At 66.1% G+C, this 41,835-nt stretch carries 35 protein-coding genes, 1 tRNA gene and 1 pseudogene (1 of these 37 running past the window's edge); 27 read left to right on the top strand and 10 right to left on the bottom strand.

What is annotated here, in order from left to right:
- Window positions 1–120: 120 nt before the first annotated feature.
- Together SPHI_RS05815 and SPHI_RS05810 are read left to right on the top strand one after the other, a co-directional pair.
- Window positions 121–656 (top strand): annotated as a pseudogene (locus SPHI_RS05815) (IS5 family transposase); the annotation flags it as partial.
- 37 nt (window positions 657–693) lie between these two features.
- The gene (locus tag SPHI_RS05810) at window positions 694–1,107 is read left to right on the top strand and encodes a hypothetical protein (protein ID WP_158049625.1); all 414 of its coding nucleotides are present in this window, start codon (window positions 694–696) and stop codon (window positions 1,105–1,107) included.
- Between the two features lie 213 nt (window positions 1,108–1,320).
- Here SPHI_RS05810 and SPHI_RS05805 read toward each other — a convergent pair whose 3' ends face one another.
- Window positions 1,321–3,843: a TonB-dependent receptor domain-containing protein gene (locus SPHI_RS05805; protein WP_076743925.1), complete on the bottom strand. Its 2,523-nt coding sequence runs from the start codon at window positions 3,841–3,843 to the stop codon at window positions 1,321–1,323.
- 188 nt (window positions 3,844–4,031) lie between these two features.
- Between SPHI_RS05805 and SPHI_RS05800 the strand changes: the two genes are divergently transcribed.
- Together SPHI_RS05800 and SPHI_RS05795 are read left to right on the top strand one after the other, a co-directional pair.
- Entirely contained in the window at window positions 4,032–4,547 is a 516-nt protein-coding gene (locus SPHI_RS05800) for an RNA polymerase sigma factor (RefSeq protein WP_233130710.1), read from the top strand.
- Complete coding sequence (locus SPHI_RS05795; RefSeq protein WP_076743924.1) at window positions 4,547–5,509, top strand: FecR family protein; 963 nt, start codon at window positions 4,547–4,549, stop codon at window positions 5,507–5,509. Before SPHI_RS05800 ends, SPHI_RS05795 begins: the two co-directional genes overlap by 1 nt.
- 347 nt (window positions 5,510–5,856) lie before the next feature.
- Here the strand turns inward: SPHI_RS05795 and SPHI_RS05790 are convergent, their stop codons facing one another.
- The 5 genes from SPHI_RS05790 to SPHI_RS05770 form a co-directional block, all read right to left on the bottom strand.
- Window positions 5,857–7,314: an amidohydrolase gene (locus SPHI_RS05790; RefSeq protein ID WP_076743923.1), complete on the bottom strand. Its 1,458-nt coding sequence runs from the start codon at window positions 7,312–7,314 to the stop codon at window positions 5,857–5,859.
- Between the two features lie 23 nt (window positions 7,315–7,337).
- Window positions 7,338–10,388, bottom strand: a complete 3,051-nt coding sequence (locus SPHI_RS05785; RefSeq protein ID WP_076743922.1) for a TonB-dependent receptor domain-containing protein — start codon at window positions 10,386–10,388, stop codon at window positions 7,338–7,340.
- A 508-nt stretch (window positions 10,389–10,896) separates the two neighbouring features.
- On the bottom strand, window positions 10,897–13,674 hold the full coding sequence (locus SPHI_RS05780; RefSeq protein ID WP_076743921.1) for a M14 family metallopeptidase: 2,778 nt from the start codon (window positions 13,672–13,674) through the stop codon (window positions 10,897–10,899).
- Between the two features lie 76 nt (window positions 13,675–13,750).
- Complete coding sequence (locus tag SPHI_RS05775) at window positions 13,751–15,127, bottom strand: putative 2OG-Fe(II) oxygenase (RefSeq protein ID WP_158049623.1); 1,377 nt, start codon at window positions 15,125–15,127, stop codon at window positions 13,751–13,753.
- A gap of 961 nt (window positions 15,128–16,088) precedes the next feature.
- Window positions 16,089–16,178, bottom strand: a tRNA-Ser gene (locus SPHI_RS05770).
- A 124-nt stretch (window positions 16,179–16,302) separates the two neighbouring features.
- Here SPHI_RS05770 and hspQ point away from each other — a divergent pair.
- The 9 genes from hspQ (at window position 16,303) to ychF (ending at window position 22,098) form a co-directional block, all read left to right on the top strand.
- Entirely contained in the window at window positions 16,303–16,683 is a 381-nt protein-coding gene (hspQ, locus tag SPHI_RS05765) for a heat shock protein HspQ (protein WP_076743919.1), read from the top strand.
- Between the two features lie 114 nt (window positions 16,684–16,797).
- Window positions 16,798–17,103: a 50S ribosomal protein L21 gene (gene rplU / locus SPHI_RS05760; protein WP_046406359.1), complete on the top strand. Its 306-nt coding sequence runs from the start codon at window positions 16,798–16,800 to the stop codon at window positions 17,101–17,103.
- 25 nt (window positions 17,104–17,128) lie between these two features.
- Entirely contained in the window at window positions 17,129–17,398 is a 270-nt protein-coding gene (rpmA, locus tag SPHI_RS05755; protein WP_076743918.1) for a 50S ribosomal protein L27, read from the top strand.
- Between the two features lie 182 nt (window positions 17,399–17,580).
- Window positions 17,581–18,132 carry a GNAT family N-acetyltransferase gene (locus SPHI_RS05750; protein WP_233130708.1) on the top strand — a complete coding sequence of 184 codons (552 nt, stop codon included), beginning with the start codon at window positions 17,581–17,583 and terminating at the stop codon, window positions 18,130–18,132.
- A gap of 121 nt (window positions 18,133–18,253) precedes the next feature.
- Window positions 18,254–18,835 (top strand): TetR/AcrR family transcriptional regulator, encoded by a 582-nt coding sequence (locus tag SPHI_RS05745; RefSeq protein ID WP_076743917.1) that lies wholly within the window; start codon window positions 18,254–18,256, stop codon window positions 18,833–18,835.
- Between the two features lie 168 nt (window positions 18,836–19,003).
- Window positions 19,004–20,053: a GTPase ObgE gene (obgE, locus tag SPHI_RS05740; RefSeq protein WP_076743916.1), complete on the top strand. Its 1,050-nt coding sequence runs from the start codon at window positions 19,004–19,006 to the stop codon at window positions 20,051–20,053.
- Window positions 20,038–20,289 (top strand): hypothetical protein, encoded by a 252-nt coding sequence (locus SPHI_RS05735; RefSeq protein WP_076743915.1) that lies wholly within the window; start codon window positions 20,038–20,040, stop codon window positions 20,287–20,289. The genes obgE and SPHI_RS05735 overlap by 16 nt, the downstream gene beginning before the upstream one ends.
- Window positions 20,290–20,350: 61 nt before the next feature.
- On the top strand, window positions 20,351–20,935 hold the full coding sequence (locus SPHI_RS05730; protein WP_076743914.1) for a TIGR02466 family protein: 585 nt from the start codon (window positions 20,351–20,353) through the stop codon (window positions 20,933–20,935).
- Between the two features lie 62 nt (window positions 20,936–20,997).
- Window positions 20,998–22,098 carry a redox-regulated ATPase YchF gene (gene ychF / locus SPHI_RS05725; protein WP_076743913.1) on the top strand — a complete coding sequence of 367 codons (1,101 nt, stop codon included), beginning with the start codon at window positions 20,998–21,000 and terminating at the stop codon, window positions 22,096–22,098.
- Window positions 22,099–22,241: 143 nt separating this feature from the next.
- Here the strand turns inward: ychF and dnaA are convergent, their stop codons facing one another.
- Both dnaA and SPHI_RS05715 read right to left on the bottom strand, forming a co-directional pair.
- Window positions 22,242–23,627, bottom strand: coding sequence for a chromosomal replication initiator protein DnaA (dnaA, locus tag SPHI_RS05720; RefSeq protein ID WP_076743912.1), 1,386 nt, complete (start codon window positions 23,625–23,627; stop codon window positions 22,242–22,244).
- Between the two features lie 458 nt (window positions 23,628–24,085).
- Complete coding sequence (locus SPHI_RS05715) at window positions 24,086–25,051, bottom strand: MDR/zinc-dependent alcohol dehydrogenase-like family protein (RefSeq protein WP_233130707.1); 966 nt, start codon at window positions 25,049–25,051, stop codon at window positions 24,086–24,088.
- Between the two features lie 74 nt (window positions 25,052–25,125).
- On the opposite strand from SPHI_RS05715, the gene SPHI_RS05710 reads away from it, so the two are divergent.
- A complete protein-coding gene (locus SPHI_RS05710) occupies window positions 25,126–25,644 on the top strand; it encodes a DUF1003 domain-containing protein (protein WP_076743910.1) in 519 nt (172 codons plus the stop codon).
- Window positions 25,645–25,651: 7 nt separating this feature from the next.
- Here SPHI_RS05710 and SPHI_RS05705 read toward each other — a convergent pair whose 3' ends face one another.
- A complete protein-coding gene (locus SPHI_RS05705; protein ID WP_076743909.1) occupies window positions 25,652–26,242 on the bottom strand; it encodes a histidine phosphatase family protein in 591 nt (196 codons plus the stop codon).
- A gap of 206 nt (window positions 26,243–26,448) precedes the next feature.
- Here SPHI_RS05705 and SPHI_RS05700 point away from each other — a divergent pair, with 206 nt between their 5' ends.
- From SPHI_RS05700 to SPHI_RS05665, 8 genes are all read left to right on the top strand, one after another.
- Window positions 26,449–27,567, top strand: coding sequence for an NAD-dependent epimerase/dehydratase family protein (locus SPHI_RS05700; RefSeq protein WP_076743908.1), 1,119 nt, complete (start codon window positions 26,449–26,451; stop codon window positions 27,565–27,567).
- Window positions 27,564–28,637: an SDR family NAD(P)-dependent oxidoreductase gene (locus SPHI_RS05695; protein WP_076743907.1), complete on the top strand. Its 1,074-nt coding sequence runs from the start codon at window positions 27,564–27,566 to the stop codon at window positions 28,635–28,637. The genes SPHI_RS05700 and SPHI_RS05695 overlap by 4 nt, the downstream gene beginning before the upstream one ends.
- Complete coding sequence (locus tag SPHI_RS05690; RefSeq protein ID WP_076743906.1) at window positions 28,637–29,740, top strand: glycosyltransferase family 4 protein; 1,104 nt, start codon at window positions 28,637–28,639, stop codon at window positions 29,738–29,740. Before SPHI_RS05695 ends, SPHI_RS05690 begins: the two co-directional genes overlap by 1 nt.
- Window positions 29,737–30,849 carry a CgeB family protein gene (locus SPHI_RS05685; RefSeq protein ID WP_076743905.1) on the top strand — a complete coding sequence of 371 codons (1,113 nt, stop codon included), beginning with the start codon at window positions 29,737–29,739 and terminating at the stop codon, window positions 30,847–30,849. The genes SPHI_RS05690 and SPHI_RS05685 overlap by 4 nt, the downstream gene beginning before the upstream one ends.
- Window positions 30,846–31,934 carry a CgeB family protein gene (locus tag SPHI_RS05680; RefSeq protein WP_076743904.1) on the top strand — a complete coding sequence of 363 codons (1,089 nt, stop codon included), beginning with the start codon at window positions 30,846–30,848 and terminating at the stop codon, window positions 31,932–31,934. The genes SPHI_RS05685 and SPHI_RS05680 overlap by 4 nt, the downstream gene beginning before the upstream one ends.
- Window positions 31,931–34,015: a bifunctional glycosyltransferase/UDP-glucuronate decarboxylase gene (locus tag SPHI_RS15445; protein WP_083719825.1), complete on the top strand. Its 2,085-nt coding sequence runs from the start codon at window positions 31,931–31,933 to the stop codon at window positions 34,013–34,015. Before SPHI_RS05680 ends, SPHI_RS15445 begins: the two co-directional genes overlap by 4 nt.
- A gap of 10 nt (window positions 34,016–34,025) precedes the next feature.
- Window positions 34,026–34,181, top strand: coding sequence for a hypothetical protein (locus SPHI_RS15090; protein ID WP_198927819.1), 156 nt, complete (start codon window positions 34,026–34,028; stop codon window positions 34,179–34,181).
- A gap of 87 nt (window positions 34,182–34,268) precedes the next feature.
- Entirely contained in the window at window positions 34,269–36,227 is a 1,959-nt protein-coding gene (locus tag SPHI_RS05665; RefSeq protein WP_198927818.1) for a hybrid sensor histidine kinase/response regulator, read from the top strand.
- Window positions 36,228–36,333: 106 nt separating this feature from the next.
- Here SPHI_RS05665 and SPHI_RS05660 read toward each other — a convergent pair whose 3' ends face one another.
- The gene (locus SPHI_RS05660) at window positions 36,334–37,410 is read right to left on the bottom strand and encodes an alkene reductase (RefSeq protein WP_076743903.1); all 1,077 of its coding nucleotides are present in this window, start codon (window positions 37,408–37,410) and stop codon (window positions 36,334–36,336) included.
- Window positions 37,411–37,474: 64 nt separating this feature from the next.
- On the opposite strand from SPHI_RS05660, the gene SPHI_RS05655 reads away from it, so the two are divergent.
- The 5 genes from SPHI_RS05655 to ssb form a co-directional block, all read left to right on the top strand.
- Window positions 37,475–38,386, top strand: coding sequence for a DMT family transporter (locus SPHI_RS05655; protein WP_076743902.1), 912 nt, complete (start codon window positions 37,475–37,477; stop codon window positions 38,384–38,386).
- 139 nt (window positions 38,387–38,525) lie between these two features.
- Window positions 38,526–39,185 carry a COQ9 family protein gene (locus SPHI_RS05650; RefSeq protein WP_076743901.1) on the top strand — a complete coding sequence of 220 codons (660 nt, stop codon included), beginning with the start codon at window positions 38,526–38,528 and terminating at the stop codon, window positions 39,183–39,185.
- 194 nt (window positions 39,186–39,379) lie between these two features.
- Window positions 39,380–39,634, top strand: a complete 255-nt coding sequence (locus tag SPHI_RS05645) for a FeoA family protein (protein ID WP_076743900.1) — start codon at window positions 39,380–39,382, stop codon at window positions 39,632–39,634.
- A gap of 1 nt (window position 39,635) precedes the next feature.
- Complete coding sequence (gene feoB / locus SPHI_RS05640) at window positions 39,636–41,492, top strand: ferrous iron transporter B (RefSeq protein WP_076743899.1); 1,857 nt, start codon at window positions 39,636–39,638, stop codon at window positions 41,490–41,492.
- 9 nt (window positions 41,493–41,501) lie between these two features.
- On the top strand, window positions 41,502–41,835 hold the 5' portion of the coding sequence (gene ssb / locus SPHI_RS05635; protein ID WP_076743898.1) for a single-stranded DNA-binding protein. The gene runs 209 nt beyond the window's last position; the window shows 334 of its 543 coding nt (coding positions 1–334); it begins with the start codon at window positions 41,502–41,504; its stop codon lies beyond the right edge, outside the window.

The following is a 41,835-nucleotide window of genomic DNA, read 5'->3' as shown; positions in this document are numbered from 1 at the left end:
ACAACACCGTGCGTCCGCACAGCAGCCTTGGCGGCATGGCACCCGCCGAGTTCACCAACCGCCCCCGCCAAAGGCATGAGGACACCAAAGCTAACTTATCAGCGGCCTGAAAATGGGGAGCAGGTCATGGAGGGCCTAGCTGCAGGCGATGCCGAGCCGAAGACTGTCATGATCGACGCGACCTACCTGAAGGCGCACCGCACGGCTTCGAGCCTGCGGGTTAAAAAGGGGCTCTCGGCCGCCTGATCGGACGCACCAAAGGCGGCATGAACACAAAGCTCCGTGCCGTCGCCGACGCGAACGGCCGCCCCCTAAGCTTCTTTATGACCGCCGGGTAGGTCAGCGACTACACCGGCGCGGCAGCGCTGCTGGACGACCTGCCAAAAGCGCAGTGGCTGCTCGGCGACTGCGGCTACGACGCCGATTGATACAGGGACGCTCTCCAGGCCAAGGGCATCCAGCCCTGCATCCCGGGTCGGCGATCACGCAACGAGCCGGTCAGATACGACAAGCGCCGCTACCGGCGCCGCAGCCGCATCGAGATCATGTTCGGCCGCCTCAAGGACTGGCGGCGTGTTGCCACTCGCTACGATCGCTGCCCAACGGCCTTCTTCTCCGCCGTTGCCCTCGCTGCCACCGTCATCTTCTGGCTGTGATCAACGAGTCCTGACCCTAGCGCGGTTCCAGCAGCAATTGCCGGTTCGTACGTTGCAGTTGCCCGGCTTCACCCGGTTCGCGCTCATCTGCGGCGAGCTCAACATCGTTCATGGGCGAGAACGCCCCCACTTCCTCGACGACGCGGCACGGGAGGCAATCGCAGCGGCCGACATCGTCATCAATCCCACGCACGATCGCATGAGCAATGCGGGTACGCTGCAAGCCAAGCGCAGCCTGTTGTCTCGCCCGCATGCCAACGGGGCGGCACGCACGTACGTTTCAGTGTCGAACTGGGAAGCGTGTGGGCTCAAGGGGCGCGTGCAGCGTCCCTCCCCTACCCTGCACACCGTGTACGTGGCCGGCGCCCCACTCGATTACGAGGAGCGCGCCGACGGTGCCTTCGGCTTCGTTTACCGGCGCTGGCGAGTGCAACTGGGACGGAGCGCATAGCAACCAGGCTCACACACTCATGACAAGATTATCATTCCCATGAGTGCTGCTGACATGCGCGAACCAGCGCCCGGCCGTGAACAACAGCTGCAGCAAGCGCGGCAAAGGCAGATGTTTAGGCGTAATCTCGCGAGATAAGCCGCGCCGAGAATCCACCGACACCTCAAGCAAGTAGGGCAACCGGGTTCAGCGCCTGCGTTGTGGAACACCGATCTACGGAATATGGGTGGTGATGCTCAACGTCGCGGTGCGTGGCCGTACGGTATACGTCTGGCGCAAGCCGAACATGCTTGAAGTCACCCGGCTTGGCGCCAAGGCATCGAACAGATTGTCGACGCCTAGCCGGAAGCTCCAATCGCCGCGCCGATGCAGGAGATAGGCGTCGGCCAGCACGCGCGCCGGGGTTCGCTCGAAAAAGACACTGCTAGCATTGAACGTTGATTGCGACGGCCCGTTGCCGCTCACTGCACCGCCGATCGTCCAGGCGTCCGTGTCTCCCCCGCCTGCGAACAGCCAATCCCAGAGCAGCGCATAGGAAACACGCGGCACGTTCGGCATCCGGTTGCCGCGATGGCCAACCCCGTCGCTCGTGCCGAGCAGCGTATCGGCGGTCAGCCGCGCATCGACAAACGCCGCCGTGGCGGAGGCGCGCAACCGCGGCCCGTTCCACGCGAACCGAAGCTCCCCGCCGTTGATCGCGACACCCGATAAGTTGGTGTTGTAGATGAACGCTCCATTGGCGCTGCTCGCGGCGAAGATCGTGTTCTGCCAGTTGATGCGATAGGCTGCGGCCTCTGCGGTGAGCAGGCCGGCGAATGGCGGCGTTCGCACCCCGATTTCATAGCTCCAGAGGTGATCGGCGCGGTAGCTGCGCTCGCCGTCGCTCAGTTCGGGCGTGATGTTGACGCCGCCGGGCCGAAATCCCTCCGCAGCAACGGCGTAGATCATCAACCCGTCCTCGCCAGTCCAGGTCAGTTCCGCCTTGCCGTTCCCGCCGGTCGCCGTGGTGCGATACGCGCCGGTGGTAATCGCGCCAGTCCCGGTGACGATATTGGGAACGGGCGTGGAGCCGTCCGCCGTGCGCCGATAGCGGTAGAAACGCCCGCCGAGCGTCGCAGCGAGGCGCTTGGAGATCGCGTGGCGATATTCCGCGAAAAGCGCCTGCTGGTCGAGCGCGGTGTCGATCAACCGCAGCCCGGTCACATCGAGCGGCCGGACGATTTCCCCGCTGACCGCGTCAGCGCGCACCGCGTAACTCGCCACCGCATCGGTGCGATGTTCCAGGAACATGCCGGCGGTCCAACCCGTGGCAGCCACACCGCCGCTGCTGACCCGCAGTTCGCCGCTCGTGCCTTCGACATGCATCGGCTGGTAAAGCGCGCCGGGTAACCTGGTGTCGAGCCATGCCCGATAACCCGCCAGTTCCGCCTCGCCGCAACCCGCCCCGACCCCCGCCGCCATGCTGTACCGCTGACACGCCACCGTGCTGTCGCGCTGCGCGGCGAGGACCCGCGTGAAATCGATCTGCTTCACGATCCGCCATTCGTAGTGCGAGGCGGTGGCGGTCACCCTGGTGGCATCCGGTGCCCAATGCAGCGTTGCGGTGGCGAGCGACAGCCGCTCCCGATTGGGGACGCGAACGGGGGCCAGCGTTTCGAGCCGCGCGGCGGCGCCGTCGGTCACGCCGGCGTCGTCGATCCGGTTGCGCTGGCTGAGCCATGTCGCCTCAACGCGCACCGAATCGTCGGGGATCCAGGTGGCGAGCAGCCGCTCGCTCTCGCGCGTGATCCGGTCGGTGTCGCCGAGACGGATCGTATCATTGTCGATCACGCCCCCGCTTCGCCGGCGGCTCGCCACCGCGCGCACCGCCAAACGGTCGCGGATCACCGGCACGTTGCCCATCGCGTTCACCGCGTATCCGGGCGCGCCATGCGTCGTGATCCCCGCTTCCACGGTCGCCTCGCCTGCGACCCGGCCGGGATCGGCGGCGTTGAAGATCGTGCGCAGCGTGCCACCCATCGATCCGGCGCCGTACAGAGTGCCCTGCGGCCCGCGCAGCAACTCGATCCGATCGATATCGACGAGATCCACGTCGGGCGTGATCGCGCCCGCATCGAACGCCGTTCCCGACGGCGCGCTCACAGGCGCGTCGCCAAAATAGCTCGCAACCGTGCTTTCGCCCGTGCCGGTGACGCCGCGCACCGACAGTCGCTGCTGCAGCGGGCCGGTGTTGATCGCGTTCAGCTCCGGTGCGAGCCGGGTCAGTCCGCGCAGGTCGCGAACCTGTCGTTCGGTCACCGAATTGCCCGGCAGCACCGTCAGGCTCATCCCCGTTCGGGCAAGCAGCGTCGGGCGGCGCAGCGCCGTGATCACGATATCGCGGTCGGGCACCGTGGACAGGCTCTCCAGCGAGGGCAGCCGCTCGATCACGATCACGCCGGGCGCGACGGTGCGGGCACGCAGGCCGGTGCCCGACAGCGCCGAAGCCAGCGCTTCCATCACCGGCGTCCGGTGCGCGATCGGGCCCGCGGAATGGCCTGCCACCAGCGCCGGATCGAACAGCAATTGCACTCCGCCGGCCGCGCCGATCGCATGCAATACCCGGTCGAGCGATCCGCCGAGAACGGCATGCTGAAGGCTCGCGGTCTGCGCCCGCGCGGGCCGCGCCGACAGCACGGATACCACGGCCGCAGCCCCCAGCAGGATAAATGCTTTACCGGTCGCGCGCTTGTTCACCCGTGTTCGTCCCCGCGCCAACATGCCGGCGATTGCGGCGGCGCACAACTATGCTGCGCTCATATGGAACGAAGCAGGTGGAATCGGGTTGACGATGCTTCGTCAAACTGGTCGATTGTTGCCGCAGCCCGCCATAAGGACGGGCACCGGAGAGGACAGCATCCAAGCTGTGCGGGGGACGATCGCAGGTGCTCAAGGCTGAGGTGCGCGAAAGCACAGGCGGTGAACCCGACATCCACATCGCGCGGCTGTTACCGACCGTTCGTCGCTACCTGGCGCGACGCGTCGCCGCTACCGAGGTCGACGATCTGGTGCAGGATGTCGCCATTCGACTGCACAGCCGGCGCACCACCGATGCGATCGCCAATCCTACCGCTTACCTGTTCCAGGTGGCGCACAGCGTGCTCACCGATCACGTGCGGCGCAATCAGGTGCGACACCGCTCGGCGCATCTCACGCTCGAAGAAGATCACCACCCCGTTGAGGTTTGTTCGCCCGAGCGCGTCTTGCAGGGTAAGGAGGATCTCGCACGACTCGTCGCCGCAATCGGAGAGCTGCCCGAACGCACTCAGCAGGCGTTCGTGCTTCACCGGTTCGAGGAGATGAGCTACGCGGCGATCGCCCGACACCTCGGTATCTCGGTGAGTGCAGTCGAAAAGCATATCATGAAGGCCATTCGCATCCTGGCGGCGGTTATCGCCTGATGACCGATCGGTCGGAAACGCCCGCCGAGGCTGCGGCGGCGTGGTATGCGCGCAGCCGCAATCCATCGATGTCCGCAGCCGAGCGCGCCCGGTTCGATGCCTGGCTCAACGCAGACGACGAACATGCGGCTGCCTGGGATCGCGTCAGCAGGGTGAATGCCCTGCTCGGCCAGCTCGGCAACGATCCCGCCATTGAGGAAATGCGCCGCGCCGCACGCGAGCCGGCGCAACGATCGAGCCGCCGCTGGCCGCTCGCCGCTGCCTTGGCGGCCGCTCTGGTAGCGGCTGTCGGGTTGCCGCTCTCGTCCGGCTGGCTGGACACTGCGTCGGCACCCGATCTTGTGGTGGCCCAACATTATGCCGCGGCCAGCGCGCCGCGGACGATCGCGCTGGCGGACGGATCGACCATGCAGCTCGATGCGCGCTCGTCGGCCGACGTCGCGATCGGTAGCACGCGCGCGGTGACGCTGACGCAAGGGCGTGCGCTGTTCACCGTGGCGAAGGACGAGGCCCACCCGTTCGTCGTCACCGCAAGCGGAAGCACCGTCACCGCACTCGGCACCCAATTCGGCGTCGAGCGAGGCGCGCGCGAGACGATCGTCGCGCTTCTCGAAGGATCGGTGCGGGTGGTAACGCCGGCTGGCGCCCGCACGCTTCGCCCCGGTGAGACGCTGCGCGCAAGCGACGGGGCGCTGGCGGTCGGTGATGGCGCCGAGTCGGTCACGGCGTGGCGCACCGGCCGGCTCGATTTCAGCGCCGTGCCGCTTGCCGACGTAGCGGAAGCGCTCAATCGCTACGCCACCCGCCGCGTGATCATCGCCGACGCGGCGCTGGCGCGGCAGCCCTACAGTGGCTCCTTCACCGCCGATGGCGGCGCCGACGCCCTCGTCACCGGCCTGGTCGCCACCCGCACCGCCCGCGTCGTCGCGCGCACCGATCAGTCGGTCACGCTCGCAAGATAACCTCGTCGGTCACCCCGGCTTCGAGCCGGGGTCGCGCTTCTTGTTGTTCACGCGAAGACGCCAAGGCGCGAAGAGAAGAACAGAAGAAGATGGTTCGCGCAGAGGCGCAGAGAACCCAAAGAGGGCGTGCGTGCGGCGAGAATCCCGCCGCGCCAGCGGCCCTTCACCATGCGGCCGCCGAGGGATCGAAGGTCTCGCTGGCGCGAGACGATGGCCGCAAACGCGTTCTCTGCGTTATCCGCGCCTCTGCGCGAACCAACCTTCTCTTCGCGCCTTCGCGCGAGATCAAGTCTGCTCCGTGCCGTTTGTCACCCCGGCCTGAACCGGGGTGACCAGACAAGCAGCAGTTACTCCACCGCGCCGTCGCGATAGTCGAGCGGCGGCTGGCGATCGCCCAGCATCGCCTCATATTTGAAGTCCGGCCCACGCCGCGCGACGAACTCCTTCTTCGCCGCCTCGATCGTCGCCGGGTTGCGGAACAGGTCCGCCGCCGCCAGCGCGAGCGTCTTGGTCGCCAGCACCGCACCCTTGACGCCGATGCTCGATCCCGCCGCCGCGACATTCTGCCAGCTATGCCCGGCCGAACCCGGCACGAAGGTCGCCGTCGACAGGCCGACCGTCGGCGTGGTCCAGCTCACGTCTGACACGTCGGTCGATCCTCCCATCGCGTCGTCTAGGATTGTCGCGGGCATGATCTGCCCTACCGTCTCCACCGGCGGCGGGCTGACCAACGTCTCCTGGATCTTCTTGCCGAACGCGATCTCCTCCGCCGTCCAGCTGATCGCGCCCGCGGTGTGCAGGCTCGCGTCCATCACCTTCATCAGCGCTTCGTTGGGCAGCAGTGAATAGACGCCGCCAGTCACTTCCCAGTCGACCTTGGTTTGCGTCCCCATTGCCGCACCCTGCGCTGCCTGGGTCACCCATTCCCACGTCGCCTTGACGATCTTGGGATCGGTGTGGCGGACGTAATAATAGACCTCCGTCTCGTCGGGGACGACGTTGGGCGCCTTGCCGCCCTTGGTGATGACATAATGGATGCGCGTGCGATCGGGGATATGCTCGCGCATCATGTTGACCATCGAGTCCATCGCCTCGACCCCGTCGAGCGCTGAACGCCCCTTGTCGGGGCCCCCCGCCGCGTGCGCTGACTTGCCGTGGAAGCGGAACTTGCCCGAGATATTGGCCATGGACGGGCCCTGCGCGGCCGAATTGGCATTGCCCGGGTGCCAGTGGAGCACCGTATCCACATCGTTGAACAGCCCGGCGCGAACCATATAGACCTTGCCCGAGCCGCCTTCCTCCGCCGGCGTGCCGTACAGCCGGATCTCGCCGGCGACTTTGTTCTTCACCATCCAGTCCTTCACCGCGATCGCGGCATAGGTGCTGGCGGCACCGAACAGATTGTGCCCGCAGCCGTGGCCGGCCGGGCCGCCGGCGCTCGCCTTGGTCGGCTGGGCGAGCTGCGACAGGCCGGGCAGCGCGTCATATTCGGCCAGCACGCCGATCACCGGCCCCGCCCCGTTCTTGAAGCTCGCGACGAACGCGGTCGGCTCGCCGGCAACTCCAGCCTTCACCGTGAAGCCCGCCGCCTTCAGCTTCGACTGGAGCAGCGCCGAGCTCTGCGTCTCCTTGTAGCCGACCTCGGCATGCTTCCAGATCGTCAGCGCCGTCTCGCCCACCGCTTTCTCGTTGGCCGCCACGTTGCTCAGGATTTGCTGGCTGTCCGCCGCCGGCAACTGCTGCGCCAAGGCCGGTGTAGCGACAGTCGAAAGCGCCGCCGCGATGGTCATGGTTCGTGCGTTCATGTCTGTCTTTCCCTTCTTTCCGCTCAGAACTTCTTGGTCGCGCCGATGAAGAAATAGCGGCCGATGACATCATAGTTCTGCGCGTCGTAATTGCCCTCGGTGTCGCCCACCTGCGGCGGCTTGCGGTTGAACAGGTTGGTCGCGCCCATCCGGAACTGCGTGTTGTCGTCCACGTCAAACCGCGCGTTCAGGTCGAACACATTGTACGACGTCACGCCGCGCGTCGCGCTGGTCGGCGACACGATCTTGGCCGAGTTGATCATGCTGTCGATGTAGCGCCAGCGGAAGCCGATGTTCGCCTGCCCCAGTGAGTAATTGAGCGACGTGATCGCCTTCCAGCGCGGATGCGCCGTGCCCGCCGTGGTCTCCACGCCGACACCGATCGACCCGGCATAATCATAGGTCTGTGCGCCGGGCAGCGCCTGGATCTCGAACTTGTCGAGGTAGCTCACCGCGGTGTTGAGCGCGATCGTGCCGGAGTCACCGCCCAGCCCGAGCGACTCGAGCCCGAACCGCCAGTCGAACTGCACGTCGACGCCCTGCACATTATAAGTGCCGAGGTTGAGCAGCGGCTGCGTCGGGTTGAGCGGCACGCCCGACGCCCCATTGCGCGTGATCAGCGAGCAATAATAATTGTTCGCCTCGAACCCCGGATTGTTGCCGCCCGAGTTGAAGCAGAACTGGAATGCCTGCGCGATCGACAGCGGCCCCACCGCATCGCTGATCTTGATCTTGTAGAAGTCCACCGACAGCGACATGTTGCGCAGCATGCCCGAGAAGGGCGATTGCAGCACCGCACCGGCCGAATAGGTGTCCGCCGTCTCTTCCTGCAGCTCCGGATTGCCGCCGGTCAGCGCGAAGACCTGCGCGGTGCCCAGCTGATAGCTGTCGATGATCGAGGTCGGCACGCCCTGTGCCAGGCACAAGGCGCGCACCTGCGTGCCGCTCGCACCCTGGCGATAGGAGGAGCGCACGTCGCACGGATCACCGTTGGTGGTGGTCGGCGTCGCGGTACCGATCGCCACCGATCCGGTCGAGACCGGCGCGAACAATTCGCCGACGCTCGGCGCGCGGATCGCGCGATTATACCCGCCGCGCAGCCGCAGCGGCTCGAACACCTGCCAGTTCGCATCGGCCTTGTAGGCGTGCACGCCGCCAACCGAATTATAGTCCGAGTAGCGGTAACCGAGATTGACCTCGAGCTCCTTGATCAGCGGCAGGTCGTGAAGCAGCGGCACCAGCAGCTCGGCATAGACTTCCTTGGTGTCGACCGATCCCGACGCTGGCCGCAGCACGCTATAGCCCAGAATGTCGCTGGTCCCGTCGGCCTGGTTGAGCGCGCTGTCGGGATTGAAGCCATAGGCGTTGTAGCGATAGTCCGCACCCACCGCGAGCCGCACGTCACCCGCCGGCAGCGAGAACAAGGCACCCTGCAGATTGCCCTCGACGGTACGCTGCTTCAGTTCGTTGGTGTTGAGCGTGCGGCGCGAAATATAGTCGATGCAGTCCTGCGAGGCGGAGACGTTGCCGAACGGATTGAACCCGCCATCGCAATATTGGGTGCCGCCGGTCGGCGAGTAGAGCAGGTTGCGAAGCGCGCTGGCGCTGGCGCCACCGGTCTGCTCGTTCGAGAATTTGGCCTGGCTGGTGGAGCCATAAACGTCCCACGTCCAGTCGCCGAGGCCCAGCTTGCCCGACAGGCCGGCCGTGATCTGCCACACCTCGTAATCATATTGCTGGTACCGCGGGCCAAGGATGTTGAACGCCTTGTAGAAGGTGAAGTCGGCATTCGGGTTGGGGCGCGAGGCCAGGATCGAGCGGAAGGCCGCCGGGATATTCGGGTTGGTGACGGGGATGCTCAGCCCATAGACGTTGGAGGCGAGCGTCGGGTTGGTGATGCCCAGCGACGAATAGCTGGTATAGGTCGCCTGAACGAACGCCTTCACGTCGTCGCTGACGTCATAATCCACCTTGCCGAACACCGACCAGCGATCGAGATCGGCCTGCACCGTGCCGCCGTTATAGCCGAAGTTCACCTGCTGCGAATTGGCGCCCGAATTGACGATATAGGCTTCGTCCGTCTGGGGATCGCGGAAGTTGAGCACCGGCACGCCCGACGTGGAGAACAGCGTCTGATCGGTGTTGAAGCCGATCTGCCCGGTGTAGCGGCCTGCCGCGTTTCCGGTCAGCGCGCGCGTGCCATATTGCCCGACGAACACGTTGTTGACCGCCGCCAGCGTAGGCAGGTTGGCGCCGAACAGCACCGTTCCCTGCGGTATCGTCGACAGTCCGGGGGTGGACTGGCGGAACGCGTAATAGTCGCGCTCGCCCTGCAGCGCGGTCTCGCGGTTGGTATAATCGACCGACAGCACGGCGCTGCCGCGGTCGTCGGCGAAGCTCGACCCCATCGTCGCGGTGATGCGATAATTCTTGCCGTCGCCATAGTCGCTGACGCCGGTCTGCCCGGCGAGCTCCAGGCCCGAGAAGCGCCGCTTCAGCCGGAAGTTAACCACGCCCGCCGTCGCATCCGAACCATAGGTGGTCGACGCGCCGCCGGTGATGACTTCGATATTCTCGATCAGCGCCTCGGGAATGATGTTGAGGTCGACCGAACCATCGGGGTTGGACGGCTGGATGCGACGCCCGTCGAGCAGCAGCAAGGTGCGCTTGGAACCGAGGCCGCGCAGCGAGGCATAGGCCTGGCCGCCATTGAGCCCGGTCGAGGTACTGCCGGTGTTGCCCTGGCCGAACGAGCCGGCGAACTGCGGCAATTGCGTCAGCGTGCTTTCCACCGTCACGCGCCCGGTATTTTCGATCGCCGCGCTGCCGACCGACACGATCGGCGAATTGGCAACATAGTCCGGCCGCGCGATGCGGCTGCCGGTGACGACGATGTCCTCCGACGGCGGCGGCGGCGCTGCCGGATCGCGTGCCTCGGCAATCGCCTCCACGGCGGCGGGCGGCGGATTCTCCTCGGTCGGAACCGAAACCTGCGCGGCAGCCTGCGCAGCAATCAAGGCAATGCCGGCGGTGCCGGCGGATAGAAGAGTGCGAAGCACGAAGCGCTTGTGCATGGCGTGTCGGTCCCTTGAAGCACCGCCTCGTGTCGGGCGGCTCAAGGATCAAGACGCGGGCTGCACAATGCCCCTCACCTCGCATGTGCAAAAAATGTTACGTGTCGATGTCATGTGACGAACAAGAGTAACGCAACTTCTCGAATATATGTAATATCGTTACACATGTTGACCCCTTGCCACCCTGAACTTGATCCGCGGTTCGCTTCCCTTGGTTCATGCGAAGCCGCGAAGACACGAAGAGAAGAAAAGAAAAGAAGAAAGGTGTTCGCGCAGAGGCGCAGACGACGCAGAGAGGGCTCGCATTCGGAAAGGTCCGGCCGCGCCAGCGGCCCCTCAACTTGCTGCTGCCGAGAAGACGGAGCTCTCGCTGGCGCGAGACAAGAGCTTCAAGCGCAACCTCTCTGCGTCGTCTGCGCCTCTGCGCGAACTGACCTTATTCTCTTCGCGCCTTCGCGAGAACAACAAGCGTCACCCCGCCCGAAAGCAGGACGACGCTCGCAACGCCCTACTGCCCAGCCGCGCTCGCCGGACCGTAGAGGATGCCGTTGAACAGCAGCTTGAACGACGCATAGGGCTGCGCGCGCTGGGTTACTTCCGGGCCCATCGCGAACAGCTTGCCACGCCCGAGATCGACCTCGGCCACAGCCACCGTGCCCTTTAGCTTTTCCTGCCCCACGGCCCAGCCGCTGCGCAGCGGAGTCGCGCTGTCGAAGGTGACGACCGGCGTCGCACCAGCCGCGGGCACGAACGGCTGGCTTTCGTCGAAGAACAAATCGACCCGTGGCGCCATGCCATAGGCCAGCGGCTTGGTCGTATCGACCGCCGCGGTCAGCACCGATCCCGGGATATAGAATTGCTTGTGGTCGAGCGCGGTCACCGTCCCGTCCGCCTTTTTGGTCACCAGCGCCGGCTGGATCGCCGGCGATAGCATGGTGGCGAGCGCATTGGCGCTGCCGACGGTGATCACCGTGCCGCCCGCCTTGGCGAAGGCATCGATCGCCGGCACCGTCTTGTCCTTGGTGACGTCGCCCAGCCACGCGCGATAATCGGCCGGAATGTCAGCCGGCTTGGGCATGGTGGAGCGGTAGCCGCCGGGATAGGCGCCGCCGCGCGGCACCGGCACCGTGCCATCGGCGAAGACCAGCACGTCAAACTTCGCCTTGATGTCGCCCGCGTCGAGTGTCTGCGGATAGACCACCTCGAACGGGAACTCGTACTGTTCGAGAAGCCAGCGCGTCCAACCCGCCGGCATCACCCCGCCATAATGATCGACCAGGCCCACACGCACTGGTTTGAGCGCGGTCTTCGTTGCGGCCGGCGCACGCGACACGCGATATGCATCGACGCCGAGCGGCGCCGATTGCGTGATGATCGCGGCCGCCTCCGGGCTCGCCGGAACCCACAGCGCGCCCGGCGCAAAGGTCACGGTGCCCGCCTTGGTCGCGGCGCCAAGCCACGAGACCGGCACGCCGGCCTTTAGCAGGCGGTTGGTCAGGATGAAGCTGTTGTTGGTTTCGTGCCCGATGACATAGCCGGCATTGCCCGAGCCGAGCACGCGCCCGGCCGGCGGCGCGATCTGCTCGGCCGCAACGCGGGTGAACGATCCGTCGAACCCATCGAGCACGCGGTCGAATTGCACGCCCATCTGATAGGCGAGCGTATAGCCGGTGATGTCATAGGGCGCCTTGGGCGGGCCGCCCGGATATTCCAGGTCGTGCGGATGGTCCTGCGGCTCGAACATGTCGATCACATGCGGGCGATAGGCCTGCGCGGTCTTCACCACATAGCTGCCCGCCGGATAGCGCTTGCCGCCAGCGGTGAACGCCGCCGTCGCCTGCTCGATGTCGATGCCGTTCTTGAGCAGCGCGTTGAGGAAGGCGACCGTGGTCGGCGTATCGCGCTGCATCGGCGGCAGCACATAGGCACGGGGATCGCGCTTGGCCGGGTCCTGCAGCACCGTCTTGTACAGGCCCGAGTCCACCGGAGGCGGCCCGCGGAAATAGGCGTCGCCGCCCTCGGCGGTCTTGCCCTTGGCGGCTTCCTTTACCGCATCGACACTCTTGGGCGTGATCGTCCAGCTGTCGCGCTTGCCACGGGCGATCGACTGATCCCCCATGCGCCAGATGTTCATCAGCAGCCGTTCGCGGTTGCGCGCGGCATAGTCCATCACCGCGCGGTTCATCGAATCCTGATATTCCAGGCTGTCCCTGAGGTGCCATTCACGCGGCCCGATCGGCAGCGGCTCGTCGTTGCGCGCCAGCTGGAGCTCGGGGATCAGCGGGATCTTCTCGGGCGTCGGGCCGCCGATGATCTCCGTCAGCAGCCCGATTGAATTGTGGAAGTAGGCGACCGAGCGAACCATGCCGTTGTGCCAGGTCGAATAAGGCGCCGCCGAGCGCATACCCGATCCGCCCTTCTCCTCGGACACGAGCCGACTGTGCATCGCGGCGCCCACTTCCTGCAGCTCGGTCATCACGATCGGGCTGTAATTGTAGTTGAACGGATCGCGGAACGGCGGAACGAAGACGACCATGCCGGCAGGACCTGTCTGGTGCTGGTTGAAGATGATCTGCGGAAACCATTCGCGGAACAGAACGCGGTTTATCGCGGTCGTCTCAGGCATTTGCGACATGAAGCTGTCGCGGTTGTTATCATGCCCGACATACTTCTGGTACAGCCGCGGGATGCTGCGGAATTCACGGTCCTTGGGATCCGGATTGCGCATGTACCAGTCTGCGACCAGTTGAAGGCCGTCGGGGTTGTCGTGGCCGAACAGCACGATCGTCTCGTCGAGGATGCGCTTGGTTTCTTCGTCCTGCCCGCTCAGCATGCGGTAAAGGACGTGAATTTGGCTCTGCGTCGTGACCGTTTCGGTGGCGTGCAGGCCGGCGTCGATCCATACAATCGCGCGACCCTCGGCGGCGAGCGCCTTGGCCTCCGTTTCGTTCACGCCTTCCGCCTTGGCGAGCCGCCGGGCGATCTCGCGATAGCGGTCGAGCTTGGCAAGGTTCGCGGGGGAGGAGACGATCGCCACCCACATGGTGCGGCCCTCGGCGCTCTTGCCGATGTCGACCAGCTTCATCCGGTCGGACTGCGCGGCCAGCGTCTTGAGGTACTTTTCATAGGCGTCGTAGTTGGCGAGGTAGTAGTCGCTACCTGGCTCCGTCGGGAACGCCTCGGCCGGCGACGGCAGCGTGCCAACCTTGGGGGTGATCGGCTCGGCCAGTGCCGGCAGTGACAGCGCAAGCGCAGCGGCACCGCAGAAAAGTCCCAATTTGATCATGTCACCCCCCGTTTTTTGTCTGTGCTTATCCGCATGACGCACGTTTGCGTCCGGACCACACCCCTTTTTCGCAATCCTAGGCAGGCAAGATGTCGAACGCCACTGTCAGCCGCGGCTCGTCGCCGGTGAACGGCTCGGTACCATGCCACAAAAAAGACGGGAAAAGTGCTAGCATCCCCGGCTCCGGCCGTACCCAGCGGAACGGCTCGAGTTTCGGCGTGGTCGTGATTCCCGGCCGCCCGAAAGCCAACCACCCCTCCGGCTCTCGCTCCACAACCCTCGGCAAAGACACGTAAAAAGCCGAAGATAACCAGCCCGCCGGATGAACATGGTCGGTATGAAATCCGCCGGCGGCCAGCCGGATCGACCACGCCCCCGCAAACCGCCACCCCGCCCTGATCCGCCGCCGCACCGGATCGTCTCCCGCCCCAAGCGCCGCGATATGCGCGTCGATCAGACTTGGCAGCGTCGCAAACAGCCTCCGGATCACCGGCGTCTCCACCGTCGTCAGGTTCACCTGCGTCTGACTGCCATGCCGCACCGACTGCCCCAGCGGATGCGACCGCCAGCTATGCAGCTCAAGAAGCGCAGCAGTGAGTTCGGCGAGGAAGATTGTCCGATCTTCCCACCCCTCAGGAAGGGGCAGCATGCCCGTGGATACAAGCGCCTGATCTTCGACGAATCTAGCGTGTCTTTGATCGCCGGCAAGCCGCCATGCCGTCAGTTGCAGCGCCAATGCCGCCTGATCGTCCGGCGCCGCCGCAACGATCCGTTCTGCCAGCTGTGCCGCCTCGCCGATCTGGCCCGCATGCAGCAACGCCTCAACTGCGGCCCGAGCCGCATCGATCGACGCTGGCGCCCCGCTTAGGGCAGCAGTTGCGTGAGCAAGCTGCGCGACTGGATCGCCGGCACGGCCCGCATGCGCCGCGGCGGCGAGGCGCAACGCAACAAGTGTCGGTGCTCGCTTTAGGGCCGTCTCGATCACGGTTTGGGCAAGTGACTCTTGCCCGAGGCTGCCGAGCACCATCGCACGGACCAGCGCCAGCTCGGCAGTATTTGGCGCACCATTCAGTGCACGCATCGCTTCTGCGGGATCGCCCGTGCGCATCCAGCGGAGCTGAGCAAGATCGCGATGCGCCACTGCGAAATCGGAGCGTCGCGCGAGAGCCGATTCGAACGCGTCCTCTGCTGCATCGAGGTCACCCAACGCCTGCAATGATCTCGCGCGCACCAGCCAAGTCTCAGGCGCGGAACCGCCCTTTAGAAAAGCGCGAGCCGTTGCCCCGATTGCTCCCGCGTGGTCTCCAAGATCGCCAAGCGCAGCGGCGAGATTATGTTCGGCTACTGCACTATGCGGTCGATCGCGCACGATGGCGCTATAGGCCTGCACTGCTCCGAAAAGGTCCCCTGCAGCCTTCAGCCCGGCCGCATCCTGTTTCGGCGTTTCACTCACGCGGCTCACCTAACAGCTATGAAGAACCGCGCGCAATCACTGTGTCGGTGACCATCGAGCAGGGTCAAACCCAGTGAGGGCTCACGCTCCTCTTCCCGATGAACGACCCTTCAGGCTTGTATCGCAGTCCTCACGACCACCTCCGCCGGCTGCTCGAGGCTGGGCCACCACCGGCCGACGGACTTGCCATTGGGTCGCGAGACACGCACTCCGCACTCGGCAGGTATTATCAGTCGAACGCCAATCTCGTCAGCGAAGCGATGCGGCATTCTTGCCCATGAGCTCGCAAAAAGACGACGCGGCACGCTTTCCTACGTCGGCATTGCGGTGGTCTTACAGCGCACTCCGAGAGGCGGAAGTGAGGGATAGCTGCCGAGGCGACATACTGTGCAGAAAGGCAGCTATTTAGCCATTCGCTCTCGGAAGCGGACCGCGTGCTAAGTCTCCAAGTCGGCCACTCCAGCAAGCGCTCAGAGCTAGGCGAACGAACGGCAGGTTTCAGGATCGGGCAGAGTCAGGCTGAACGGCTGAGATCGGGGGGCGTAGCTGCGGGCCGGCGGCGTCTGAACGAATGGCTGCTTACGCCACCCGATTGCCCGAAAGCGGTCAGGCCGTAATCCACCAATCCCGAACGTTCGATCGCTTGGCGCGTTTTCGAGATCGGCCTTTCCGCTTTCGGTTAAACTCGCTTTTCGGCGTGGCCTCTACGGATGGCCACTTCGTCCCAGAGTCAGCCGTTCCGAGGGCTCGATGGAGTTCAAAAAAGCGGCCGCTTCACTCGAGTGAACGAGCCACCGGTTTCCGGCTGTTGATAAGTCGCACTCGGCGGAAAGCCTTAGCAGCGAAATGCGCGTGAATTTTTGACGTTCGCGGTCGTTCGTGGAGAGCCATCCGCAAAGTGGGCATAGCAGTGGGCAAAACTTGCCGTTCTGAGATAAAATACGGCCTAATCAAGAACCTGTGGCGGAGAGGGTGGGATTCGAACCCACGGTACCCGTAAAGGCACAACGGTTTTCGAGACCGTCCCAATCGACCACTCTGGCACCTCTCCGCAGAGGCTTCCGGCGCTAGCGTTTCCGCGAAACCGGGCGATCGAAGGCGGCGCCTCTAACGCGGTTGTTGCGGCAGCGCAAGCGCCTGCTTGTGCAGCGCGCAACAACCACTAGATTGGCACCATGCCCGCTGTACCCAGCCTCAATCTCGCGATCCCCGGCGCACCTGCCGCGCCGGCAATCGCGCATGCGCGTTTCTCGATCGGCGATGTCGTGCGCCACCGGATGCTCGATTTCCGGGGCGTGGTGTTTGATGTCGACCCTGTCTTCGCCAACACCGAGGAATGGTATCAGTCGATTCCCGAAGGCGTGCGGCCGAGCAAGGATCAGCCCTTCTACCACCTGCTAGCTGAGAATGCCGAATCGACCTATGTCGCCTACGTCAGCCAGCAGAACCTGGTTCATGACGAAAGCGACGAGCCGGTCGATCACCCCGCGATCTCGGGGCTGTTCACCGAGTTCAGCGATGGCCGCTATCGGCTCCGCCGCGAACACCGCCATTAAGTGATGCAGCGCCGGATCGGCGGCGTTGACAAATCGGTGCGACTCTCCTAGCTGCGCCGTTCCTCCTGGCCCGGTGATCCGGTCCGGGCACAAGCATTTGGATAGAGTCAGGCCATGTTCGCAGTCGTGCGCACGGGCGGCAAGCAGTATCGCGTTGCCGCCGGAGACAAGATCGTCGTCGAAAAGCTGGAGGGCGATGCCGGCGCCTCCGTCACGCTCAGCGACGTGCTGCTGGCCGGCGAAGGTTCGGAGCTGAAGCCGACCGACGGGCTCACCGTCGCTGCCGAGATCATCGCGCAGGCGAAGGGCGAGAAGGTCATCGTCTTCAAGAAGCGCCGCCGTCACAACTATCGCCGTCGCAACGGCCACCGCCAGAACCACACGATCCTGAAGATCGTGTCGATCGGCGCGTCGGCCTGACCGCGAAGCGTAAGGAGCAAGCACAATGGCACATAAGAAAGCAGGCGGCTCGTCGCGTAACGGTCGTGATTCGGCCGGTCGTCGCCTTGGCGTGAAGAAGTTCGGCGGTCAGGAAGCGATCGCGGGCAACATCCTGGTGCGTCAGCGCGGGACGAAGTTCTACCCGGGCCGCAACGTCGGCATCGGCAAGGACCACACCCTGTTTGCGCTCGTCGACGGCCGCGTGGTGTTCCACGACGGCAAACTCGGCCGCAAGTTCTGCTCGGTCGACACGATTGCCGAGGCGGCGGAATAAACATCGGGTGACCAGCCGGGTTGCCCACTGGGCGACCCGGAGCCTCCACAGCGGAGGCCAGCCACCAAAACAAGGGAGCCGGGTCCGCCCAGGCTCCCTTTTTTTATTGCTCCCTCATCATCGCGCCGTCGCCGGCCCGTCATCACGGGTCGCTAACGGCCGCGTTCGGGAGGAGAGCGACGATGTTCGCGCGGACGAAGAGACTGACGCTGCGGCCGAGTTGGCCGGAAGAGGCGGAAACGCTGACGGAGACGATCGCCCATGAAGCGGTGGCGATGAAGCTCGCGCGTCTGCCCTGGCCGTATACTGTGGGCGATGCCGAGGCGTTTCTCGCCGTGCCGCGCGGGCCAAACGAGGCGCGCTTCTTCATTCTCGCCCATGAGGGCACCTATCCGCAGATGATCGGCGGCATCGGGCTCAACGCCACCGGACGCGACACGGCGGAGCTCGGCTATTGGCTGACGCCGGGCGCCTGGGGTCGTGGCTATGCCACGGAGGCGGGCCACGCGGTGATCGAGATGGCACGTCACGCCTTGCCGCTGCGCCGCATCGAGGCCCGGCACCATCTCGACAACCCCGGCTCCCGGCGCGTGCTGGAAAAGCTCGGCTTCCGCGAGATTCGCCGCGAACCCAGCTTCTCACTCGCGCGCGGACATGACGTGGATAGCGCGGTGATGGCGCTCGATCTCACCGCCGAGGCGGCGGAAACCGCGCGAATGCCGATCGCAGCCTGAACGACTGCCCACCCCGCCGCTCATCCCGAGCAACGTCGAGGACATGCCGCAAGCGCTCCGCTGGTGGCATGTCCCTCAGCCGGGATTGCAAATGCGCGGCGATCCGCCGACAGCCGCTTAAATGTCCGTCACGCCGCTACGCCGCCGCCTCAGCCCTGAAGAATCGCGTGCCGCTGCGCTGTCCGCTGCCCGCGCGCTGCTGGTTGAAGTCGGCCCGCAAGCGGTGACGCTGAAGGCGGTGGGCGCGCGCATCGGCCGAACGCACGCCAATCTGCTGCACCACTTCGGCTCCGCAGAGGGGCTGCAAAAGGCGCTGATCGCCGATTTGGCGGCGCGAATTGTCGGAACGATCAAGGCGGCGGTGATCCGCTCGCGCGAAGCCGAGGATCCTGCGGAAGTGGTCGATCTCACCTTTGACGCCTTCGGTCGCAACGGCGCCGGGGCGCTGGCCAGCTGGATGATTCTGTCGGGCAACGAGAATGCGCTCGATCCTATCCTCACCGCAATCCACGACCTGGTTGAAGATCTGGCGCAGGATCACAAGAACAGCGGCGCACCGATCCGCGAGGAGACGCTGCAACTGGTGCTGATGGCGCTGGGCGACGCCTTGCTCGGCTCGTCGATGGCCAAGGCGCTCGGCCTGCCCCGCGAAACGGCACGGCAACTCGCGCGCGGGATGCTGCTGGCGGATCGGCGGAAGTAAGGCGCTCCCGTATCGCCCATCCCCCCGACAACCCCGACTTGATCCGGGGTCCCGCTTCTTCTTTTACCAACCTCCTAAGAAGCCGCATCGTCGGTCGCGGCTTTCCGCCGCGCCGGCCGGGCGCGCTCCCGTGTCGCTTTAGTTTCACTAAAGCGTTAGGAGCGCGCCATGCATTTTCTCGATCAAGCAAAGATTTTCGTCCGTTCGGGCGCCGGCGGCCCCGGTGCAGTCAGTTTTCGGCGCGAAAAGTTCATCGAATATGGTGGCCCGGATGGCGGCAACGGCGGCAAGGGCGGCGACATCATCTTCGAGGCAGTCGCCGGGCTCAACACGCTGATCGACTTCCGCTACACCCAGCATTTCCGCGCGGAGCGCGGCCACGGCGGTTCGGGATCGAACCGCACCGGCGCGGGCGGCGAGGACTTGGTCATCAGGGTGCCGGTCGGCACGCAGATCCTGGCCGACGATGACGAACGCACGCTGCTGCTCGACCTTACGGAGGTGGGCCAGCGCGAGATATTCCTGCGCGGCGGCGACGGCGGGCGCGGCAACGCGAGCTACAAGACGTCGACGAACCGCGCGCCGCGCCAGCACGGCACCGGCTGGCCCAATGAGGAGGCCTGGGTCTGGCTGCGGCTCAAGCTGCTCGCCGACGCTGGCCTTGTCGGTCTTCCCAATGCCGGCAAGTCGACCTTCATCAACGCCGTTACCAACGCGCAGGCGAAAGTCGGCGCTTATGCCTTCACCACCACGCGCCCGCAGCTTGGCGTCGTCAGGCACAAGGCGCAGGAGTTCGTCATTGCCGACATCCCCGGCCTGATTGCGGGCGCGGCGGAGGGCGCCGGCATCGGCGATCGCTTCCTTGGCCATATCGAGCGCTGCCGTGTGCTGCTTCATTTGATCGACGCGAACGACAAGGATGTGGCCGAAAGCTATCGCATCGTGCGTGACGAACTGGAGGCTTATGGCGCGGGGCTCGACGACAAGCCGGTGGTGATTGCCCTCAACAAGATCGACACGCTGGACGACGAACTCGTCGCCGCCCTGTCGGCCGAGCTTGAAGAGGCGAGCGGCGCCGAGGTCATCCCACTGTCGGGCGCAAGCGGCACGGGGGTCGATTGGGTGCTAGACAAATTGCTGGAGGCGATCGGCCCCGATCACGCGGCGGTGTCGGACGACGACGAAGGCGAGGAGCCGGTGGAGTGGTCCCCGGTCTGATCCGCACCCCTCTTGTGCGCCGGGCTGCCGCTGCGGCGGCGCTTGGCGCGCTTGCCGTGGCAGCGCCGCGTCTGGCGCTGCTTGCTGCGGTGCTGCTCTCGATCTGGTGGGTCGCGCGACGCGACAATGATGTCGGCACCTGGGGTGTGCTGTACGTCCTGCTGCTGCTGATCGTCACGGTGCTGGTGTTGCTGGTCGCTGGTCTCGCGCTGATCCACCGGGCGATTGGCGGCTGACGACAGCACTTCGGCGCCTCGCGCGCTTGGCAACCCACGGCCCGCACCTTACCCCGCAGCCATGACCACGCGCGCCCTCTTCCCGACCCTCTTCTACGAAGGCCAGCTCGGCGACGAGTCGCTTGTGGAGGAGCTCGAAGCCTCCGTCCGAGCGCTGGCGAGCGACGACACCGCCGGCAAGCGCTGGTCAAAGGACCATGGCTATCGTGGCTACACCTCCTACGCCTCGCTCGATGATCTGCCCCAGCGCGACCCCGCCTTCGCCGACCTGAAGCGCCACCTTGATCGCCATGTCGCGCGCTTCGCCGCCGATTGCGGTTTCCAGCTCGGCGGCAAGAAGCTCAAGCTCGACAGCTTGTGGGTGAATTTGCTCAAGCCCGGCGGCGCCCACTCGGGCCATATTCACCCGCACAGCGTCGTATCGGGCACGATCTACGTCACCGTTCCGCCCGGCTCGGGCGCGCTCCGGCTCGAAGATCCGCGGCTCGGGCTGATGATGGCCGCCCCGCCCCGCGGCGACACCTTTGTCCATGCCGAACCAGCGCCCGGCACCATCTTCCTGTGGGAAAGCTGGCTGCGCCACGAAGTGATGCAAAGTACCGCCAAGAGCGATCGGATCAGCGTCAGCTTCAACTACAAGTGGTAAGGGTGGCGCGCACCGATCGCGCGGACTAAAGCCCCCGCCACACCGAATATCAAGGATATGACATGGGTTTCCGCTGCGGCATCGTGGGCCTGCCCAACGTGGGCAAGTCCACCCTCTTCAACGCGCTGACCGAAACGGCCGCGGCGCAGGCGGCGAATTACCCGTTCTGCACGATCGAGCCGAACGTCGGCAATGTCGGCGTCCCCGATCCCCGGCTTCAGAAGCTGGCCGAGATCGCCAAGTCGGCCAAGATCATCGAAACGCAGCTCGCGTTTGTCGACATCGCCGGCCTGGTCCGCGGCGCGTCCAAGGGCGAAGGGCTCGGCAATCAGTTCCTCGGCAACATCCGCGAAGTCGACGCGATCGTCCACGTGCTGCGCTGCTTCGAGGACGGTGACGTCACGCACGTCGAGGGCAAGGTGGATCCGATCGCCGACGCTGAGACGGTCGAGACCGAGCTCATGCTCTCCGACCTCGAAAGCCTCGAAAAGCGCGTGCCGAACCTCGTCAAGAAGGGGCAGCAGGGCGACAAGGAAGCCAAGATCGGCGCCAGCGTGCTGGGGCAAGCGCTGGAGCTGCTGCGCGACGGCAAGCCCGCGCGCCTGACCCAGCCCAAAGACGTAGAGGAAGCGCGTGTCTTCGCCCAGGCGCAGCTGATCACCGCCAAGCCGGTGCTCTATGTTTGCAACGTCGACGAGGGCGACGCGGCGAACGGCAACGCGCTTTCCGCACGCGTGTTCGAGAAGGCCGCGGCCGAAGGCGCCGAGGCGGTGGTCGTCTCCGCCGCGATCGAAGCCGAGATCGCCACCATGCCGGCTGAGGATCGCGGCGAGTTCCTCGCCGAGTTGGGCCTCGAGGAAACCGGCCTCGCCCGCGTCATCCGCGCCGGGTACAAGCTGCTGAACCTCCTCACCTTCTTCACCGTCGGCCCCAAGGAAGCGCGCGCCTGGACGGTGCCCGCCGGCTCTAAGGCACCGCAGGCCGCCGGCGAGATCCACACCGATTTCGAACGTGGCTTCATCCGCGCCGAGACGATCGCGTTCGACGATTACGTGGCGTTCGGCGGCGAAGCCGGCGCGCGCGACGCCGGAAAGCTGCGCCAGGAAGGCAAGGAATATGTTGTCCACGACGGCGACGTGATGCTCTTCCGCTTCAACGTCTAACGAAAGTCTCCCTCTCCCCGCTTGCGGGGAGAGGGTCGGGAGAGGGGCAGTCACGAGCGTCACGCCCCAACACTGCCCCTCTCCCGACCTCGCCTACGGCTCGGCCACCCTCTTCCCCGCTTGCGGGGAGAGGGAGTTTGAGGTCACCCCTCCAGCTCGCGCATCAGCGCGCGCACCGCGCCGTCCACATCGCGATCGGTGTCGCGCAACTCCTCGATCCGGCGCACCGCATGGATCACCGTTGAGTGATCCCGCCCGCCGAACTTGCGCCCGATCTCGGGCAGGGAGCGGGTGGTCAGCCGCTTGGACAGGTACATGGCGATCTGCCGCGGCCGCGCCACCGCGCGTGCGCGTCGCGCCGACACCAGATCCACCGGCTTCAGGTCGAAATGGGTCGATACCAGCTTCTGAATCTCGTCAATCGTCACGTGGCGTTGGCTGCCGCGCAGCACGTCGCCCAGCGTCGTCACCGCGAAGTCGAGGTCCAGCGTTTCGCCGGTCAGTTGCGCATAAGCGATGACGCGGTTGAGCGCGCCTTCCAGCTCGCGGATGTTGCCAGTGATCCGCCCCGCCAGCATGTCGAGCACCTCAGCCGGCACCTTGGCGTCGAGATCGGCCACCTTCCGCTCCAGCACCGTGCGGCGCAGCTCCAGCGACGGCGCCTTGATGTCGGCCACCAGCCCTACGGCCATACGGCCAACGATGCGCTGTTCGATCCCGTCCAGCGCCTGCGGACAGCGATCGGCGGAAATCACCAGCCGCTTGCCGGCGCTCATGATCTCGTTGACGGTGTGGAAGAATTCTTCCTGGGTCGCATCCTTGCCGGCGATGAACTGCAGATCATCGATCAGCAACAGGTCCGCTGAGCGCAGCCGCGTCTTGAACGCAAACGTGTCGCGTGCCCTGAGCGCGGCGACGAAGTCATACATGAAGCGCTCCGCCGACATGGCGATCACGCGTGCACCTGGCTCGGCCGCCATGAAGGCGTGGCCGATCGCGTGCATCAGGTGGGTCTTGCCCTGGCCCGTGCCCGAATGGAGAAACAAAGGGCTGAAGCGAACCGGACCGGGTTCGGCCAGCGCCCTGGCGGCGTTGAACGCGACCTTGTTGGACCCATCCACCACGAAGCGGTCAAAGGTGTAGCGCGGCTCAAGCGCAGGGCGCTCGAGTTCGTCGGCAGCAGGCGCGATTGGCGCCACCGCTGCGGCAGGCACCGCACTCAACGCGATCACCGCAGCGGTTGCGCGCGTCGGGGCAGTCTCCACCTCGACCGAGCGGACGTGCGGCAGGATCGCGCGGAACTCGTGAAACAGCCGCTCGGCATAATGGCTGCGCACCCAGTTGGTCGCGAACGCCGACGGCAGCGTCAGCCGCACGCGATCGGCGTCGCCCGCTTCGTCGAGCTGCATGGGCTTTAGCCACTGGTCGAACAGCCGCACCCCCGCGGACTCGCGCAGATTGGCGCGCACCCGCGCCCAGGCTCGTGCCTTGTCACTGTCGTCAGCAATTCGATCGTGTGACAACGGCACGCGCACTTCTCCTCGGGCCGCGACAAGGGGTCGCAGCCGTGGTTCGACAAAATATAACTGTCCCCCGATGTGGCCCCCGCCACAGCCGGCTACGACGATGGTTCGTTTGAGCGCCGCTGGCAGAAGGCCGCGGCGACTGATCACGGTTTAGGAACAGGGCGGTGAGTCGATCAAGTCCGGCTCCTGCCACATTTCCGAAATATACCGCCTTGACTCGATCCGGGCCGCGCAAATGCGTGGAAAAAAGTGATAAGTGGTTGTTACTTATGGATAATACTCGAAATCGCACCGGCAGCGTGGAGCGCGAATCGCGGTTGATCCTAGTGTTTATGAGCGGCCCGTTTTTGTTCCGTAACGTGCTCCGAAATTGGCGCTGAGCACTTCTCCAGACGCTAAGTCATTGGCGAACAAAGCAGTGGCGGCGCGACGTGAAAATACCTCACGCCGCGCCACTTTCTTCAGCGCATCGTAACCAGTGCCTTTACGAAGCTCCCTGGCTTGTCGCGCGTCGCCGCCAGCGCCTCCCCAAGCTGCTCCAGCGGATAGCGGCCGGTGTAGAGCGGCGTCGGATCGAGTCGCCCGCTCGCCACGAGATCGATCGCTTCCTTCAGGCCACGCAGCTGCACCGCCGGGTCGCGCTCATGCGCATTGACCACGTCGATGCCCTTCCAGTTCCAATTCTGCACGTTGACCTGCCGCGGCCCGTCCTGGTGATAGCCGGCGATCACCAGCCGTCCGCCAAAGCCGATCAACTCGCCGGCGAGGTCCAGCGGCCATTGCTTGCCCACCGCCTCGATCACGCGCGGGCAGAAGGCGCCGCCGGTCAGCTGCCCGACCTCGCCGATGATCTTGTAATGATCGATCATCGGGATCGTCACTTCCGCCCCGAAGCGCTTGGCGAGTTCGAGCGATTCGTCGCGCCGCGAGATTGCGATCACCCGCGCCCCCGCCTCGCTCGCCAGCCGCGTCAGGATCGCGCCGAGGAATCCGATCCCGATGATCGCCACCCACTGCCCCGCCTCCACCTGCGCGCGACGAAAGATGTTGACCGCACAGGCGATCGGCTCGCCCGGGAACGGCTGTCCTGCAAGCGCCTCCGGTAACGGCACCACTTTCTCCACCGGGGCCACGTCATAGCCCGCGAAGGCCCGTTCGGAGAGCATCGTCACGCGCGTGCCGGGCGCCATCTCGACCCCCTGCCCGACTGCGTCCACCACGCCCCAAGCCTCATGCCCCAGCCCCCCCGGCGCGCCCGGCCAGCTTGACCAGGGCTGGCCCTCCCACGGCTCGATGTTGGAGGCGCATACGCCGCACCCCTCCACCTTTACCCGAACTTCGCCCGGACCGGGCTGCGGCACCGGCACCTCCTCGATCCTGATCTCGCCCGGACCCTGGAGTACCGCCGCCTGCATGGTTCCCGTCACGTTGCCGCCTTTCGTTGAAACTTGGATGATCTGGGTTGCTGCACCCAAAATGTGGACCGGGCGTTGCGCCCAACATGGCCGAACCCATCATGACCGATCCCACAATGACGCGGACGCTGCGCGACAATATCGAACGGTTGAGCGACCGTGCCGAGCAACAGGCGAAGGACGCCCCGCTGGGGGACCGGCTGGCCGACGCGATCACGCGCTTTGCCGGCTCGATGCGCTTCGTTGCGCTTCATGCCGCGCTCTTCGGCGGCTGGATCGTCTGGAACCTCGGCTGGATCCCCGGCCTCGAGCCTTTCGACCCGACCTTCGTGGTGTTGGCCATGGAGGCGTCGGTGGAGGCGATCTTCCTTTCGACCTTCGTCCTCATCTCGCAAAACCGCATGGCCGCGGCCGCCGATCGTCGCGGCGACCTCGATCTCCACATCTCGCTGCTCGCCGAACACGAGCTGACCCGGCTTGCCGGCATGATCGAGCAGATCGCCGAAAAGGTCGGGGTAAGCAGCGATCCCGAGATCGACGAAATCAAGCGCGACGTGTCGCCCGAGCAGGTGCTCGACGCGCTTGAGCAGAAAAGCACCGACTGATCCGTCGTCATGCTGCGCGGACGTTCAGCGACAGCAGCCGCCCGCCCCAGTTACCGACGACCAAACTAGTGATCGATCCGGGATCGACATCGAACGACAGGATGCGATCGAGCGACAGCCCGATGTAATGCGCCACCACGCCGCGGATGATGTCGGAATGCGAGACGCAGACGATCGCGCCCGGCCAGTCGCGCTGCCCCATCCCGTCGAGGTGCGCGACGGCGCGCACCACCGCGTCGGTCATCCGCTCGCCACCCGGCACCTGGGCGGTCGAGCGCGCCGCGTTCCACCGCTCCCACTCGGGATCCCCATCGAGATCGGCGATCACTCGCCCTGTCCAGCGGCCGAAATCGACCTCATCGATTGCTGAAACCACGTCGGGAACGAGGCCAAACGCATCCGCGATTACCTGCGCCGTCTCCCGCGTGCGCCGCTGCGGGCTGCACTGCACCAGAGCCACGTCGCGCAGCCGCCCAGCCGCCCAGGCCGCCTGTTCCTGGCCGATCGGTGCCAGCCCGTGATCGCCCCCGCGCCCTGTGAGAATTCGTCCGGCCTCGGCATGCGCGCCATGCCGCACGAGATGAATCGTCGCCGTCAACCAGCCCCCGCTTTTTGCAGCTATATTGAAGATGCCGCCTGAACGGATCGCGCGGAGCGGCGTTCCGAATAAACCACTTAACCTGGATCAACAAGTCATATCGTTTCCGAAATCAGCGGAACCAAGGGTAGATGAAGATGTTCCTGCTTCCGAGGGGCCGCTCCGTAAGCGGGCGGAAAACCAGAACAAACACGAAGCGGGGATTGATGACCGAACAAGTTCTGATCACGGGCGGCGCCGGATTCATCGGCCGCTTCGTTACCGACGAATTGCTCCGCCGCGGTAATCGCGTGCGTATCCTCGACAGCCTCCTGCCGCAAGTCCACGGCGACAGCGGCGAGCGCCCTGCCAATCTCTCACCCGATGCCGAACTGATCGTCGCCGACGTGCGCGACGGCGACGCGGTGGCGAAAGCGCTGGACGGCGTCGACAGCATTATCCACCTCGCCGCCGAAGTCGGCGTCGGCCAGTCGATGTACGAGGTCGAACGCTATACCTCGGTCAACGATGTCGGCACCGCGGTGCTGTTCGAACGCCTGATCGACAAGCCCGTGCGCCGCGTCGTCACCGCCTCGTCGATGAGCATTTACGGCGAGGGCCTGTACCGCGACGCTGACGGCAAGCTCGTCGAGGATGCGGCGCGCGGCATGATCCGCGACGGCATGCGCCAATGGGATCCGACCGACGCGCAGGGCCGCCCGCTCACCCCCGTGGCCACCCCCGAGACCAAGCGTCCCGCTTTGTCCTCGATCTACGCGCTGAACAAATATGTGCAGGAGCGCACCACCCACATCATGGGCGCGCCCTACGGCATCGAAAGCGTCTGCCTTCGCCTGTTCAACGTCTATGGTCCCGGCCAGGCGCTCTCCAACCCCTACACCGGCGTGCTGGCGATCTTCGCCTCTCGCCTGCTCAACAAACAGCGCCCGATGGTGTTCGAGGATGGCGAGCAGCGCCGCGACTTCGTCCATGTCGGCGACGTCGCCCGCGCCTTCGCCGATGCGCTGGTGCTCCCGGAAGCGGTCGGCGGCACCTTCAACGTCGGCTCGGGCCATGACCGCTCGGTCACCGAAGTCGCCGAAGCGCTCGGCCGCGCGATGGGGCAGAATGACGCTACGCCCGAGATCGTCGGCAAGGCCCGCGTCGGGGACATTCGCCACTGCTTCTGCGACACCTCGCTCGCGGCCGAGAAGCTGGGCTTCCGCGCCACCGCCGATTTTGAGACCGAGCTCGCCGTCCTCGCCGATTGGGTCGCTCAGCAGACCGCCGAGGACAAGGTCAGTCACGCACGCGCCGAACTCGAGAAGCGCGGGTTGGTCGCATGAGCAGCGACAAGCCCATCCTCGTCACCGGCGGCGCGGGCTTCATCGGCAGCAATATCGCGCACCGCCTCGCCGGCGAGGGCCATCGCGTCATCGTCTATGACGCGCTGGTCCGTGAGGGCGTGAAGCGCAACCTCGAATGGCTCAAGGCCAATCACGGCGACAAGATCGACGTGCGCACCGCCGACATCCGCGACGAAGCCGCGATGACGGCGGCGGTGCAGGAATCGCAGGCGGTGTTCCACATGGCGGCGCAGGTCGCCGTCACCACCAGCCTGGTCGATCCGCGCGACGATTTCTCGATCAACATCACCGGCACGCTCAACGTGCTGGAGGCCGCGCGTCAGTCCGAGACGCCGCCCGCGGTGATCTTCGCCTCGACCAACAAGGTCTATGGCGATCTCATCGATCTCGCCTTTGACGAAACCGACAACGGCTATCAGCCGGTCGATCCGCTGGTGAACGCCTTCGGCATCGGCGAGGCGCGCCCGCTCGATTTCCACACCCCCTACGGCTGCTCCAAGGGCGCCGCCGACCAGTACGTTCTCGATTACGCGCGCAGCTATGGCGTGCCGAGCGCCGTGCTGCGCATGAGCTGCATCTATGGCGAGCGCCAGATGGGCACCGAGGATCAGGGCTGGGTCGCCCACTTCCTGATCCGCGCGCTCGAAGGCCGTGCGATCGACATCTACGGGGACGGCCACCAGGTCCGCGACATCCTCGAGGTGAACGACGCGGTCGACACCTATCTCGCGCTATGGCGCCAGATCGACCAGCACAGCGGCCACGTCTTCAATCTCGGCGGCGGCCCTGACAATGCCGTCAGCCTGCGTACCGTGCTGGCCGAGATCGAGACCGTCGTCGGCCGTCCGATCGACCTGCGCTTCGGCAGCTGGCGCGCGGGGGACCAGCGCTACTTCGTCGCCGATCGCCGCGCGGCGGAAGAAGCGCTCGGCCTCGCCAAGCCCACCGACTGGCGTACCGGCCTGCGTCGCCTTGCCGCCTGGCTCTCGGAGGAACGCGGCCTGCCGCTTGGCACGATGGAGCGGCCAACGCTCAAGGTGGCGGTTTGATGCGCGGGAGCCCGCGGCGCATCCTGATGACGGTTGATGCGGTGGGCGGCGTGTGGCGCTATTCGGTTGATCTCGCCGAGGCCCTCGCCGACGCCGGCGTCGCGACGATCCTCGCCGTCCTCGGCCCGGCGCCGTCCGACGCACAACGTGCCGAAGTTGCCGCCATCCCCGGCGTGACGCTGGTGGAAACCGGTGAGCCGCTGGATTGGCTCACCGATGATGCCGTCGCCGTGCAGCACGCTGCCGCTACGATCGCGGCGCTGGCAACGGTGCACCGCGCCGACCTTCTCCACGTCAACCAGCCAGCGCTCGCCGCCGCGCTCCCCGGCGACCTGCCGACCATCGTCGTCGCGCACGGCTGTGTCGCGACCTGGTGGGAAGCGGCGCGCCCGGGCACGCCGCTTGATCCTAAGTTCCAATGGCACCGCACGCTCGCCGCACAGGGCCTGCGCCGTGCCACCCGCGTCGTCGCCCCTAGCGAAAGCTACGCCCGCACCGTTGCGCGCGTCTATGGCCTGCGCGAGGACCCGATTGCGATCCACAACGGCCGCGCCACGGCGCCAGCCGCGCCCGGACGGATGCGCCACATCGCCTTCACCGCCGGTCGGCTGTGGGACGACGTGAAGCGCACGCCCCTGCTCGACGCCGCTGCCAGCCGCATCGCGGCCCCGCTTTACGCCGCCGGCCCGACGCGCGCGCCGCACGGTGGATCGGTCGCGGTAGAAAATCTTCACCTGCTCGGGGACCTCACGCCGAAAGGCATGGCGGCGATGCTTGCCACTCAGCCGGTGTTCGTCTCCGCTGCCTCGTTCGAGCCGTTCGGGCTCGCGGTGCTCGAAGCCGCACAGGCCGGTTGCGCGCTTATCCTGTCCGACATCGATACGTTCCGCGAGCTGTGGGACGGCGCCGCCCATTTCGTCGAGGGCGCCGATCCTGCCGCCTGGGCCGATGCGATCGCCGCCGTGCTCGGTGACGATACGCACCGTGCGGCGCTCGGCGCCGCCGCCCAGGAACGCGGCGCACGCTACACCGTCCAGGCCACCGCAGACGCGATGCGCGCGCTCTACGCCGATGCCTTCACCAGCGAGAGGGTCGCGGCATGAAGATCGTCTATTTCACCCACAGCCTCGCCTCCTGCTGGAACCACGGCAACGCGCATTTTCTGCGCGGCGTGCTCAGCGAACTGGTGGCGCGCGGCCATGAGGTGGTCGCCTACGAACCCGAAGGCGCCTGGAGCCTCGCCAACCTCCTCGCTGACCACGGAGAAGAAGGCCTCACCGCCTGGCGCGACAGCTATCCCGAGCTTTCGACCACCACTTACACCCCCGGCACGCCGCCGGAGCAGCTCACCGACGGCGCCGACCTCGTCATCGTTCACGAATGGAACGATCACGCGCTAGTCGCCACGCTCGGCACCCTGCGCAAGCGCGGCGCCCGCTTCACCCTCCTGTTCCACGACACGCACCACCGCTCCGTCAGCGAGCCGGAGTCGATGAGGGCCTATGACCTCTCGGGCTACGACGGCGTGCTGGCGTTCGGCGAAACGCTGAGCGAAATCTACCGTACTTGGGGCTGGGGCAACCGCGTCTGGACCTGGCACGAAGCCGCCGACCTCCGCCGCTTCCACCCGCCGCAGGAGGAGGGCGAGCGCCAGGGCCTCGTCTGGATCGGCAATTGGGGCGACGGCGAACGTACCGAGGAACTCGAACGCTTCCTCTTCGCCCCCGCGCAAGACGCCAAGCTCCCGCTCGACATCTACGGCGTCCGCTACCCCGACGCGGCGAAGGCGACGCTTCAGCGCTACGGCATCCGCTATCACGGCTGGGCACCCAATGCCGCCGCGCCGGGGATCTTCGCGCGCCACCTCGCCACCGTCCATGTGCCGCGCCGCTACTACGCGACCATCCTTCCCGGCATCCCGACGATCCGCGTGTTTGAGGCCATGGCCTGCGGGATTCCGCTCGTGTCTGCACCATGGGACGACGCTGAAGGCCTGTTCACCCCCTGGCGCGACTATCTCGTGGCCCGCGACGGCCCGGAAATGACCAGGCATTTGACTGCCCTGCGCGACGATGCGGGCCTGCGCCAATCGCTCGTCAAGCACGGTCTCGCCACCATCAAGGCGCGCCACACCTGCGCCCACCGCGTCGACGAGTTGCTGGCCATCGTCGCCGGCCTCCACGCGGACACCCCAACGAAAGAAGCCGCATGAAGATCGCCTTCTACGGATCGAGCCTACTGTCCTCCTACTGGAACGGCGCCGCCACTTATTACCGCGGCATTCTCAAGGCCTTGGCTGCACACGGCCACCAGATCACCTTCTACGAACCCGACGCGTTCGACCGCCAGCAGAACCGCGACATCGACCCGCCGGAGTGGGCGACGTCGGTGGTCTATCCCGCGACCACCGAAGGCCTGAGCGCCGTCCTCGCCGAAGCCCGCCGCGCTGACGTGGTGGTCAAGGCCAGCGGCGTCGGCGTATTCGACGCCGAACTGATCGCCGGCATCGTCGAGCACGCAAGTCCCGACGCCATCAAGATTTTCTGGGACGTCGACGCCGCCGCCACGCTCGACGAGATCCGCGCCGATCCCGCCCACCCCGTCCGCAACGCGCTGCCGCACCTCGACATGGTCCTCACCTACGGCGGCGGCCCACCCGTCGTGGAGGCCTACGAAGCGCTCGGCGCCGCACGCTGCATCCCCGTGTACAATGCGGTCGATCCGGACACCCACCACCCGGTCGCGCCCGACGATCGCTTCGCCTGCGACCTCGCCTTCCTCGGCAACCGCCTGCCCGATCGCGAAGCTCGCGTGGAGCAATTCTTCCTCGCCGCCGCCGCCGCTTTGCCCGAGCAGAGCTTCCTGATCGGCGGCAGCGGCTGGCACGACAAGCACATGCCCGCCAACGTCCGCCACCTCGGTCACGTCGGCACCGCCGACCACAACGCCTTCAACTGCACGCCCCGCGCCGTCCTCAACATCGCCCGCGATTCGATGGCCGCAGTCGGCTTCTCCCCCGCCACCCGCGTGTTCGAAGCCGCCGGCGCCGGCGCCTGCCTCATTACCGATTATTGGGAAGGCATCGAACAGTTCCTGATCCCCGGCGAGGAAGTGCTCGTCGCCCGCACTGGCCAGGACGTCGCCGACCTGCTCGCCGACCTCACCACCGAACACGCCCGTGCGATCGGCGACGCCGCCCGCAAGCGCGTCCTCGCCGAGCACACCTATGAGCTGCGCGCCAAACAGGTAGACGAACTGTTCCGCACCCACGCCGCCACCGCGAAGGTGGCCGCATGAAGCTCGTCGTCCTCGGCCTCAGCCTCGGCTCCTCCTGGGGCAACGGCCACGCCACCACCTGGCGCGCGCTTCTGTCGGGCTTTGCCGCACGCGGCCATGACATCCAGTTCCTCGAGCGTACTGTCCCCTGGTACGCCGGCGACCGCCGCGATCTCGTCGATCCCGACTTCTGCCGGCTCGACTATTACGCCGACCTCGCCGACCTGGAGAACTGGCGAGACACGATCGCCGACGCCGATGCGGTGCTCGTCGGCTCCTACGTCCCCGAGGGAGTCGAAGTCGCCAAACTCGTTCAGGCGACCGCCAAGGGCGTCACCGGCTTCTACGACATCGACACGCCCGTCACGCTCGCGAAGCTCGATCGCGGCGATTACGAATATCTCTCGCCCGAGGTGATCCCCGGTTTCGACCTGTACCTGTCGTTCACCGGCGGCCCGACGCTCGAGCGGATCGAACGCCAGTATGGCGCCAAGGCCGCCCGCGCGCTCTACTGCACCGTCGATGCCGAGCGATACCAGCCCCAGAACACGCCCAAGCGCTGGGCGCTCAGCTACCTCGGCACTTACAGCGACGATCGCCAGCCGACGCTTGAGAAACTGCTGATCGAGCCGGCACGCCGCCGCCCCGATCTTCAGTTCGCCGTGGCCGGCCCGCAATATCCGGACACGATCGACTGGCCGGCCAACGTCACCCGCATCGATCACCTGCCCCCCGCCGATCACCCGGCGTTCTACAGCGAATCGCGGATGACGCTGAACGTCACCCGCGCGGACATGATCGCTGCCGGCTGGTCGCCCTCGGTGCGCCTGTTCGAGGCGGGCGCCTGCGGCACGCCGATCCTGTCCGATCGCTGGGACGGCATCGACGACCTGTTCGAACCCGGCCGCGAGATCATCCTTGCCGACACGACCGAACAGGCGCTCGCCGCACTCGACCGGGACGCCGCCGCGCTTGGCGAAGCGGCCCGCGCCCGCGTCCTCGCCGCGCACACCGCGCAGCACCGCGCCGAGCAGCTCGAAACTTACCTCACCCAAGCCGCAAGGCCCCACCCCAGCCGGAGCAAGCCCCGCATGGATAACAACAACGCTCCCGTCACCGTGGTTGCCGGCGGGGCCGGCTTCATCGGTTCGCACCTCTGCCAGGCACTGCTCGATCGCGGCGAGACCGTGCTGTGCCTCGACAATCTCCAGACGTCGCGGGCGAGCAACCTCGACGATCTGATGGATCACCCGCGCTTCAGCTTCGTGAAGGCTGACGTGATCGACAAGCTGCCGCCCGAGGTGACCCACCTCACCAGCCGCATCACCCGCGTCTACAATCTCGCCTGCGCCGCCTCTCCGCCGCACTATCAGGCCGATCCCGAGCACACGATGCTCACCTGCGTGCTTGGCACCGATCACCTGCTGCGCCTCGCCGAACAGAGCGGGGCCCGCTTCCTGCTCACCTCCACCAGCGAGGTCTATGGCGACCCGGAGGTTCACCCCCAGCGCGAGGATTATCGCGGCGCGGTGAGCTGCACCGGCCCACGTGCCTGCTACGACGAGGGCAAGCGCGCGGCAGAAGCGATGGCGCTCGATTTCGCCCGGCTCGATCGCGCGGACGTTCGCATCGCGCGAATCTTCAACACCTATGGCCCCCGCATGCACCCCGACGACGGGCGCGTGGTCTCCAACTTCATCTGCCAGGCGCTGTCGGCCGACATGATGACGGTGTACGGCGACGGCAGCCAGACGCGCAGCTTCTGCTACGTCAGCGACATGGTCGCCGGCCTGATCAGCCTAATGGACAGTGACACGGTAGGCGCGGAGCCGGTCAACCTCGGCAACCCCAACGAGCTTACCGTCGGCGATCTCGTCACGCGCATCGTCGCGATGACGGGCACCAAGGCCCGCGTCCACTATCAGCCGCTGCCCGTCGACGACCCGCGCCGCCGCAAGCCCGACATCACCCGCGCCAAGGATCTGCTCGGCTGGACACCGATGGTCGCGCTTGAGGACGGCCTGTCGCGTACCTGCGCCTGGTTCGCGGAGGAATTGCGGCAGACGGATCGAATGCCGCTGCTGTCGGTTGCCGCTGAATAAGGAGAGCGGCATGGACAAGAACGGCACGACCGAAACCAAGCGTCCCAATCTGTCGACGGAGCACCAGAAGGATGGAGACGCAATGCGTCCCTCCGACACGCTCGACAAGGGGCAAGGCAACGAGCAGACTATCGAGCGCAAGACGTCGCTGACAAAGAACGAATGAGAGCGTTGTCTCGGGGGTCGCCCAAGGGTGATCCCCAACCATTTTCATTGCGAAGCGGGCAGTAGCCTCATACCCCTGCCCCCAGCAATGAACCCGCCCCGCACCAAGCACTTGCTCGCAATGGATAATGAGCGGCGTTTCCAGCTCCTGCTGGATGCGGTGCATGATTACGCCATCTACCTGCTCGACGCCGACGGCTTCGTGGCCAGCTGGAACGCCGGCGCGCAGCGCTTCAAAGGTTATGCCGCCGACGAGATCATCGGCGAGCATTTCTCCCGCTTCTATACGCCCGAGGATCGCGCCACCGGCTTTCCCGGTCGCGCGCTGCGCATCGCCGCTGAACAGGGCCGGTTCGAGGCCGAGGGCTGGCGCGTGCGCAAGGACGGCACCCGCTTTTGGGCCAGTGTGGTCATTGATCCGGTTCGCGATGAAAGCGGCACGCTGGTCGGCTTCGCCAAGGTGACGCGCGACATCAGCGACAAGAAGGATGCCGAACGCGCCCTCTTCCGCAGCGAACAGAATTTTCGTCTGCTCGTCGAAGGCGTGCGCGATTACGCCATCTACCTGCTCGATCCTGCCGGCAACGTGTCGAGCTGGAACACCGGCGCCGAGGCAATCAAGGGCTACAAAGCGGACGAGATCGTCGGCCAGCATTTTTCGCGTTTCTACACGGAGGCGGACCGCGCTGCCGAAGAGCCCGCCGCCGCCCTGCGCACGGCGCTGGCGCACGGCAAGTTCGAAAAAGAAGCACTTCGCGTGCGCAAGGACGGCAGCACGTTCTGGGCGCATGTCGTGATCGATCCGATCCATGACGACGCGGGCGTGCTCACCGGCTTCGCCAAGATCACGCGCGACGTCACCGATCGCCGTCGCGCACAAGAGGAACTTGACCAAGCGCGCGAAGCGCTGGCGCAAAGCCAGAAAATGGAGGCGATTGGGCGCCTCACCGGCGGCGTCGCCCACGATTTTAACAACCTGCTTACGGTGATTCGCTCTTCAGCCGATCTGCTGCAGCTGCCCAACATCACCGAAGAAAAGCGCCAGCGCTACATAGCCGCAATCGCTGAAACCGCGGATCGCGCCGCTCGGTTGACGGGGCAGTTGCTTGCCTTTGCGCGTCGCCAGCCACTGGAGCCCGAGACGTTTTCGGTCGGCGATCAGCTGCGCGGGCTCGAACCGCTGATCGCCACTACCGTTGGATCGCCTGTCGCCATCGACATCCAGGTGCCCGAAGACATCGGCGCGGTTACCGCTGATCCCGATCAGTTCGAGGCTGCAGTCCTCAACATCGCGATCAACGCCCGCGATGCCATGCCGCAGGGCGGCACGCTGCGCATTTCTGCCCGCAACGCCCTTCATGTGCCCGCCGTCCGCCGCCACGCTGCGGTTGAGGGGGAATTCATCGCCGTCGAGATCGCCGACACCGGCACCGGCATGGATGAAGACACACTTTCGCGGATCTTCGAGCCTTTCTTTACCACCAAAGCCGTCGGCAGGGGCACCGGTCTAGGGCTCAGCCAGGCGTTTGGTTTCGCCAAGCAATCGGGCGGCGAAATTGCGGTGGAAAGCCGCCCCGGCAAGGGTAGCGCCTTCACCATCTATCTTCCCCGGACTCCAGTTGGCGCAATGGTCGGCGGCAGCGACGATCACGCGGCGGTGCCGCGCCCGCATCTGCCCACCCAGCGCGTCCTGCTGGTCGAGGACAATGAGGTGGTCGGCCGCTTCGCACTGTCGCTGCTCGAGGAACTCGGCCAGACGGTAGTCTGGGCGCCCAATGGCGAAGCCGCGCTCAAGACGCTGGAGGCGGAAGATGGCGCCTTCGACCTCGTCTTCACCGATGTGGTGATGCCGGGGATGACCGGCATCGAACTCGCCAAGGAGATTGATCAACGCTGGCCGGGGCGCCGCATTGTGCTCACCAGCGGCTACAGCCACGTGCTGGCGGAGGAAGGCAGCCACGGCTTCCCGTTGCTGCGCAAACCCTATTCGATCGGCCGGCTGATGGAAGTGCTCGGCGTCGCCCCAGCCGAGGAGCGCGAGGCGTAATCGCTCCCGATCGGAGCATCATCGACGCGCAGACCAGAGCTCATGCCGAGGTAACTTTAGGGTCGTTGAGCGCCGCCCGCTCACAAGCGAGGCGGCGCCCTGACGATCAAGCCGCCTGTGCTTCGTGGGCAGGATAATCGATATAGCCCTCCGGCCCCTTCGAATACCACGTCTTGGGATTGTCCTGCGTCAGCGGCACGCCCTTGCGCAGCCGCTCGACCAGATCGGGGTTGCCGATAAACGGCCGCCCGAATGCGATCGCATCCGCAATGCCTGAATCCAGATCAGCCTGTGCCTTCTCGATCGTATAATCCTGGTTCAGCACCAGCGGGCGCGTGAACGCCTTGCGGATCTGCGGCGAGAGCTTGGGCACGCTCGACGCGCCGAACGTCCCCTCGGGCGATTGCTCGCGCAGTTCCAGGAAGGAAATGCCCAGCTCGTCCAGCGCCTTGGCCGCCGGCACGAACACCGCCTCGGGATTGCTGTCGTCGGCGCCCTGCGTCTCGCCATTGGGTGACAGGCGGATCGAGGTGCGCTCCGCACCCGCCACCGCGATCACCGCCGACACCGCTTCCTTCATGAAGCGGATGCGGTTCTCGGGCGAGCCGCCGTATTCGTCTTCGCGCAAGTTGGTGTTGTCGCGCAGGAACTGGTCGATCAGATAGCCATTGGCGCCGTGCAGCTGCACGCCGTCGAACCCGGCTGCCAGCGCGTTGCGTGCGGCCTGCGCATATTGCTCCACCGCTTCCTTGATCTCGGCGATCGTCGCGGCCCGCGCCTCGCCATAAGGGTTCTTGTCGGGGATCGGATACGGCGCTCGCGTCGCCGATGCCGACAGCGGCTGCAGCTTGTTTACATCGGGGCGGGCGAGCCGGCCCTGGTGCCACAATTGCGCGATGATCTTGCCGCCGGCCTCATGCACCGCCTCGGTGATCGGCTTCCACGCCTCGACCTGCGCGTCGTTCCAGATCCCCGGCGCATGCGGCCAGCCCAGCCCTCGGCGACTGATCCCGGTCGCTTCGGAGATGATCAGCCCCGCACCGGCGCGCTGGCGATAATATTCGATCATCATCTCGGTGGGCACGTGATCGGCGTCAGCGCGGGTGCGCGTCAGCGGTGCCATCAGCACGCGGTTGGCGGCGCGGATGGCACCCAGTTCGATCGGGTCGAAAAGGCTTGGCATTCAGAACTCCCCTCGGTTGCATCTTACAACGGGACTTGCCCGACGTAGGTGGTTACGGGGCAGCATGCACGAGGCACAGGCCACAAGAAAAGCTGTATCGCACCAAAGCGGGGGCGCACTCGCCTTTGCCGCGCTGATCGTCGGCAACATCGCGCTCGCCTTCGGGCCGTGGTTCGTGCGCCTCAGCGACGTCGGCCCGGTCGCCGCCGCTTTCTGGCGAATCAGCCTGGCGACGCCGCTACTGCTCGCGCTCGCGGTGATGACGGGCGGGCGACCGATCGCCAGTGCCCGCGGGCTCGGCTGGGTGCTCGCCGGATCCGGCCTGCTGTTCGCGGGCGATCTCGCTAGCTGGCACGTCGGCATCCTGCATACCAAGCTCGCCAACGCCACCCTGTTCGGCAATGCCGCGACCTTCGTCTTCCCGCTCTACGGCTTCCTCGTCGCACGTGCCTGGCCGACGCGCATGCAGGGCGCGGCACTGGGCCTCGCCGCGATCGGCGCCGCGCTGCTGATGGGCCGATCCTATCAACTCGCGCCCGAAAACCTGCTCGGCGACCTCATGTGCCTGTTCGCCGGCATCCTCTACGCCGGCTACTTCATTTTGATGGCCCGCGCCCGCACCAGCATGGCGCCGCTGCCGGCGCTCGGCCTGTCCTCCGCGACGGCGGCGCTGCCGCTGCTGGTCGCCGCGCTGCTGCTCGGCGAGAGGATCATGCCGGGCGTCTGGACCCCGCTCGTCGCGCTGTCGCTGCTCAGCCAGGTGATCGGCCAGGGGTTGATGATCTACGCGCTGGGCAAGTTCAGCCCGCTCGTCATCGGCCTGGCACTCCTCACCCAGCCGGTGGTCGCCGCGACGGTCGGCTGGCTCGCTTACGGCGAGACGCTGGGTATCGCGGACGTCATCGGCGCGATCCTGGTCGCGATCGCGTTGGTCCTCGTTCGCATCGCGCCCGAACGGCGCGTGGCAACGTCGTAGCACGTCCAGCCAAGCCGTTCGCACTGAGCCTGCCGAAGTGCGGGTGACAAAGCGCCACGTCCCCGACACGCCCTTCGACATGCTCAGGACGAACGGAAGAGATGGTGCCCTGAGCACATTTGGCGCGTATAAGCCCCACATGACCGATCCCGCCGATCTCACCCTTGACGAAATCCGGAGCCAACTCGCGCCCGCGATCGCGGAAAATGCCGCGTTCGACGGCTGGGGCGAAGCCGCGCGCGACATGGCCGCCGATCTCGCTGGCATCGACCGCGATGTCGCGGCGCTCGCCTATGAAGGCGGCGCGCTGGCGATGATCGACGCCTGGTTCGCGCACATCGACATGGAGATGCTCGCCGACCTACCGCCCGAGCACCTCGCTGCGATGAAGATCCGCCAGCGTATCACCGCCTTGGTCGAAGCGCGCCTCGCCGCCATCGCTCCGCACCGCGAGGCGCTGCGCCGCGCGATCGCGATCCTCGCCATGCCGCAGAACCTGGCTGCCGCCGCCCGACTCGGCTGGCGCAGCGTGGACACGATGTGGCGCGCTGCTGGTGACACCGCGACCGACTATAATCATTACACCAAGCGCGCGATGCTGCTCGCCGTCTATGGCGCCACGGTCACCGTCTTCCTCGATGACGAGAGCGAAGGCCACACCGACACGCGCGCCTTCCTCGCCCGCCGCATCGACGACATCATGCGCTTCGAAAAGGCCAAGGCCGGGATGACCCGCCGCGCGCAGCGTCGCCCCAGCCTTAGCCGCTTCGTCGGCCGCCTGAGGTATCCGGTGGTCTAACCTCCCCGGAACGGGGAGGGGGACCATGCGAAGCATGGTGGAGGGGCGTCGCCCCAAACGCCCCGCTCTCGTGCCTCCGGCAAGCGGCTCGTGTGCGGAAGCGCCCCTCCACCACGCCGCTTTGCGGTGCGGTCCCCTCCCCGTTCCGGGAGGATTTAATTGATAATCGTTCGCAGCGAGGCTAAGGCGGACCCGTGCTCGCTCCTGCTTCCCTCCCGCTCGAATCGCTTCCCGTCCGCCGGCCCGCGACCATCACCACCATCGCCTGGGATCGCCTCGCCGCTCCCGAAGCCCGCCGCTTGCGCGAATTCGGTTTCGAAGTGGGCGTGCACGTCGAGATCCTCCATCGCGCCGCCTTGTTCCGCGGCCCCGTCGCCTGCCGCATCGGCCGCATGACGGTCGCCCTGCGCCGCAATGTCGCCGCCGCCATCACCGTGATGGCGGATTGACATGAGCATCCTTCCGCTGGTCGCACTCGTCGGCAATCCCAATGCCGGCAAATCCGCACTGTTCAACGCGCTCACCGGTGCGCGGCAGAAGGTCGGCAATTATCCCGGCGTCACCGTGGAGCGCCACTCGGGTCGCCTCGCGCTCGACGACGGTCGTCCGATCGAGCTGGTCGACCTGCCCGGCACCTACAGCCTCGATCCCTCCTCCCCCGACGAGCAGGTCACGCGCGACGTGCTGTTCGGCAAGCAGGCGGGCGAGCGCCGTCCCGACGCGCTGATCGTCGTGGTCGATGCCGCCAATCTCGATCTCCACCTCCGCTTCGCGCTCCAGCTGATCGCGCTCGGCCTGCCGGTGGTCATCGCGCTTAACATGGTCGACCTCGCCGAGCGTGACGGCCTCACGTTGTCGCCCGAGGCGCTCTCGCGCGAGCTCGGCGTGCCCGTCATCCCCACGGTCGCAGTCCGCAAGCGCGGCCTCGACGTGCTGCGCGCCGCGCTCACCGCCGCGGTCGAGGGCAGCGCCACCCGCGCGCCGCGCGACCCGTCCGCCGCCGACCAGCCGATCGCCGCGCTCCAGCGCCGCGCACGCGAACTGTCGAAGGCGGCCACCCTTTCCGAGACCCCGACGCGCCGCTGGAATCACGCGCTCGACACGGTCGCGCTCCACCCGGTGGCCGGCCCGATCCTGCTCGTTGCGCTGATGTTCGTGATGTTCCAGGCGGTGTTCAGTTGGTCCGAAGCGCCGATCGGCTGGATCGAGGGTGGCTTTGCCGCGCTCGACGAGGCGATCCGCGGCGCGTTGCCCGACAATCTCCTGCGTTCGATGCTAACCGACGGTCTCATTGCCGGCGTGGGTGCGGTGGTCGTCTTCCTGCCGCAGATCCTGATCCTCTTCACCTTCATCCTGGTGCTGGAGGCGTCGGGCTACATGGTCCGCGCGGCATTCCTCATGGATCGCATGATGGCCGGCGTCGGCCTGTCCGGCCGCGCCTTCATCCCGCTGCTGTCGAGCTTCGCCTGCGCCGTTCCCGGCATCATGGCGACCCGCACGATCAGCGACGAGAAAGACCGGCTGACGACCATCCTGATCGCGCCGCTGATGACCTGCTCGGCGCGCTTGCCCGTCTATACGATCATCATCGGCGCCTTCATCCCCAACACCGCGGTTGCCCCCGGCGTCGGGTTGCAGGGGCTGGTGCTGCTCGGCCTCTACATCGCCGGCATCCTTGGTGCCTTCGTCGCGGCGCTGGTGCTGCGCCGTACGGTCACCAAGGGCGATTCCTCGGGCTTCATGATGGAGATGCCCAAATATCAGATGCCGCGCTTGTCGGACATCGCGATCGGGCTGTGGAGCCGCGCGCTGATCTTCCTGAAGCGTGCCGGCACGATCATCGCCGCCACCACCGTGGTCCTGTGGCTGCTCCTGAGCTTCCCCCAGGCGCCCGAAGGCGAGAGCCAGGTCAATTATTCCGTCGCCGGCCGCATCGCCAGCGGCATTGAGGTCGTGGTCGCGCCGATCGGCTTCAACCGCGACATCAGCCTGGCGCTGATCCCCGCCATGGCCGCGCGCGAAGTCGCGGTGGCAGCGATCGGCACCGTCTATGCCATCGATGACGTCGAGAATGCGGCGGGTGAGAAGAGCATCATCGACAATCTCCAGCACCGCTGGTCGCTGCCCACCGCGCTCGCCTTCCTGATGTGGTTCGTCTTTGCGCCGCAATGCATCTCCACGATCGCGATCACCCGGCGCGAGACCAACGGGTGGAAGTGGCCCCTGTTCATGGTTGGCTATCTGTTCGCCGCCGCCTACATCATGGCCGGAATCACATACTGGCTCGCGGTCGCCGCGGGCCTCTAGGGGCAGTTAATGGCAGGCAGCGTCAACAAGGTCATCCTCGTCGGGAATCTGGGTCGCGACCCGGAATCGCGCTCGTTCCAGAACGGCGGCAAGGTGGTGAACCTGCGCATCGCGACCAGCGAAAGCTGGAAGGACCGCAATTCGGGCGAGCGCAAGGAAAAGACCGAATGGCATTCGGTCGCGATCTTCAACGAAGGCCTCGCCAACGTCGCCGAACGCTTCCTGCGCAAGGGCTCGAAGGTCTATATCGAAGGCCAGCTCCAGACGCGTAAGTGGCAGGACAAGGACGGCCAGGACCGTTACTCGACCGAGGTCGTCCTGCAGGGCTTCAACAGCGTCCTGA

The sequence above is a fragment of the Sphingomonas jeddahensis genome (genome assembly GCF_001981525.1).
GTDB lineage: Bacteria > Pseudomonadota > Alphaproteobacteria > Sphingomonadales > Sphingomonadaceae > Sphingomonas > Sphingomonas jeddahensis.
The sequence above is the reverse complement of the archived record's forward strand: the minus strand, read 5'-3'. Positions and strand labels throughout refer to the sequence as shown.

Excerpts from the sequence above, each read along its gene's own strand:
- obgE (WP_076743916.1), top strand. The coding sequence starts at position 19,004 with ATGCATTTTCTCGATCAAGCAAAGATTTTCGTCCGTTCGGGCGCCGGC.
- SPHI_RS05745 (WP_076743917.1), top strand. The coding sequence starts at position 18,254 with ATGTCCGTCACGCCGCTACGCCGCCGCCTCAGCCCTGAAGAATCGCGT.
- rplU (WP_046406359.1), top strand. The coding sequence starts at position 16,798 with ATGTTCGCAGTCGTGCGCACGGGCGGCAAGCAGTATCGCGTTGCCGCC.
- SPHI_RS05750 (WP_233130708.1), top strand. The coding sequence starts at position 17,581 with ATGTTCGCGCGGACGAAGAGACTGACGCTGCGGCCGAGTTGGCCGGAA.
- ychF (WP_076743913.1), top strand. The coding sequence starts at position 20,998 with ATGGGTTTCCGCTGCGGCATCGTGGGCCTGCCCAACGTGGGCAAGTCC.
- SPHI_RS05665 (WP_198927818.1), top strand. The coding sequence starts at position 34,269 with ATGAACCCGCCCCGCACCAAGCACTTGCTCGCAATGGATAATGAGCGG.
- SPHI_RS05790 (WP_076743923.1), bottom strand. The coding sequence starts at position 7,314 with ATGAACGCACGAACCATGACCATCGCGGCGGCGCTTTCGACTGTCGCT.
- SPHI_RS15090 (WP_198927819.1), top strand. The coding sequence starts at position 34,026 with ATGGACAAGAACGGCACGACCGAAACCAAGCGTCCCAATCTGTCGACG.
- SPHI_RS05785 (WP_076743922.1), bottom strand. The coding sequence starts at position 10,388 with ATGCACAAGCGCTTCGTGCTTCGCACTCTTCTATCCGCCGGCACCGCC.
- SPHI_RS15445 (WP_083719825.1), top strand. The coding sequence starts at position 31,931 with ATGAAGCTCGTCGTCCTCGGCCTCAGCCTCGGCTCCTCCTGGGGCAAC.
- SPHI_RS05660 (WP_076743903.1), bottom strand. The coding sequence starts at position 37,410 with ATGCCAAGCCTTTTCGACCCGATCGAACTGGGTGCCATCCGCGCCGCC.
- SPHI_RS05710 (WP_076743910.1), top strand. The coding sequence starts at position 25,126 with ATGGCCGAACCCATCATGACCGATCCCACAATGACGCGGACGCTGCGC.
- SPHI_RS05730 (WP_076743914.1), top strand. The coding sequence starts at position 20,351 with ATGACCACGCGCGCCCTCTTCCCGACCCTCTTCTACGAAGGCCAGCTC.
- SPHI_RS05695 (WP_076743907.1), top strand. The coding sequence starts at position 27,564 with ATGAGCAGCGACAAGCCCATCCTCGTCACCGGCGGCGCGGGCTTCATC.
- hspQ (WP_076743919.1), top strand. The coding sequence starts at position 16,303 with ATGCCCGCTGTACCCAGCCTCAATCTCGCGATCCCCGGCGCACCTGCC.
- SPHI_RS05655 (WP_076743902.1), top strand. The coding sequence starts at position 37,475 with ATGCACGAGGCACAGGCCACAAGAAAAGCTGTATCGCACCAAAGCGGG.
- feoB (WP_076743899.1), top strand. The coding sequence starts at position 39,636 with ATGAGCATCCTTCCGCTGGTCGCACTCGTCGGCAATCCCAATGCCGGC.
- rpmA (WP_076743918.1), top strand. The coding sequence starts at position 17,129 with ATGGCACATAAGAAAGCAGGCGGCTCGTCGCGTAACGGTCGTGATTCG.
- SPHI_RS05680 (WP_076743904.1), top strand. The coding sequence starts at position 30,846 with ATGAAGATCGCCTTCTACGGATCGAGCCTACTGTCCTCCTACTGGAAC.
- SPHI_RS05700 (WP_076743908.1), top strand. The coding sequence starts at position 26,449 with ATGACCGAACAAGTTCTGATCACGGGCGGCGCCGGATTCATCGGCCGC.
- SPHI_RS05780 (WP_076743921.1), bottom strand. The coding sequence starts at position 13,674 with ATGATCAAATTGGGACTTTTCTGCGGTGCCGCTGCGCTTGCGCTGTCA.
- SPHI_RS05690 (WP_076743906.1), top strand. The coding sequence starts at position 28,637 with ATGCGCGGGAGCCCGCGGCGCATCCTGATGACGGTTGATGCGGTGGGC.
- SPHI_RS05795 (WP_076743924.1), top strand. The coding sequence starts at position 4,547 with ATGACCGATCGGTCGGAAACGCCCGCCGAGGCTGCGGCGGCGTGGTAT.
- SPHI_RS05685 (WP_076743905.1), top strand. The coding sequence starts at position 29,737 with ATGAAGATCGTCTATTTCACCCACAGCCTCGCCTCCTGCTGGAACCAC.
- SPHI_RS05650 (WP_076743901.1), top strand. The coding sequence starts at position 38,526 with ATGACCGATCCCGCCGATCTCACCCTTGACGAAATCCGGAGCCAACTC.